Source organism: Blautia sp. An46 (genome assembly GCF_002161645.1).
GTDB lineage: Bacteria > Bacillota > Clostridia > Lachnospirales > Lachnospiraceae > Blautia > Blautia ornithocaccae.
On the sequence record NZ_NFIF01000022.1, the window covers coordinates 1 to 57487 of the forward strand.

At 45.2% G+C, this 57487-nt stretch carries 58 protein-coding genes, 3 tRNA genes, 1 riboswitch and 1 other annotated feature; of the genes, 14 read left to right on the plus strand and 47 right to left on the minus strand.

From position 1 onward, the window contains the following. Positions 1–201: 201 nt before the first annotated feature. On the minus strand, positions 202–2244 hold the full coding sequence (locus B5G00_RS15420) for an NlpC/P60 family protein (protein WP_242971386.1): 2043 nt from the start codon (positions 2242–2244) through the stop codon (positions 202–204). A gap of 24 nt (positions 2245–2268) precedes the next feature. Beyond that, positions 2269–3276 (minus strand): aspartate--ammonia ligase, encoded by a 1008-nt coding sequence (gene asnA, locus B5G00_RS15425; RefSeq protein ID WP_087274348.1) that lies wholly within the window; start codon positions 3274–3276, stop codon positions 2269–2271. A 199-nt stretch (positions 3277–3475) separates the two neighbouring features. On the opposite strand from asnA, the gene B5G00_RS15430 reads away from it, so the two are divergent. Then, positions 3476–3871: a metal-dependent transcriptional regulator gene (locus tag B5G00_RS15430; RefSeq protein ID WP_087274350.1), complete on the plus strand. Its 396-nt coding sequence runs from the start codon at positions 3476–3478 to the stop codon at positions 3869–3871. Positions 3872–3964: 93 nt separating this feature from the next. Here B5G00_RS15430 and B5G00_RS15435 read toward each other — a convergent pair whose 3' ends face one another. Together B5G00_RS15435 and B5G00_RS15440 are read right to left on the minus strand one after the other, a co-directional pair. Further along, positions 3965–4576: a hypothetical protein gene (locus B5G00_RS15435; protein WP_087274353.1), complete on the minus strand. Its 612-nt coding sequence runs from the start codon at positions 4574–4576 to the stop codon at positions 3965–3967. A 24-nt stretch (positions 4577–4600) separates the two neighbouring features. Beyond that, entirely contained in the window at positions 4601–5275 is a 675-nt protein-coding gene (locus B5G00_RS15440) for a DUF975 family protein (protein WP_087274355.1), read from the minus strand. A 216-nt stretch (positions 5276–5491) separates the two neighbouring features. Here B5G00_RS15440 and B5G00_RS15445 point away from each other — a divergent pair. Both B5G00_RS15445 and B5G00_RS15450 read left to right on the plus strand, forming a co-directional pair. Then, positions 5492–5565, plus strand: a tRNA-Arg gene (locus B5G00_RS15445). A 72-nt stretch (positions 5566–5637) separates the two neighbouring features. Next, a complete protein-coding gene (locus B5G00_RS15450; protein ID WP_087274358.1) occupies positions 5638–7329 on the plus strand; it encodes an ABC-ATPase domain-containing protein in 1692 nt (563 codons plus the stop codon). A gap of 110 nt (positions 7330–7439) precedes the next feature. Here the strand turns inward: B5G00_RS15450 and B5G00_RS15455 are convergent, their stop codons facing one another. Further along, positions 7440–8336 carry a DegV family protein gene (locus tag B5G00_RS15455; RefSeq protein ID WP_087274361.1) on the minus strand — a complete coding sequence of 299 codons (897 nt, stop codon included), beginning with the start codon at positions 8334–8336 and terminating at the stop codon, positions 7440–7442. Positions 8337–8465: 129 nt separating this feature from the next. Between B5G00_RS15455 and B5G00_RS15460 the strand changes: the two genes are divergently transcribed. Further along, complete coding sequence (locus tag B5G00_RS15460; protein ID WP_087274363.1) at positions 8466–9026, plus strand: TetR/AcrR family transcriptional regulator; 561 nt, start codon at positions 8466–8468, stop codon at positions 9024–9026. A gap of 67 nt (positions 9027–9093) precedes the next feature. On the opposite strand, the gene B5G00_RS15465 is transcribed toward B5G00_RS15460, so the two are convergent. Beyond that, positions 9094–9175: transfer RNA gene (locus tag B5G00_RS15465), tRNA-Tyr, on the minus strand. A gap of 177 nt (positions 9176–9352) precedes the next feature. Next, positions 9353–11470, minus strand: coding sequence for a glycoside hydrolase family 13 protein (locus B5G00_RS15470; RefSeq protein WP_087274365.1), 2118 nt, complete (start codon positions 11468–11470; stop codon positions 9353–9355). Positions 11471–12664: 1194 nt separating this feature from the next. Here B5G00_RS15470 and B5G00_RS15490 point away from each other — a divergent pair. Continuing rightward, the gene (locus B5G00_RS15490) at positions 12665–13885 is read left to right on the plus strand and encodes an MFS transporter (protein ID WP_002584949.1); all 1221 of its coding nucleotides are present in this window, start codon (positions 12665–12667) and stop codon (positions 13883–13885) included. Positions 13886–13965: 80 nt separating this feature from the next. Here the strand turns inward: B5G00_RS15490 and B5G00_RS15495 are convergent, their stop codons facing one another. Next, positions 13966–14766, minus strand: a complete 801-nt coding sequence (locus tag B5G00_RS15495; protein WP_002575858.1) for a helix-turn-helix domain-containing protein — start codon at positions 14764–14766, stop codon at positions 13966–13968. A 78-nt stretch (positions 14767–14844) separates the two neighbouring features. Further along, positions 14845–15108, minus strand: a complete 264-nt coding sequence (locus tag B5G00_RS15500; protein ID WP_002575859.1) for a hypothetical protein — start codon at positions 15106–15108, stop codon at positions 14845–14847. Between the two features lie 228 nt (positions 15109–15336). On the opposite strand from B5G00_RS15500, the gene B5G00_RS15505 reads away from it, so the two are divergent. The 5 genes from B5G00_RS15505 to B5G00_RS15530 all read left to right on the plus strand — a co-directional run bounded on the left by B5G00_RS15505 (position 15337) and on the right by B5G00_RS15530 (position 19177). Then, positions 15337–15750 carry a cysteine-rich VLP domain-containing protein gene (locus B5G00_RS15505; protein WP_002575860.1) on the plus strand — a complete coding sequence of 138 codons (414 nt, stop codon included), beginning with the start codon at positions 15337–15339 and terminating at the stop codon, positions 15748–15750. Positions 15751–15861: 111 nt separating this feature from the next. After that, positions 15862–16257: a replication initiator protein A gene (locus B5G00_RS15510; protein WP_002575861.1), complete on the plus strand. Its 396-nt coding sequence runs from the start codon at positions 15862–15864 to the stop codon at positions 16255–16257. Positions 16258–16430: 173 nt separating this feature from the next. Then, positions 16431–17375, plus strand: a complete 945-nt coding sequence (gene mobV / locus B5G00_RS15520; RefSeq protein WP_002575862.1) for a MobV family relaxase — start codon at positions 16431–16433, stop codon at positions 17373–17375. Positions 17376–17415: 40 nt separating this feature from the next. Continuing rightward, a complete protein-coding gene (locus tag B5G00_RS15525; RefSeq protein WP_002575863.1) occupies positions 17416–17571 on the plus strand; it encodes a hypothetical protein in 156 nt (51 codons plus the stop codon). 94 nt (positions 17572–17665) lie between these two features. After that, positions 17666–19177, plus strand: coding sequence for a recombinase family protein (locus tag B5G00_RS15530; RefSeq protein ID WP_002575864.1), 1512 nt, complete (start codon positions 17666–17668; stop codon positions 19175–19177). Positions 19178–19471: 294 nt separating this feature from the next. Here the strand turns inward: B5G00_RS15530 and ftsH are convergent, their stop codons facing one another. The 25 genes from ftsH to B5G00_RS15665 all read right to left on the minus strand — a co-directional run bounded on the left by ftsH (position 19472) and on the right by B5G00_RS15665 (position 43485). Then, positions 19472–21280 (minus strand): ATP-dependent zinc metalloprotease FtsH, encoded by a 1809-nt coding sequence (ftsH, locus tag B5G00_RS15540; RefSeq protein ID WP_191385661.1) that lies wholly within the window; start codon positions 21278–21280, stop codon positions 19472–19474. 46 nt (positions 21281–21326) lie between these two features. Beyond that, complete coding sequence (gene hpt / locus B5G00_RS15545) at positions 21327–21848, minus strand: hypoxanthine phosphoribosyltransferase (RefSeq protein WP_087274369.1); 522 nt, start codon at positions 21846–21848, stop codon at positions 21327–21329. Further along, on the minus strand, positions 21841–23202 hold the full coding sequence (gene tilS / locus B5G00_RS15550; protein ID WP_087274372.1) for a tRNA lysidine(34) synthetase TilS: 1362 nt from the start codon (positions 23200–23202) through the stop codon (positions 21841–21843). Before tilS ends, hpt begins: the two co-directional genes overlap by 8 nt. Before the next feature lie 10 nt (positions 23203–23212). Continuing rightward, positions 23213–24700: a SpoIIE family protein phosphatase gene (locus B5G00_RS15555; RefSeq protein ID WP_087274373.1), complete on the minus strand. Its 1488-nt coding sequence runs from the start codon at positions 24698–24700 to the stop codon at positions 23213–23215. A 116-nt stretch (positions 24701–24816) separates the two neighbouring features. Next, entirely contained in the window at positions 24817–25230 is a 414-nt protein-coding gene (locus B5G00_RS15560) for an FtsB family cell division protein (protein ID WP_242971387.1), read from the minus strand. Further along, positions 25181–25669: a spore cortex biosynthesis protein YabQ gene (yabQ, locus tag B5G00_RS19855; protein ID WP_087274377.1), complete on the minus strand. Its 489-nt coding sequence runs from the start codon at positions 25667–25669 to the stop codon at positions 25181–25183. The genes B5G00_RS15560 and yabQ overlap by 50 nt, the downstream gene beginning before the upstream one ends. A 3-nt stretch (positions 25670–25672) precedes the next feature. Then, a complete protein-coding gene (gene yabP / locus B5G00_RS15570; RefSeq protein ID WP_087274379.1) occupies positions 25673–25957 on the minus strand; it encodes a sporulation protein YabP in 285 nt (94 codons plus the stop codon). Between the two features lie 67 nt (positions 25958–26024). Then, entirely contained in the window at positions 26025–26264 is a 240-nt protein-coding gene (locus tag B5G00_RS15575) for an RNA-binding S4 domain-containing protein (RefSeq protein WP_087274381.1), read from the minus strand. A gap of 7 nt (positions 26265–26271) precedes the next feature. Next, positions 26272–26547 (minus strand): HU family DNA-binding protein, encoded by a 276-nt coding sequence (locus B5G00_RS15580; RefSeq protein WP_087274383.1) that lies wholly within the window; start codon positions 26545–26547, stop codon positions 26272–26274. Positions 26548–26654: 107 nt separating this feature from the next. Then, positions 26655–27635, minus strand: a complete 981-nt coding sequence (locus tag B5G00_RS15585; RefSeq protein ID WP_087274385.1) for a hypothetical protein — start codon at positions 27633–27635, stop codon at positions 26655–26657. 64 nt (positions 27636–27699) lie between these two features. Beyond that, positions 27700–29016 carry a CCA tRNA nucleotidyltransferase gene (locus tag B5G00_RS15590; protein WP_087274387.1) on the minus strand — a complete coding sequence of 439 codons (1317 nt, stop codon included), beginning with the start codon at positions 29014–29016 and terminating at the stop codon, positions 27700–27702. A 2-nt stretch (positions 29017–29018) separates the two neighbouring features. After that, positions 29019–30458 carry a proline--tRNA ligase gene (gene proS / locus B5G00_RS15595; protein WP_087274389.1) on the minus strand — a complete coding sequence of 480 codons (1440 nt, stop codon included), beginning with the start codon at positions 30456–30458 and terminating at the stop codon, positions 29019–29021. A 122-nt stretch (positions 30459–30580) separates the two neighbouring features. After that, positions 30581–30793 (minus strand) — a binding site (T-box leader). A 60-nt stretch (positions 30794–30853) separates the two neighbouring features. Further along, on the minus strand, positions 30854–31339 hold the full coding sequence (locus tag B5G00_RS15605) for a deoxycytidylate deaminase (RefSeq protein WP_087274393.1): 486 nt from the start codon (positions 31337–31339) through the stop codon (positions 30854–30856). A 16-nt stretch (positions 31340–31355) separates the two neighbouring features. Then, the gene (gene upp, locus B5G00_RS15610) at positions 31356–31985 is read right to left on the minus strand and encodes a uracil phosphoribosyltransferase (RefSeq protein ID WP_087274395.1); all 630 of its coding nucleotides are present in this window, start codon (positions 31983–31985) and stop codon (positions 31356–31358) included. A 37-nt stretch (positions 31986–32022) separates the two neighbouring features. Further along, positions 32023–32457 carry a ribose 5-phosphate isomerase B gene (rpiB, locus tag B5G00_RS15615; protein ID WP_087274397.1) on the minus strand — a complete coding sequence of 145 codons (435 nt, stop codon included), beginning with the start codon at positions 32455–32457 and terminating at the stop codon, positions 32023–32025. A gap of 49 nt (positions 32458–32506) precedes the next feature. Then, the gene (locus B5G00_RS15620; protein WP_087274398.1) at positions 32507–33562 is read right to left on the minus strand and encodes an L-threonylcarbamoyladenylate synthase; all 1056 of its coding nucleotides are present in this window, start codon (positions 33560–33562) and stop codon (positions 32507–32509) included. A 42-nt stretch (positions 33563–33604) separates the two neighbouring features. After that, positions 33605–34315 (minus strand): N-acetylmuramoyl-L-alanine amidase, encoded by a 711-nt coding sequence (locus B5G00_RS15625; protein WP_087274400.1) that lies wholly within the window; start codon positions 34313–34315, stop codon positions 33605–33607. 168 nt (positions 34316–34483) lie between these two features. Next, entirely contained in the window at positions 34484–35335 is an 852-nt protein-coding gene (locus B5G00_RS15630) for a carbohydrate ABC transporter permease (protein WP_087274402.1), read from the minus strand. Next, positions 35335–36210, minus strand: coding sequence for a carbohydrate ABC transporter permease (locus B5G00_RS15635; protein WP_087274404.1), 876 nt, complete (start codon positions 36208–36210; stop codon positions 35335–35337). Before B5G00_RS15635 ends, B5G00_RS15630 begins: the two co-directional genes overlap by 1 nt. A gap of 12 nt (positions 36211–36222) precedes the next feature. After that, positions 36223–37524, minus strand: a complete 1302-nt coding sequence (locus tag B5G00_RS15640; protein ID WP_087274407.1) for an ABC transporter substrate-binding protein — start codon at positions 37522–37524, stop codon at positions 36223–36225. 4 nt (positions 37525–37528) lie between these two features. Then, positions 37529–39163 (minus strand): glycoside hydrolase family 13 protein, encoded by a 1635-nt coding sequence (locus tag B5G00_RS15645; protein WP_087274409.1) that lies wholly within the window; start codon positions 39161–39163, stop codon positions 37529–37531. A 216-nt stretch (positions 39164–39379) separates the two neighbouring features. Beyond that, the gene (locus B5G00_RS15650) at positions 39380–40408 is read right to left on the minus strand and encodes a LacI family DNA-binding transcriptional regulator (protein ID WP_087274411.1); all 1029 of its coding nucleotides are present in this window, start codon (positions 40406–40408) and stop codon (positions 39380–39382) included. A 197-nt stretch (positions 40409–40605) separates the two neighbouring features. Beyond that, positions 40606–41406 carry a hypothetical protein gene (locus tag B5G00_RS15655; RefSeq protein WP_087274414.1) on the minus strand — a complete coding sequence of 267 codons (801 nt, stop codon included), beginning with the start codon at positions 41404–41406 and terminating at the stop codon, positions 40606–40608. Positions 41407–41428: 22 nt separating this feature from the next. Then, positions 41429–43147: a glycosyl hydrolase family 18 protein gene (locus B5G00_RS15660; protein ID WP_087274416.1), complete on the minus strand. Its 1719-nt coding sequence runs from the start codon at positions 43145–43147 to the stop codon at positions 41429–41431. Between the two features lie 104 nt (positions 43148–43251). Continuing rightward, a complete protein-coding gene (locus B5G00_RS15665; protein ID WP_087274418.1) occupies positions 43252–43485 on the minus strand; it encodes a hypothetical protein in 234 nt (77 codons plus the stop codon). Positions 43486–43945: 460 nt separating this feature from the next. On the opposite strand from B5G00_RS15665, the gene B5G00_RS15670 reads away from it, so the two are divergent. Then, positions 43946–44707 (plus strand): adaptor protein MecA, encoded by a 762-nt coding sequence (locus B5G00_RS15670; RefSeq protein ID WP_087274420.1) that lies wholly within the window; start codon positions 43946–43948, stop codon positions 44705–44707. Positions 44708–44799: 92 nt separating this feature from the next. Here the strand turns inward: B5G00_RS15670 and B5G00_RS15675 are convergent, their stop codons facing one another. Then, positions 44800–45000, minus strand: coding sequence for a DUF1858 domain-containing protein (locus B5G00_RS15675; protein WP_087274422.1), 201 nt, complete (start codon positions 44998–45000; stop codon positions 44800–44802). 232 nt (positions 45001–45232) lie between these two features. Here B5G00_RS15675 and B5G00_RS15680 point away from each other — a divergent pair, with 232 nt between their 5' ends. Next, complete coding sequence (locus tag B5G00_RS15680; protein WP_087274425.1) at positions 45233–45403, plus strand: DUF362 domain-containing protein; 171 nt, start codon at positions 45233–45235, stop codon at positions 45401–45403. A 129-nt stretch (positions 45404–45532) separates the two neighbouring features. Here the strand turns inward: B5G00_RS15680 and B5G00_RS15685 are convergent, their stop codons facing one another. Next, complete coding sequence (locus B5G00_RS15685) at positions 45533–46042, minus strand: helix-turn-helix domain-containing protein (RefSeq protein WP_087274427.1); 510 nt, start codon at positions 46040–46042, stop codon at positions 45533–45535. Positions 46043–46156: 114 nt separating this feature from the next. Then, a riboswitch (TPP riboswitch) is annotated at positions 46157–46263 on the plus strand. A 181-nt stretch (positions 46264–46444) separates the two neighbouring features. On the opposite strand from B5G00_RS15685, the gene thiC reads away from it, so the two are divergent. Next, positions 46445–47752 carry a phosphomethylpyrimidine synthase ThiC gene (thiC, locus tag B5G00_RS15690; RefSeq protein ID WP_087274429.1) on the plus strand — a complete coding sequence of 436 codons (1308 nt, stop codon included), beginning with the start codon at positions 46445–46447 and terminating at the stop codon, positions 47750–47752. An 86-nt stretch (positions 47753–47838) separates the two neighbouring features. On the opposite strand, the gene dnaB is transcribed toward thiC, so the two are convergent. The 11 genes from dnaB to B5G00_RS15745 all read right to left on the minus strand — a co-directional run bounded on the left by dnaB (position 47839) and on the right by B5G00_RS15745 (position 56357). Then, on the minus strand, positions 47839–49167 hold the full coding sequence (gene dnaB, locus B5G00_RS15695) for a replicative DNA helicase (RefSeq protein ID WP_087274431.1): 1329 nt from the start codon (positions 49165–49167) through the stop codon (positions 47839–47841). A 63-nt stretch (positions 49168–49230) separates the two neighbouring features. Further along, positions 49231–49677 (minus strand): 50S ribosomal protein L9, encoded by a 447-nt coding sequence (gene rplI / locus B5G00_RS15700; RefSeq protein ID WP_087274433.1) that lies wholly within the window; start codon positions 49675–49677, stop codon positions 49231–49233. Continuing rightward, a complete protein-coding gene (locus B5G00_RS15705; protein ID WP_087274461.1) occupies positions 49674–51719 on the minus strand; it encodes a DHH family phosphoesterase in 2046 nt (681 codons plus the stop codon). Before B5G00_RS15705 ends, rplI begins: the two co-directional genes overlap by 4 nt. Positions 51720–51955: 236 nt before the next feature. Next, positions 51956–52219: a 30S ribosomal protein S18 gene (rpsR, locus tag B5G00_RS15710; RefSeq protein WP_087274435.1), complete on the minus strand. Its 264-nt coding sequence runs from the start codon at positions 52217–52219 to the stop codon at positions 51956–51958. A 31-nt stretch (positions 52220–52250) separates the two neighbouring features. Further along, on the minus strand, positions 52251–52706 hold the full coding sequence (locus tag B5G00_RS15715) for a single-stranded DNA-binding protein (protein WP_087274437.1): 456 nt from the start codon (positions 52704–52706) through the stop codon (positions 52251–52253). An 80-nt stretch (positions 52707–52786) separates the two neighbouring features. Continuing rightward, on the minus strand, positions 52787–53074 hold the full coding sequence (rpsF, locus tag B5G00_RS15720) for a 30S ribosomal protein S6 (RefSeq protein WP_087274439.1): 288 nt from the start codon (positions 53072–53074) through the stop codon (positions 52787–52789). Positions 53075–53212: 138 nt separating this feature from the next. After that, positions 53213–53401: a DUF951 domain-containing protein gene (locus B5G00_RS15725; RefSeq protein ID WP_087274441.1), complete on the minus strand. Its 189-nt coding sequence runs from the start codon at positions 53399–53401 to the stop codon at positions 53213–53215. A 13-nt stretch (positions 53402–53414) separates the two neighbouring features. After that, positions 53415–54140, minus strand: a complete 726-nt coding sequence (locus B5G00_RS15730) for an NAD-dependent protein deacylase (protein ID WP_087274443.1) — start codon at positions 54138–54140, stop codon at positions 53415–53417. Between the two features lie 42 nt (positions 54141–54182). Beyond that, positions 54183–54965, minus strand: a complete 783-nt coding sequence (gene srtB, locus B5G00_RS15735; protein WP_087274445.1) for a class B sortase — start codon at positions 54963–54965, stop codon at positions 54183–54185. A gap of 32 nt (positions 54966–54997) precedes the next feature. Continuing rightward, the gene (locus B5G00_RS15740; RefSeq protein WP_087274447.1) at positions 54998–56167 is read right to left on the minus strand and encodes a hypothetical protein; all 1170 of its coding nucleotides are present in this window, start codon (positions 56165–56167) and stop codon (positions 54998–55000) included. A 116-nt stretch (positions 56168–56283) separates the two neighbouring features. Beyond that, positions 56284–56357, minus strand: a tRNA-Met gene (locus tag B5G00_RS15745). Between the two features lie 125 nt (positions 56358–56482). On the opposite strand from B5G00_RS15745, the gene B5G00_RS15750 reads away from it, so the two are divergent. Continuing rightward, the gene (locus B5G00_RS15750; protein WP_087274449.1) at positions 56483–57400 is read left to right on the plus strand and encodes a helix-turn-helix domain-containing protein; all 918 of its coding nucleotides are present in this window, start codon (positions 56483–56485) and stop codon (positions 57398–57400) included. The last annotated feature ends 87 nt before the right edge of the window (positions 57401–57487 follow it).

Sequence of the window (57487 nt, forward strand, 5' to 3'; positions counted from 1 at the left end):
GGATTTGGTCTTTTGCTACTGCCATAAATAAACTCCTTTTCGATAAGAATTGTCATATCTGTAATTCTTACCAAAAAGGAGCCAGGTTTTACCAAAGCCACAAAGTTTTTTACACTACCTTCCTGAATCCTTCCTTTTTCCGTCTATATTTTTCTTCCCGCGAACAACGAGCCAGGCAGATATGCTTACATGTCCATTTGACTATTTTACCAGATATACATCTGCGTAATTTACACCAAGAGCATTGGCTCTGTCATGGTCATTTACATAGATATCAATACGGTTGCCTTTAATAGCGCCGCCGCAGTCCTCTGCGGTAAACACATGACCGTTGATGATCACCTGTGTGCCATATGGTATCACATTTGGATCTACAGCAATAGTCTGGCCCTCCACTACAGGTGTTCCCGTAGCGGTAATTCCTGTCTCTACATCACAGCAGATCTCGCAGGAACAGTAATAGGTCAGTTTGTAATTGCCCAGATAATCTCCATACATATCTTCTGTGGCATTTACTTCTGCAATATCACCGCTGGAATATACATAGCTGGTATCATCCAGGACCCTTGTTGCCCACACTGCATTTGCTGTATTCAGGTTTCCCTGTACAATGCCGTATTTTGAACCCATTGCCTCAACAGTCTTGCCGTTTCCGGCATAAATTACTACATGGTAAACATATCCGTCTTTTGCATAAAAGATTAAATCTCCCGGCTGGGCATCTTCCACCGGGATCTTAGTGCCGTACTGGGCCTGATCTGCCGCAACCCTTGGAAGTTCCACTCCATATTCTTTATAAATACTCTGAACAAAACCTGAGCAGTCCGCCCCTTCTGTAAGGCTTGTACCGCCCCACACATATGGATTCCCAATAAACTGAGAGGCAAACTCTACAACAGAGCTTCTCACTTCTCCTCCGGGAACTCCGGACTTCACAGAAGTGAGGGTATAGTAGCAGGCCTGATTCTCACTGGGCTCCACAAGCTTGTTTGCTGTTGTATAGTTTTCTTCTCCTGTCTGCTCTACAGCAGCCTTTACAGCTTCATCATAGACGATATACTGTCTGCTTACAAAGCCACGGACATCTCCAGATTCTATGTACACCCAATCCTGATCTTTATCTGCAAGGATATAGCAGAGACTTCCCTGAGGAAGTGTACCTATGATCCTGGTATCTGTGCCTTTTCCCTCTCTTACATTCAGAAGACTTGCAGTGGTCACTGCATAATCCTTATCCACAACTGTCTGATTTACTGTAGCTCTCAGATAGAGGAAAGCACTGTTTTCCATCCATGGCACCAGTTCCTGGGCCATAGGTGCTGTTCCTTCAATTCCTGTATATTCTGTTCCCTCATCCTCTGCTTTTTTCTTCGCTTGCTCCTGATATTTGGTAAGAAGCTCCTGAGCTTCATCACCGGTCTTTACCTGCTCTGTCTGAACAAACCCTCTTACTCTGCCAGACTCTACATAAAGCCATCCATCTTCTTCCTTCAGGATATAGCACAATCCGTCTTTTGACAGGCTACCAATACTTCTAGACTCCTGGGACATTTCTTCTTTAATCTCAATATTATTAACAGCAAAGGCATATTTTCTGGCTACTGTCCAGAATCGGAAGTCCTCCACGATTACCGGCAGCTCCACAATCTGCTGATTGGCTACAAGCTCTTCATTTGTAGAAGGCGCCTCCTCACTTACTGCTTCAATCTGAGGAGAGCCATTTTCCAGAAGGATCACATAACCATTTTCATCCAGGACATACTGATATCCTTCCGGCAGTGCATAGCCAGTTCTGGCCTCATAGGCTTCTGGAGTTTCATTCTGTGGCTCCTCCTGGACAGGTTCTTCCGGTATGTCTGTTCCCTCTTCTGGAGTTTCGGTTTCTCCTCCTTCTTCCGGAGTCTCGGTTCCTTCTCCCTCGCCTGGAGTTTCTGCTTCTCCTCCTTCTTCTGGAGTCTCGGTTCCTTCTCCCTCACTTAAAGTTTCAGCTTCTCCTTCTTCAGGGGCTTCCTGTTCAGTCTGCACATCAGCCTCAATCACTGGAGAGCCATCTTCCTGAATGATCACATAACCATTTCCGTCTAATATGTAATGATATCCACCTTCCAGGACATACCCTGTCTCAGCCTCATATGCTTCCGGTGTCAGCTGGTCTCCCGGAGCCGCTGCCCAAACATTTCCCGGAACTGCCATGGACACTGCAACGGAGAGAGCAAGCACTTTCTTTAGTTCTTTAAATTTCAATTTCCATTACCTCCCGCCATTCGCCTACAAAATCTCAATTCCTGCTTCTTCGCATACCTTTATCGTTTTCTCATCCCAAATGGAGGACTGTACTTCTCCTATATGGGCTTTTTTCAAAAGCAGCATACAGATCCTGGACTGGCCGATTCCTCCGCCGATGGTCAGAGGAAGTTTTCCCTCTAGAAGCATTTTGTGGAAAGGAAGTTTTCTCCTTTCATCGCAGCCGGCTTTGGTGAGCTGCTCATCCAGGGATTTTTCGTCTACACGGATACCCATAGATGAAATTTCCAGAGCACACTGCAGAGGCTCATGCCAGAACAGCAGATCTCCATTTAACTTCCAGTCATCATAGTCCGGCGCCCGTCCATCATGCTTTTCTCCGGAAGCCAATAAATCTCCAATCTGCATAATAAAAGCAGTTTTATGTTCTTTTACATAAAGGTTCTCCCTTTCCTTTGGAGAAACCTCTGGATACATATCCTCCAATTCCTGAGATGTAATAAAAGAGACCTCTCGACAAAGTTCAGTATCCAGGTTTTCATACTGATATTTTACTTCGTCCAAAGCATTACAGATAGCCCCTGCAATACGGTTTACTGTATTCTTCAGATATTCCAGGTTTCTGTCTTCCCTTGTGATAATTTTTTCCCAGTCCCACTGGTCTACATAGACTGAATGAAGATTATCCAGCTCTTCATCTCTGCGGATAGCATTCATATCTGTAAGAAGGCCTTTTCCTACATGGAAGTCATAACGGTACAGGGCCATACGTTTCCATTTTGCCAGAGAATGTACTACCTGAGCCTGGGTTCCCGCATCCGGGATATCAAAGGTAACAGGTCTTTCCACACCATTCAGGTCATCGTTTAATCCAGAAGCCGGATCAACAAAAAGAGGCGCAGTTACTCGCTTTAATTTTAAAGCCATGCACAGTTTCTTTTCCATAAGATGCTTGATCGTCCCTATGGCCTCCTGAGTCTCATAGCTGGACAAACAGGAACGATAGTTTTCCGGTATTATCACATTGCTCATATTTTCTCCTCCCATCACCGGCAATATATCTTAACAACTAATCAATAAATTCTATTTCGCTGCTGTAAAATAGCAAAATTCTGATTACTATTTTAGTACAAAACCATTTGTATGTAAATATAAAGTTTTTCTTATGTTTGAACTTCCCAGGGAAATATGATATCCTATTATAAATACACTTTTGGAAGGAGCGATTATCATGAAGATACATGAATCGGCGGAAAACTACCTGGAAACCATCTTAGTAATCGGGAACCGCAAGCCCCAGGTACGTTCTATTGATATTGCCAATGAACTGAATTTTTCCAAGCCCAGTGTCAGTGTGGCCATGAAAAATCTCCGTCTGAACGGATATATTCAAATGGATCATGAGGGATTTATTACCCTTACTCCCTCCGGCAAGGCAATCGCTGATAAAATATATGAGCGTCATCGTCTTCTCAGTTCCTGGCTTGAACAGCTGGGCGTAGATCCCAAAACTGCTGCTGAAGATGCCTGTAGAATGGAGCACGTTATAAGCTCTGAAAGTTTTGAGGCTATTAAAAAGCACACTCATCTCATGGAAGAAAAAATGCAGTCTGCCAAAGAAGCATAGCTGCTTCTTCATATACTGCACATCTGGCCTGCCTGCCAACAGAAAACCGTTCCGTAAAATCCTGATATTATCTGAATTTTACGGAACGGTTTTTTATGACTCCACTTCTTTTTCCTGTTGGATTTTTTCCAGCTGATCAGCAATTTTTTTCTTTATGCCGTTCATTTCCTGATAGGTGGCTGCAAGTTTCTGCTGAGTTTTATTCAGTACATTCACATATTCTGCAATCTTGTACTGTACTTCAGACACAGCACTGCGTACGCCTTCATAGTCTGCCCTGCTGCCTATATTTCCTTCTGCTTTCTCCAGTTTTTCCCGGAGGACCTTGTTTTCTTCCCGAAGGCGAAGGATTTCTCTGGCCAGTTTGTCTTTAATGGCATTCTTCATCTGTTCTGCTTTCAGATATTCCTGCTGGGTAAATTTCTGCTTTTCTTCTGCCATAGTCAGGGCATCCTGAAGACGGCTGTTTTCCCTGGCCAATCCTTCCAGGCGCTTATCCTGGTCCTCTGCCAAAGCTGCGCTGTTTTCTTCCTCCTGCCTGAGCAGCTCTTCCAGTTCCTGAATGCGGCTCTGATATCTCTTTGTTTCCTCTTCATGGGCACGGCTCATCTGCGACAGCTTGTCATTCATGTTTTCTACATATTCCAGTACATCATCTTTTTTGTAACCGCCTACTGCGGTCCTGAATTCCAGTTCTTCTCCCATTATCTATTCTCCCCTTTCTTCCCTTCACTGCCAGCTTTCTCCGCTGGAGTGATTCCTTATCCAGTCATCTCTTAAAGCTCCATAAAGTTCTGCATTTGTGGCTGCCTGATAAGGCAATGCCCAAAAAATTCCCAGAAGGCCGCATGTAAAGGCAGATCCGATCCACCAGCCTAAAAAAGAAAGATCCAGTCCGAAAGCTTCCAATTTCTGTCCCATCATCATTTCTTTACTGATAGCAAAGGCATCTGTACTGCTGATATCCGGCTGTTCCGCCAGAATATAGGGGACCATCCTGTACTCATAGCTCTTTACAATCCCCGGAATGATCAGAAGCAGCGTCCACAAAAATGTGAACAGATTTCTAAGAAACATTACAAGCACTACATTTCCATAATGGCCGGACTGAAACCCAAAAAGGATCTTGGAAACCCCTGCCTGATAATCCCTGTTCTCTACATAAAACCTGCAGGCTCCCATTTCCAGTACCGAAAACACCAGAATCTGTACTAAAATGACCACTGCCCCGGGGATAAGAAACCATAAGGCAAATGTAGTATCCTCCAACCATCTTTCTATGCTGACAGACCCTCCGGTCCCGGTTATCAGACCAACGATCAGGCTCACCAGCACACAGTTCCCGTAGTTCCTGCGAAATTTTTCTTTTCCGTCTGCTTTCAGACCCGCTCTGTTCCAGTACATACGACCCCCTCCTCTCAAATCATATATTACTGTTTTATTCTAACATGTATTCTACCGGTATAAAAGTGAATTTTTTATTACATAGAAAAACATCATTTCTTCTTAGCTGTTATTATCATAAAATTTTTCCAAAATATTTTTTAATTTTATCTTGACATTTCAAATTTTATCCCTTATAATCATTACTGTTGCTAAGGACAGCAACGAATTTCATATGTGCGTTTAGCTCAGCTGGATAGAGCGTTTGACTACGGATCAAAAGGCCGGGGGTTCGAATCCTCTAACGCACGGTATCAACCCTTATGTCTCAGGACATAGGGGTTTTTGTTTTATCAGAAAACCATTTATGAAAGGAGTTCCATATGCTTACATCAACTCAGCTTCGGCAGCAGCTTTCCTCCATAAACAGAAAAAGCTATCCTGCATATAAAAGTTTAAAAGGCATCTATCAATTTCCTGACTATCTTTTATCTATTGACCATGTACAGGGCGACCCTTTTGCCTCTCCTTCCCACGTAAGTATTTATGTTTCCAGAAAAAGAGCAGCTTTTCCGGAATTCTGTTTTTCATCTTCTCCGGCCAGGATTGCTGTTCAGGACCTGCTCACACGTAAATTTGAAGAGCAAATTTCCGCTTACAGTTTCCGGGCAAAAGGTTCCGGCAAAAGCGGTCTCATCTCTATTACCCACTGTGGACAGGAAATTCTGGAACGGACGGCCTGTCAGGTTACCGATAAGGAAATCATTGTCCGCTTTACTGTCGGCTTCCCTGCAAATGGCAGGACAATCAACGCACCAGAGCTTGAAAAAATCCTGTTTGACTTTCTTCCCCGCTGCGTGCAGAAAAGCCTGTACTATAAAAATATTTCTTCAAAAAACGTAGAGGAGACTGTATTTCTCGCAGAAGATCAGGAATATATCCGCAAAGAACTTCCCAAAAGAAATCTGGCTGCTTTTGTGGCTGATCACTCCATTCTTCCCAGACAGAGCGGTATTTCTCAGAAACCCTTGAAAGGAAGTATCCCCTTTCTTTCCCCGGAAACACTCCAGATAGAAATGAAGCTTCCCCACAAAGGTATAATCCGTGGAATGGGAATCCCAAATGGCATCACTCTTATTGCCGGAGGAGGGTATCATGGAAAGTCCACACTTCTGAACGCCTTAGAAAGAGGCGTTTATAATCATATTGCAGGAGATGGGAGAGAATACGTGATCACGGAACCTTCTGCACTGAAGCTTCGTTCTGAAGACGGGCGTTTTATCAAAGATGTGGATATTTCTCTATTTATCAATGATCTGCCTAATAAAAAGGATACCCGTTGCTTCTCAACTCTGGATGCCAGCGGAAGCACCTCTCAGGCCGCCGGAATTGTAGAAGGAATGGAAGCTGGAACTAAGCTCCTGCTTCTGGATGAAGATACCTCTGCCACCAATTTCATGGTCCGGGATACTTTTATGCAGGAAGTGATAAGCAGAGATAAAGAACCCATCACTCCATTTCTGGAAAGAGCAAGGGACCTATATGAAAAGGCTGGCATTTCCACTATCCTGGTAGCAGGAAGTTCAGGTGCTTTTTTCCATATTGCAGATACGGTAATCCAGATGGACAGCTACCGGACTCTGGACATTACAGAAAAAGTTAAAAATCTGTGCAGAAAGTATCCCCTATCTTTCTCCCATGTTCCGGCTTTTGCCATGCCGAATTTTAATAGAGTCATGACAGCGCCTCCGGTGAAAGGAGACGGATACAAAGAGTTAAAGCTGAAAGTTCATGGAAAAGATTCTTTCTCTCTGGGTAAAGAAACCATAGATTTAAGATATATCGAACAGATTGCCGATTCAGAACAGACCGCCGCACTGGGACAGCTGCTGAAATATGCCAGGGAACACCTTTTAGATAATAAGCGAAGTCTTTCTCAGGTAATTTCCCTTCTGGAAAAGACGCTGGATGAAAAAGGACTGGCCGGTATCTGCTCTTCCTCTTATATCCCCTGTGGTCTGGCAATGCCCCGGAAGCAGGAGATTTATTCTTGTTTTAATCGTTATCGAAGATAATGCCGGGGAACTTTTTATTGTCATGAGTAAAAAGGCCGCTGTATTTGTGCAGACTTTCCTCTATACGGTGTCTGCATAAACACAGCGGTCCCTCTTTATTCTGAGACTTTCTAAGCTTCTGCTTTCTTCAAAATTCCTACTCCAATAGGATAAGGCCCTGTATGGACTCCAATGGTAGCGCCTATCCGCATCTGCGGCCAGTTTTCTGACGGGTAGCCTCTTTCTGCCAGCTTCTGACCCAGATAGTCTTTAAAGGTCTTGTACTCCGGAACATCCAGACCTACGCCTGTGACCAGATGATACTCCTCAAGATTTATTTTTTTCTTTTCCAGATACTCGACAAACATATCTGCTACCTTGAACAAGGATTTCTTTCTGCCTCTGCAAAGCTCTGTAGAACCCAGTTCCCCGTCATAATACTGGAGCAAAGGTTTTATATTCAGCATACTCCCGGCCAGAGAAGCCGCCTTTCCGATCCTTCCTCCATGTTCCAGATATTTCAGATCCTTTGTGGTAAAAAAGATATGTCCTGTATTTCTGATCTTCTCCAGGGCTTTTACTGCCGTTTTCAGATCCAGTCCCTTATTCCTGAGCCTGACCGCTTCTTTCACAAAAAGCCCCTGAGCCGCAGTTACCAGCTGAGAATCCATCACATAGATTTCTGCCTCAGGATGCTCTTCCAACAGTTCCTCCCTGGCATTTATTGCAGACTGCATAGAGCCGCTGAATTTCTTTGTCAGGCAGACGCACAGTACCGGCGTACTGGTTTCTACAAAGGGAAGAAAGGCATCCATATAATCCTGTACAGAAGGCATAGATGTCTTGGGATAGCAGTCCTGATTATCTGCCATTTCCTGATAAAAGTCCGTAATGGCTATATCCTTTCCTTCTCTCAGATAATTTTCCCCATCAAAGGATACATAAAAAGATACGATGGAGACCTTCTCCTGCTCCGTATACTGAAGAGACAGGTCACAGGAGCTGTCGCTGACAATACCAAATTTCATTTTTCATCCGTCCTTGTCTTTCTTTTTAATATCTGTTATCATCTACAGTAAATGTTACAATTGTAACACTTTATTTTCTGAAAAACAATATTTAAAATCTCAACTGTTACAAAAAGGAGAATTTTGTTCATGAATACTTCATCGAAAAATCCTTCCAAAGAGTTTACAAAAAACTGTATAATGGATGCCCTTCTCCAACTTATGCACACCAAAGAATATGAGCAGATTTCTATCTCTGAACTAACTCAGAAAGCCGGGGTTTCCCGGATGTCTTATTACCGCAACTACAACTGCAAAGACAGTATACTGATTGATTATATGCACCGGATTTTAAAAGAGTACGCAGAGGAGTTAAAAGGTCCTTCTTTTCGTTCAGATTTCCAGACCTACGACCATATCCTGCGAAGTCTGAAATATCTTGAAAAATACAAAGATTACGTGCTGTGCCTGAAAAAGGCCAACCGCTCGGAAATCCTCCTTCAGGGATTGGATCTATATATGCTTTATGTAACAGAATCTCTGGAAAAATCAGCTCTGGAAAAATACGATCTCTACTACTATTCCGGAGCTCTTTACAACATTTTCATGCATTGGATCGAAGACGACATGAAAGAAGACATCCAGGTTATCGCCTCTATTATATATGAACATGTGCGGCATAACCGTTTCAATGACAGACAAAGGAGGTAATCCTCTTAGCAAAATCAAAAATGCTTCAAGCCTTCCTTGCAACGGCTTGAAGCACACTGTAGTGTAATGGGCGATGGTGGATTCGAACCACCGAAGGCTTTGCCAGCAGATTTACAGTCTGTCCCCTTTGGCCACTCGGGAAATCGCCCCTAAATTTTCAGTTCTCACAAATTATAGCATACCCTGACCGAATTGCAAGTGTTTTTTTCATTTCTTTCAAAGACTGCAAAAGGAACTGTGGCATTCGTCATATATCAGTAATAACATGTATAAGTATTCTCACTTTTAACTAATGCCACAGCTCATTTAAATACCCTGCTATCTTTCTATTCTTCCTGATCCAGCACACATTTCACAATGATTGCTCCATGGGAAGGAACCTCCAGATGGATAACTCCGGCCCTGCACTCATGAATTTTCTTTACAAGACTGTATCCAAAATCTCCAGTCACCATCAGCTGTTTGAATTTACAGGTTCTGGATCTTGGAATCCCCAGTTCCCACACAGACAGCTCCACCATCTTCGTCTCATCGCTGTTATTAATGGTCACCACAGTTTTCTCCCTGTCTGTAAATCTGCCGTAACTGATCTGCTGATAATCATTTGCCAGAAATTTTACAGATCCTCTCAGCAATTCACGATTCTCCTTGTGTATCCGTATGATATCTTTATGAAAAGCGATCAGTTCCTGGTCTTCTCTTCCCCAAGGATAGGTTCTCCGATTATCCGGGTCGGTAAAACCGCAGAGTCCTGCTTCGTCTCCATAATAGATGGTAGGCGCTCCCGGCCATGTCATCTGGATTACCACAGCCTCCCGGAAGACGGCCTTGTTTATATCCTGCTGGGCAGCTTCACTTCCCAGATTTTCTACCCGTCCCACTTTATGATTGGTTCTTGTAAGGAAACGGGAGTGATCATGATTAGACAGCTCATTCATGGCAGTCATCAGCGAAGGCGCATAGAAACTGGCCATATGATATTTCATAGAGCCGATAAAACAGTCACTATTTCCCAGCATGCCCTCGTTAAATTCATCACTGTGTTTCTCCATTCCTGTCAGGAACCAGGTTACCGGCTCCATAAAAGCATCATAGTTCATCACAGTGTCCCACTGGTCTCCTTCCAGCCAGGACCTGGCTTCTCCATAATGCTCTGCAAGGATCAGAGCGTCAGGGTTAGCCTCCTTCACATTCCGACGAAATTCTCTCCAAAACTGATGATTGTACTCATTGCTGTGTCCCAGGTCTGCCGCAACGTCAAGACGCCACCCGTCCACATTATAGGGGGGAGAAACCCATTTTCTGGCAATACTCATAATATAATCATAGAGTCTGGGAGACTCTTCATAATTCAGTTTTGGCAGAGTGTCATGTCCCCACCAACCGTCGTAGAACTGGTTATAGGGCCAGCTATACTCATTGTGAAAGCGGAAAAAAGTACGGTAAGGACTGTCCTGAGATATATAAGCCCCCTTCTCATATCCTGTCTGATTCTCGTAAATCTGCTCTCTGTCCAGCCATTTATTAAATGAGCCGCAATGATTAAATACTCCATCCAGGATTACTTTCATGCCCCTCTTATGGATTTCTTCCACAAGACAGACAAAAAAAGCATTGCTGGCTTCTAGATTTACTTTGTCTGTAACTCGTTCTATATATTTGGTAGCATGGGCATTTTCCATATCCCCATCGGTCAGGACCTCTCCCCCGTCTTTCACGATTTTTCCATAATGAGGGTCTATATAATCATAATCCTGGCTGTCATACTTATGATTGGAAGGAGATACAAACAAAGGATTAAAATAGATCACATCCACACCCAATTCTTTCAGATAGTCCAGTTTATCCAGAACTCCCTGGAGATCTCCTCCGTAAAAATCCCGGACATCCATAGCCTGAGGAGGACGGTTCCAGTCCTCTACCTTTTTTACATGTTCATCAATATATGCATACTCACCTGACACCACATCATTAGACGGGTCCCCGTTGCGGAATCTGTCTACAAAGATCTGATACATCACTGCTCCCTTTGCCCAGTCAGGAGTCTTAAATCCCGGAACAATACCAAAACAGTAGTGGTCGTCAATCTCTCTGGTCACTCCAATCTGGTTATAATAGCAATGAATTTTTCCGGAAATAATCTCAAAATAGTAACGGATAGTCTCATTTCCAAGTTTCACATCCGTCCCATAATAGTCAAATCCGTCTTTTGAGTTAAGCCATTTCATAGGCTGTCTAACATCATCATATACCAGAAAAACAAAGTCCACATTGTTTTTCTTTGTGCGGATACGGATATTCACTGTGTCCCCGGCTTCCGGTTCTGCCGGGGTCCTGTAATTTTCCGTTTCATCGCTGAACACCGCACGTTTATTAAAAGTAGGCCTCATATTGGTCACATATTCCTGAATCTTCCTTGCATCCGTAAGATTTTCGTAATTCATACTGCATCCTCTCCATCTTTTAGCAAAACCTATAAGTGTTTCCTGCTTTGCTGAATTACTTCATATTATTATATGTTACTATTCTATCCCACCGAGTCCATATATACAACTACTTTTTCCACGGATTTTTCGTACATTTTTTAGGTCAGTTTACAAGGAACTACACGCAGACCGTGAAACGGGCTGCTGACAACAAACGGCGCTATGCTCCCGGCTGGGTGCATAGCACCTGTTTGTTGCGGGGGTTTCCAAAGGGGGCAGCGCCCCATTTGGCACACGACTTTGCGGAGCAAAGTGTAGTGTGTTATACGCTCTGTCGGCGTTGCCCTGAAAATACCGTTGCCGCCGGGGAGGGCAAGGGCATTTGACGCGGCAGGAAAGCAGGGCTTTGTTTGGGGCTGGTAAGCCGGAAACAAAGGGCTGATTTCAGCAGCAGACAGGGCGTATTATGAAAGCCCCCGTCCCTCGTCCTCCGCCCCCGGTCTATGGGACAAAAAGTCCCAAAGCTCTGGACACCGTGACCAGATGTGTGGCCACACTCCGGGAAAAGTAGCAGGACGGCAGGAAACCGTCAAGGCTGAAATGAATGGGCTGACGCCCGGCCTTGACCGTTCCCCGCCGCCCCGCTGGATGGGTGGACAAGGTGGCCAATCCCTAAAAGTGTTTGGCCGCACTCGTTCATTTTGGGGCCTTTCTTCTCCCAAAATTGAAATGGGCGGGAAAGCCCTAAAATGGCTTTCCCGCCTTGATTACCCATTAGCAAAGACGGGCGAGACTGTCAACGGCGGCGCTGAAAGCGCCGTTCATCTTGACCGTTGACTGGCTCGCCTGGCTTTGCTACTGCCCGTAAGAGATGGAAAAACAAGATGGAAAACAAGGTTAAAAATGGTTGACAAGTCTATCGGATGTGTGTTATACTGTGCGACAGTTTGAGATTGGAAGGAGGCTTACGTGTGTTAATTTGTGTACGCTAATAAGCAATAAAAAGTAGAAGTACCTTTCCACATGATGGTGGGCTTTTTTTGCGTGCGTATGCAAAGGAACACGTAGGTTTGACACGAGCAGTCTTTGAACTGTATCGTGGTGTTTTTTCGTGCTTTGTTGTTATGCAGGCGTCTGCCCTCTCTGTGGGACAACGCCTGCTTTTTATTGCAGAAACAAAGGAACAATGCAATAAAAAAGGAGGTTCGCATTATGACCCAAAACAACAATTCATGGAGAAAAACTTATTTTACACTTCTTGCCGGACAAGCAATATCCTTTATTAGCAGCGGTATTTTGCAAATGGCCATTATCTTTTATTTGGTTGCGAAAACTAATTCTGCAATCATATTGACGGCGGCAACACTGATTGGATTTTTGCCGCAAGCCTGTTTAGGCCCGTTTGCAGGTGCTTTTGTTGACCGGCACAGCCGTAAAAGCGTAATGATTGGTGCGGATTTGATAATTGCCGCCGCTGGCGGTATTCTGGCGCTGGTGGCGTTTTACATGGAATTGCCCGTATGGTCTATTATGGTTGTCCTGTTAATCCGAAGTGCGGGAACTGCTTTTCATTCTCCAGCATTCAGCGCAGCAACACCTATGATTGTGCCAAAAGAGGAACTTACAAAATGCGCTGGTTACACGCAGACCATGCAAGCAGTAAGTGCGATTATCAGTCCAGCTGCCGCAGCGTTTTTATATGCTGTTTGGCCTCTTAATGCAATTATATTGTTAGATATTGTGGGTGCAATCCTTGCCTGTGTGACTGTTGCGATTTCGTCCATACCAACGCCTGAACTATGTCCAGAAACGAAAAGACAACAGTTTTTACAGGATATGAAAGAGGGGTATGTGGTATTAAAGCAAAACAGGGGCCTCTTTGCTCTGCTCTGGATTGGTGTAATTTATATGTTCTTTTATATGCCAATCAGTACGCTTTTTCCTCTCATCTGTATGTCATACTTCAAAGGAACACCGGCCCATGCCTCTGCCGCTGAAATTGCTTTTGCGGTTGGTATGCTGCTTGGCGGAGTCATTCTGAGCATTTGGGGCGGTTTTAAGAAACGGCGGTACACCATCGGTCTTTCCGTTCTCCTGATGGGCGTTAGCAATATGCTCTCCGGGCTTTTGCCGCCAGACGCATTTCTTGTCTTTGTTGTGTGCTGTACTGTTATGGGAATTTCCGCTCCATTTTACGGTGTGCAAAATGCGATTTTTCAAGAAACGGTCAAACCAGAATATCTGGGGAGAGTTTTTTCTCTACTGACAAGCGCCGCTTCCCTCGCCATGCCGTTTGGCCTTGTCATTTCCGGGCCTCTGGCGGAGCGGCTGGGAGTTGAGAAATGGTTTGTCATTTGCGGAATTGGCATTATCATCGTTGCGCTTGCCGTATTTTTACTACCCGGTTTGAGAGAGATTGACAATACGCAATAATCAACTGCACCTTTTTCTATTACTAAACAAAATGCCTGGATGGTGGTTCTGAAAAACCAGAACCGCCGTTCAGGCATTTTTTATCTTCGTCCTCTCTGCGGTTTTGGATTCTTCAGCAAGTCGGATTTTTCCGCAATCTTTTTCAGCCACTTCCGTTCTTCTACTGACAGCTTCCTAAAATTCAGCTTGAGCCGTTTGCAGATAAACGCCAAGTACGCTTGTTCCGTGTCGCTGTCCTGGCTGACGATTTCACCAGCAGTTTCCAGCATTTCTTTTAGCGGGTTATCCTCTGGGACGCTGAAAAAATCGTCCTTGTGTGTTTCCCGCAGAGCAAGGGCAATCCCGTTTATGTCCCGTTGTATCACATAGCGGCAAAACTCGTCCTCATCAATATGGGCGGTGATAAGCTGTCTTAACTGCGTATCACTCATGCCAGGATTATGCTTTTTTATAACAGTTGCGCTCATCGTGTCCACTATGGCGTTTGCACCCTGCGCCTGTTTCAGTGCCGTTCCGTTCACATAGATTTCAAGGTCAGCCATCAGCCGGGGGAAATCCGGGTGCGCCGCCAGCTCACACAGCAGGGTATTGTCTATCCTCCCGCTTTTCAGCAGGTCAATCATTTCATCACTCAAACGCAGGTCTGCAAGATCGGCGTTTGGGTGATTTTTCATTTCAGACAGCCCCAGCAGATAATCAGCGGTCACACCGTAAAACTTCGCCAGCCGGATAAGGGCATAGTGGCTGATGTCCTTGAAGTCTTCCGTTTCGTAACTGCCCAGCGCAGACTTGGAAAGCCCGGTCTGCTCCGCAAGCTGCCCCAGCGTCAAGCCACGCTCCACACGTAGGTCTTTTAATCGCTCTTGTATGGATAAAGACATATTCACCCTCCTTGCTAGCTCAACGAAAGAGAAGCCGTTATGCTATGTACTATGCTCATAGCATAACGGCATAGGCATTTACAGTTTTATTTTACCATTTGCTACATCTTCACGAAATTTATCAACAAGCTTCGCTGTCAGCTTGGATTTACCGTAGTGTTCAAGTACAAAAGTACGATAACTTTTTCCATCTACAAGCACATCACTTTTTCTGGTCAACAACCAATTTCCGTTACCTCCTCCCTGTTCTCTAATATTCCAGTCTTTCCCATATCTTTTATAGATTTCATCTTTTTTACCTTGAACAGACATTGATTCGCTTGGAATATAAACAATTTGCATAATAGCTCCTCCTTTATTTTGTGCAAGAAGACCAGAAACCTGAATTTGTCTTTTATCTTTTTTTGATTATATCACAAATCCGAGAGCGTGGAAATAGGGAGTTTTTCAGGCTGATTTCCTACCTCTTGGATATACGGCACAGGCGGTCAAAAAGGTGTAGACTTGGGATAGTTCATCGATGGACAAGCACCTTGGAAACAGAACACGCCAAAGAAAACGGAGGGACGCATGAGCAAAAGACCCTATCAACACCTGCCGCCGCTGGAACACAGGCCGGACGGCTCCCCCTACCGCATAACCCCGCCCCAGAAGAGACGAGCCAGCGGCCTGATACGCCGGGAGTGCTGCAACTGCGAGGACGGAAACTGCCTTGCGCTGGACGATGGCGACACCTGCGCCTGTCCGCAGATGATTTCGTTCTCCGTCTGCTGCAAGTGGTTCCGCTGGGCGGTCTTGCCGCTGGACAGGACGCTGGAAGCGGAGATTTACCGGGACAGGGACTTGAAACGCTGTGCGGAGTGCGGCGGTGTGTTCGTCCCGAAGTCCAACCGGGGCAAATACTGCCCGGACTGCGCCGCCAGAGTTCACAGGCGGCAGAAAACAGAAAGTGAACGGAAAAGGAGGTCTGCTGTGGACAGTTAAGAGCGGGAAAAGCCTTGATTTGCAAGGCTCCGCAAGCCCTCAACCGGGGCGGCTGGTATCATTTATCATTCGCCCCGGAAAACGGGCCTCTAACCGTCCACAAAACACGCTATGACAAACACGATTTATATTCACCAGCCGGAAAAGGCGTTCAGTTTCACCCGGCTCCCCAATTTCCTTTTTGAAGCACCCACATTCCAGCCCTTGAGCAACGAAGCGAAGGTGCTGTATGCCTTTGTCCTGCGCCGGGCGGAGTTGTCCCGGAAGAACGGCTGGGCGGACGAGTACGGGCGGGTCTACCTGTACTACCCCATCTGCGAGGTGGTCGCTTTGCTCCGCTGCGGGCGGCAGAAAGCGGTCAACACCCTGCGGGAGTTGCAGTATGCGGGGCTGGTGGAAATCCAGAAACAGGGCTGTGGAAAACCCAACCGCATTTACCCGAAATCCTATGAAGCGGTTCCAAACACCGACTTCAAGAAATCCGGTTATGGTACGCCGGAGGGCTGAAAACCGTACTTGGCGAGTACGAAAATCAATCCTCTTGAAGTACGGAAATCTGACGGTATATAGAAATACAGAGATTAAAACCATCTATTTACATTCATTCCATTCCAATCCTATCAGAGATATTTTCGGCGGGAAAACCCGCCGGAAAGGAATGGAATGGGGAAAGGAGTTCAATGGCACAACACGCAATTTTGCGATTTGAGAAGCACAAGGGCCACCCGGCGGGGCCGCTGGAAGCCCACCATGAACGGAAAAAGGAGCAGTACGCCAGCAACCCGGACATTGACACCAGCCGGAGCAAGTACAATTTCCACATCGTCAAGCCGGATGGCCGCTACTACCATTTCATTCAGAGCCGCATCGAGCAGGCCAGATGCCGCACCCGCAAGGACAGCACTCGGTTTGTGGACACGCTGATTACCGCCAGCCCGGAGTTTTTCAAGGGCAAGTCCCCAAAGGAGATAGCGGCCTACTTCCAGAGGGCGGCGGACTTCCTCATTGACCGGGTGGGCCGGGAGAACATCGTTTCGGCTATGGTACACATGGATGAAAAAACGCCCCATCTGCACTTGGTCTTTGTGCCGCTGACAAAGGACAACCGCCTGTGCGCCAAAGAAATTATCGGCAACCGGGCCAATCTGACGAAGTGGCAGGACGATTTTCACGCCTGTATGGTGGAGCAGTACCCCGACCTGGAGCGTGGGGAAAGCGCCAGCAAGACGGGCCGGAAGCATATCCCCACCCGGCTGTTCAAACAGGCGGTCAACCTCTCCAAACAGGCGAGGGCCATTGAAGCGGTTCTCTCCGGCATTACCCCGCTGAACGCCGGAAAGAAGAAAGAGGAAGCCCTCTCCATGCTGAAAAAGTGGTTTCCGCAGATGGAGAACTTCTCCGGGCAACTGAAAAAATACAAGGTCACAATCAATGACTTGTTAGCGGAAAATGAAAAGCTGGAAGTCAGGGCAAAGGCCAGCGAAAAAGGCAAGATGAATGACACGATGGAACGGGCGAAGTTAAAAAGCGAACTGGACGATATGCGGCGGCTGGTTGACCGTATCCCGCCGGAGATTTTAGCGGAACTGAAACGGCAACAGCGGCAGCATGGAAAGGAAAGGTGATCTTATAAGTAATATCAGATACAAAAAGGAAATCGAAATCGTGACTTTTCAGGGAAAGGAAATCACACTGGAAAATCTCTCCCCGGTGTTCACGCCGGAACAGGAAGCAGCCAAACGCCGGGAACTGGAACAGCAGCTTTATGAGGTGTTCCGCAAGTACGCCGACAAGCGGGAGAGTGAGGAAGCCGGGACATAAGGTTTTCCAAACCCATCATTGATTTGCGGGGCTGCTGGCGGTATAATAGAACTGTCAGCAGCTCCGTTTCTTTTTTAAGAAAAGGAGCGACAATATGAACAATCGGATAGACGCAATCTATGCAAGACAATCGGTAGACAAAAAGGACAGCATTTCCATTGAAAGCCAGATTGAATTTTGCAAATACGAGTTGAAAGGCGGTAACTGCAAGGAATACACAGACAAAGGGTACAGCGGCAAGAACACAGACCGTCCGAAGTTTCAAGAACTGGTGCGGGACATCAAGCGGGGCTTGATTGCAAAGGTCGTGGTTTACAAGCTCGACCGTATCAGCCGTTCCATTCTGGACTTTGCCAACATGATGGAGCTGTTCCAGCAGTACAATGTGGAGTTTGTGTCCTCTACGGAAAAGTTTGATACCTCCACGCCGATGGGACGGGCCATGCTGAATATCTGTATCGTGTTCGCCCAGCTTGAACGGGAAACGATACAGAAGCGGGTAACGGACGCTTACTACTCCCGCAGTCAGCGGGGCTTTAAGATGGGCGGGAAAGCCCCTTACGGCTTCCATACGGAGCCTATCAAGATGGACGGTATCAACACAAAGAAGCTGGTGGTAAACCCGGAGGAAGCGGCCAATATCCGGCTGATGTTTGAGATGTACGCCCAGCCCACAACTTCCTACGGGGACATTACCCGGTACTTTGCCGAACAGGGGATTTTGTTCCATGGCAAAGAGCTGATACGCCCCACGCTGGCGCAGATGTTACGCAATCCTGTCTATGTGCAGGCAGACCTTGATGTGTACGAATTTTTCAAAAGTCAAGGTACAGTCATTGTCAATGACGTTGCCGATTTTACGGGCATGAACGGCTGCTATCTGTATCAAGGGCGAGATGTAAAGGCCAGCAAGAAAAACGACTTAAAAGACCAAATGCTGGTACTGGCTCCCCATGAGGGTATCGTCCCCTCCGACACCTGGCTGACCTGCCGCAAGAAGCTGATGAACAACATGAAAATCCAGTCTGCCCGGAAAGCCACCCACACATGGCTGGCAGGAAAAATCAAGTGCGGGAATTGCGGGTATGCTCTTATGAGTATCTACAATCCCTCCGGCAAACAGTATCTCCGCTGCACGAAACGGCTGGACAATAAAAGCTGTCCTGGCTGTGGGAAAATCATCACTTCGGAACTGGAAGCGGTTGTTTATCAGCAGATGGTAAAGAAGCTGGCAAGCTACAAGACGCTGACAGGAAAAAAGAAAGCGGCAAAGGCAAACCCGAAAATCACCGCCCTGCAAGTGGAACTTGCCCATGTAGACAGCGAGATTGAAAAGCTGGTGGACAGTCTGACGGGGGCAAACAATGTCCTGTTCTCCTATGTGAATGTGAAGATAGCGGAACTGGACGGGCGCAAGCAGGAACTTCTGGCAAGGATAGCGGAGTTGACTGTGGAGGCCATCAGCCCGGAACAGGTCAGCCAGATTTCCGGCTACCTCGATACCTGGGAGAATGTATCTTTTGATGACAAGCGGCGTGTGGTGGATTTGATGATCACCACCATAGCCGCCACAAGCGACAGCTTGAACATCACATGGAAAATCTGACTGGCGGCACCCCTCCCGTCAGATACCTACCCTGTGTAGTCCCTTGTAAACTGTACTTTGTCAAAGTAAAACAGCCAGTCTATCGACTGGCTGTTTTGGAGAAGGTATTTCTTCTTATGGGGTGTAGCAAAAACTATATAATGTATTGGGGGGTTTTTACAGTAATTATAATAGCATGACCCGGAAAAAAAGTGTGCACAATCTTGACTTTTTTTCGTAGTTTTTTTTGACCATTTTTAACATAACTGGTCCTTCCACTTTTATCCATTCTGAGAAATTCTGCATAAAACCCCATTAAAACAAGGCTTCAAACTCTTCCCTGCCGATTTTTTCTTTCTCGATCAGCAGATCTGCACACCTATGGAGAACCTCCTCATTCTGAGAAAGAATCTCTTTGGCTTTTTCATAGGCCTCGTCAATAATCCGTTTTACTTCACTGTCAATAAGAGCGGCTGTCTGATCTGCATAGTTCTTCGTGTGTCCAAAGTCTCTTCCGATAAATACCTCGTCCTCGTCACCACCGTACTGGATCATTCCCACTTTTTCGGACATTCCGTACTGAGTTACCATAGCTCTGGCCATCTGGGTAGCCTGCTTAATATCCTGAGAAGCACCTGTTGTAATATCGTGGAAAATCAATTCTTCCGCTACACGGCCTCCAAGATCCACCACAATATTCTCCAGCATTTTCTTCTTGCTGTTAAACATTTCATCCTGTTCTGGCAAAGGCATAGTATAACCTGCTGCTCCCATTCCCGTAGGAATAATGGAAATTGTATGGACCGGTCCCATCTCAGGAAGGAGATGGAAAAGAATGGCATGGCCCGCCTCATGGTAAGCTGTAATCTTCTTTTCCTTTTCAGAGATTACCCGGCTCTTCTTTTCCGCACCCAGCCCTGTCTTTATAAAGGCCTGGCGGATATCTCCCTGATTAATAAAGAATCTGCCGTCCTTAGCGGTAATAATGGCAGCTTCATTCATAAGGTTCTCCAGATCTGCGCCAGTATAGCCGGCAGTAGTTCTGGCAATCTCTTTTAAGTCTACATCTTCTCCCAGAGGTTTTTTCGCCGCATGGACGCGGAGGATTTCTTCTCTTCCTTTAATGTCAGGACGGCCTACGCCTACCTTTCGGTCAAAACGTCCCGGACGGAGAATAGCCGGATCCAGAATATCTACCCGGTTAGTGGCTGCCATAACAATAATGCCTTCATTTACTCCGAAACCGTCCATTTCTACCAGAAGCTGGTTCAATGTCTGTTCTCTCTCATCATGACCTCCGCCCATGCCAGTCCCTCTCCGTCTGGCAACAGCATCAATCTCATCGATAAATACAATACAGGGTGCATTCTTTTTGGCTTCTTCAAACAGATCTCTGACACGGGAGGCTCCTACTCCTACGAACATTTCCACAAAATCCGAACCGGAAATGGAGAAGAAAGGCACCCCTGCCTCCCCGGCAATGGCTTTTGCCAACAGTGTCTTTCCTGTTCCCGGAGGTCCTACAAGGAGAACGCCCTTGGGAATTCTGGCCCCTACTTTTACATATTTCTGAGGCTCCTTTAAAAAATCTACAATCTCTTCCAGCTCTTCTTTTTCCTCCTGAAGGCCGGCTACATCTTTAAAGGTTACCTTTTTATCTGCGTCTGTAGACATTTTCGCTCTGCTCTTGCCGAAATTCATCATCTTGGCATTGCTGCCACCTGACATCTGCCGGTTCATCATATTCATGATAACGATTACCAGAATGACTGTAAGGACCAGAGGGAGTACCGTAGCCATAATGGTATTGTCACTTGGAACATCTGCCACTTGTACGGCAATACCGCTCTCTCCTTCCAGCTCATCCTGAAGCTCTTTCACATCCAGAGAATAAAAGTTATGCTCATCCCCGTTCTTCATCCTGACAGTTACCTGGCCTGTAGGAATCTCTCTGTTGGGGCTGATATATACCTGAGACACTTCTTCTTCCTCAATATCCTGCCAAAAGGCCTGCTCTGTGTAGCTGTAGTCCCGTGTCATCTGTCTGGAAATAAACCAGAAGCCCAGCACTACCAACAACAGCAGCAGTGCCGCCGGTATCCAGTTTCTTGCCTGCTTATTCACCTTGTTGTTTCTCCTCTCTTTCCATATTCAAGTCTGTAACTGCCTCTCAAAATTCTACTACACCGATATAAGGCAGGTTTCTGTATTTCTGAGCATAGTCCAATCCATATCCCACTACAAACTCGTCTGGGATGTTAAAGCATACATAGTCTACTTTTACATCCTTCACTCTTCTCTCCGGTTTATCCAGAAGGGTGCACAGATGAATACTGGCAGGATGTCTCTGTTTCAGGATTTCAATCAGATGACTCAGAGTGCGTCCGGAGTCAATAATATCCTCAACGATCAGTACATCCTTTCCCTCTATAGTTTCATCCAGATCTTTTACAATACGCACAACACCGCTGGAGCTGGTATCATCTCCATAGCTGGACACAGACATAAAATCAAGAGTTACTGGTACTGTCACTCTTTTGGCCAGTTCACAGGTAAAAAATACACCGCCTTTGAGCACACATATCATATGCACGGATTTCCCTTCATAATCTCTGCTGATCTGCTCCCCGATCTCACAGATCCGCCTATCTACTTCTTCTTCGCTTAACAGCTGACGGATTCTTTCACTCATCTTCCCTTACTCCTTTTACATGTACTTCTAACACTTCTTTTGTCTGACTTGTAATCTTATAATACTCGCTGATACGGCAGCCTACTGCCCACAAAATATGGGAGCCTTCTGCCAGAAGAGTTATCTTTTCCCGTTCTTCCCGTGGAATCTTACAGTCAATAAAATAGTCTTTCAGCTTTTTCCTTCCTCCCTGAGCATTAACTGTAAGGTAATCTCCCGGAAGGCGGAATCTTACTTCAAGGCCGTCTTTTATTTTATCATAATCAAACCATTTCGTATATGTTTTTTCCGGAATTTGCTGTTTTTCATAGGGAAAAATCCGGAATTCCAGAGGAGCCGGTTCTTTTTCTTTTTCACCAGCTTTTCCTATGGAAAGACTTCCATAGGTCTGCCGGGCAGTAAGGCCATAGGGAAGGGATGCCGCAGCTCCCGTAGCTCCCCTGAAGAGTTTTTTCAACGTTTCCACATGGATTCTGGAAATATCCTTACGCCTCCCCGCAGCCAGAGACAGAACCTTCAGCAGAACATACTCTTCCATGATCTCCTCCTCAGAAAGAAGCTCTTTTCTGACATAGAATTTCCCGCCTTTTTCTTCTACATATCTCTCGAAAAGGCTGTCTGCCTGTCTCTGAAGATATCCCTCTATCTTCCTCATATATCCTGCCGCAGCGCCTATATGCTCCACTGCCCGGGGATTGATCTTCTCCATTTCCGGGATAACTGCCTGCCGGAGCCTGTTCCTGGTGTAAGAAAGGTCCTGGTTCGTGCTGTCCTCCATCCAGGAAATCCCTCGGCTCTCCAAATATTCTTGTATTTCTCTTCTGGAAATACACAAAAGAGGCCGGATAAAAGTCCCCATTGTTCCCTGCTGTACAGGTTGGATTCCTCCAAGGCCCCCAGCCCCGGTTCCCCGTATCAGATTATGAAGGACTGTCTCTGCGTTATCATTTTGGTGATGAGCCAGAGCAATCCCAGACTCCTCCGGCCCAAGCCCCAGTCTCCTGCGTTCTTCTTCGAAGGCCCTGTGTCTTGCCTCCCGTCCTGCTTCTTCCAGGGAAAGTTTCTCTTCTGCTGCTATTTTTGGCACCGGATAGCTGTATATCCTGAGAGGAATACTCTCTTTCTCACACAGCTGTCTGGTAAATTCCTGGTCCCGCCAGGCTTCTTCTCCCCGTATCCCATGGTTCACATGGATTCCGTGAAGGAAAAACTCACATCTTTTCTGATATTCTTTTAACAAAAACAACAGGCATACCGAATCTGCCCCGCCGGAAATTCCAAGGAGCACATGGCTGCCCGTTTCTATCATATGTTGTTCTTCTATATAGGAAAATACCTTCTCTTCTATCTTCATCCTTTTGTATCTATTTCCTCCATAATCCAGCCGCCAGTACGGTCATATCGTCTATAGCCTTATATTCACAGTATGTAAGAACCCGTTCCAGAATACCTTTTCCAAGTTCCTGAGCCGCACTGGTATTGACCTCCATAATGATTTCTTTCATGGTTTCCTCTGGTTCCTCTCCTGGCAGAGCATCTAAAACTCCATCTGTGACCATGATAAGGAAATCTCCTTCATACAGTTTTTTTGTGGAAGACTCGAAGTCTGCCTGCTGCACCAGTCCCAGCCCCAGACTTGTAGAAGAAATCGCCTCTACCCAGTGGCTCCTCTTAATAAAGGTTGTGGATGCTCCTGCTTTTAAAAAATGACACATACCAGAATATAGGTCCACAATAGAAATATCCACTGTAGAAAACCTGCCATTGCGATTCTTCAGGTTCAATACAGAATTCACCATTTTGGCCGCTGTCTCTCCTGAAAATCCTGCTTCTACCAGCTGTTCCAGGGTATCCACTACAGTCTCACTCTCCCTGGATGCTTCCAGACCAGATCCCATCCCGTCAGAAAGGCAGATGAAAAACTGCCCGTTTTCTTCCACAGCGCAGGTATAATTATCCCCGGATACCGTTTCCTTGTCCTTGGTTATTTTTGCAGCTCCATAGAGGATTTTAAAATTTACTTCCTCTACAAATCCCAGGACCCCATAGTCTTTGGTAATAAGGCTTTTCCCCTCTGTTCTCACTGTCATCCGGCTGCCGCATAATTCTGAAAGCACTGCTGCCGCTTCAGCAGCCGGTATACAGCTGCCTCCTCTGGTGCAAAATTCTCCATAGTATCTCTGTTTTCCGTCAGGCTGCTCCAGGGTCCATAGATTTCTCACTCTGATGTGCCGTTTTTTAAGTTTTCTGGCGAAGTCATCCCGAAACTGCATGTCTGCTTCGGTCATATCAAAAAGGTCTCTTGACAGATATTTCATCAGCTGAGCCATTTCTCCCAGCTGCTGGGCCACTGCCATTCTGTTTTCCAAGAGTTTATTATTCCATATCAGATTCTGGCGTTCTCTGTCCATGATTCTCTGCAGCTCCTGCACCAGCTTTCCCTGATTGATGCAAACACCTGTCAGATCTGCCCTGGCTTTTCTCAGCTTTTCCTCGTCATTCTCTTCCATGATCCGCAGAAGACCATAAAACCGCTGATAAGTTTGGGGATAGTGCTGAGTCCAGCACACCTGATTCAGGTGGCATTTCCTGCATACCCCTTCCCTGGCCTCCTCGATCAGATCTTTCAGTTCCGAACTGGAGAGGTAATCCTTTCTGCAGGGCATGCCGTAGAAGCTGTTTGCCAGCTTTTGGAAGGATTCTGCATAGCGCTGCATTTTTTCTTTCTGTGGATGCCGGTCATAGTCCAAAGCTGCTGCACTTTTTTTCATTTCTGAAAAAATAGTTTTTGCCATGTCACGTAATAGCAGCAGTACACTGATTACGAGCATGGCAATTATCCATTCCTGCATCTTTTTCCCTCCCTGAATAAGCAACCGCTATCAAAAGAGTATTATAGATGCTTTTCTCTCTGAACTTTGTCAAAAACCGTCTCCTGAACATAAAAACTTTCAGACAAAATCCGATTTTATCCTTCTGCTTCCTCCTGGTCAGAGCTTTCCGTCTGAGCTTTTTGCTCCTCCTGTGTGCTCTGGTCCTTCTGGGAATCCTCTGTCTGGGAAGTACTGTCCTCCTGCTGAGAGTCTTCTCCCTCTTTAAAGACAATCTCGTTCTCTTTCACCAGACCCAGCTTCTCTCTGGCTGTTTCTTCCACATATTCATCTGTTTTCATATATTCTTTCAGATCATCAATCTCCGTAGTCCGGCCTTCTTCTTCCTCAATCTGTCTGTCCAGATCATCAATCTGGGAATTATAAGAAGAAAGCTGGCTCTCCAGCGCAACACTCTTCCCCATCATTCCCACAAACAGAAGGCCGACCACAAAGGTAATGCTAATCATTGCAATTCTGCTTTGTGATCTTCTTTTTTTTGCTTTTTTCATTCCAACGCTTCCTGATTCTTTGTATGGGCTTTTGTTTATATAGGGAAATTTTAACTCTACCCAGCCAAAATTTCAACCTTTTTCTGCATATTCTAATAGGCCTTCCCATTATTCCCAGGAACCTACCTATTTTCCTCAATACAGCAGAAATATATTTCACCAAAATCCTACTGGGACCGGCATGATACAGCAAAGCTCCCACTGCTGTAAAAATGAGAACATAAATCCGTATCCTGCCGTCATTCTCCCGATAAATCAGGCCAAACAAATATATCCCTGAAACACACCAGTACAGAATATCTTCTATCCCAACCCAGAAAGGGTTGTGATCTGCAATGTTTCTGAAAATGCGGAGAACATCATAACAAACCGCCAGAAAGACACCGGCCAGGAAGGCATCTGCCGCCAGCAGCAGTTCCCCATGCATATAACTGCTCATAGGTCACTGAAACAGCCTTTTCAGCATTCCTTCTCCTCCTTTGGCTTTGGTAATCCCCTGGCTGTATACAAGACTGTCTACTTTTCCCTCTATATCTACCTCCTGTTTCTCCAGATCCAGACGGGTCACATGGAGTCCTTCCCCTTTTATGGAAAGGGTACCGGCCTCCGTCACCAGACTGATTTCCTTTTCATCAAAAGAATTCACATCACGCACACCCTGGATGCAGCCTTTCTTCCGATCCGTTAGCTGCAGAAAGTGAGCTTTTCTGTTCTGCTTTTCCTCCAAAAGAAAATCGATCCCCCATATTCTTTCCTTATGAAAGATTATATGGGAAATCGATTATGAATATACCTTATAGGTATTTGAACAGCTCGCTGGCTGCTTCTTTTTTTACGGTTTCCTGTACGTCCAACACTTCTACCCGGACATTTCTGCTTCCGAACTGGATTTCCAGGATATCACCTGCCTTTACCTGAGCGGATGCTTTGGCTGGCTTTCCGTTTATCAGCACCCGGCCCGCATCACAGGCTTCATTGGCAACGGTCCTTCTTTTGATCAGCCTGGACACTTTTAAATATTTATCAAGTCTCATTCTGCTATTATGCGTTCACTAAATCCTTTAAAGCTTTTCCAGCTTTGAACTTTGGAGTTTTAGAAGCTGCGATTGTCATAGTCTCGCCTGTCTGAGGATTTCTTCCTTCTCTTGCAGCTCTCTCAGAAACTTCAAAAGTACCGAATCCAACTAACTGAACTTTCTCACCTTTCTTCATTTCTTCAGATACAACATCAACAAAGGCTTTTAAAGCTGCTTCTGCGTCTTTTTTAGATAACTGTGTTTTCTCTGCCATAGCAGCAACTAATTCTGTTCTGTTCATGAGTATTTCCTCCTAAATATAAATCACGCTATAAGTCTACCGCTACTGCGGTCTACAGTTATTTATACCGTGTTTCCTATGGTTTGTCAAGCATATCCCGAAATTTCTCAGGCCACAAAAATACTTTCCACAAAGTTTCTCCATTTTTCCTGCTGATCCTTCAGTTTTTCCAGTTTTTCTACGTTTTTTTCCGAAATCCAGGCTTTATTGTGGGTATAATAATAATTTGCCAGTTTCCAGTATTTCTCCGGATAGGCAAACCGAATCCTAAGGTTTTCCATTTCCCCCCGGCTAAGAGGCCTGACCTGATGATAGGCCGTCAGGATTTTTTTTCCCAGCTCCAGATCCCACTGATGTTTTTCCAGGATTTTCCTCATGAAGCGGTATAGGTCTCCCACCTGGATGTCAAAGTTCCACTTATCAAAATTAGTCACTGCCTTGACTTCTCCCTCTGAAAACAGCACATTGTGCTGATTAAACTCCCCATGACAGACGGCCCCTCTCTCTAATTCTGCCTGGCGAAGTTCTTTGTAATCTGATGCCTCCAACCTTTTTACCGCCTCTTCACCATGTCCAAGAAAACAGCATACTGTATCCAGAAATTCCTGCTCAAACCGATTCTTTTTCCGCTTTCCGCATACAAATTTCCGGATTTTACGCAGTTCTCTGTTATGTCTCTGAAATTCACTGCAAAGAGATTCCTTTACATAATGGCTTTCTACCGGCATACACATAACTTTATGTAAACTTGCCAGGACCAGGGCTCCTTTGCAGATGTCTTCTTCGCTGCGGGTATCACATTCCCTTCCCTCATACCATTTTTTCACAATATAAGGAATATTCTCTCCATCTATGGAGATATAAGAGCCTTCCTTATTGCACAATATCTGATCTGTCAATATGGGAGATGCGTCTGCAACTTTTTCTAAAAGTTTTGCCTGATACTCCAGCTTTCTGGGAGTTCCCCAGAATTCCCGGATCAGTACTAATTCCCCGCCTGTCTCACAGATCAAAGCCCCCCTTCCCCGGTATACGGCCCCGGTTTCCAGCCCATACTGTTCCAACACACTAAGACCACGGTCATACACATTTTTCTCCCCCTTTTTTCATGTCCCTTTCATTGTATGCAGGGGAGTCCGGGGTTAGAAGGGTTCAGAGCAGGGACAGAAGATATTCTTTTGTATTTTTCTCCGGTTCTTCCAGAACAATCTCCAGGAACTTTTCCAGGGTTGCTCCAATTTCCTTTCCCGGTTTCATTCCGGCATCGATCAGATCCTTTCCGGAAACTGCCAGATCTTTTATAGAAACACATTCCTTATGCCGGATAATCTCCTGATAGATTTCTCCAAGTTTATCCAGCCACTGCTGCTTTTCCCCTAAATGATAACCGCTCTGTGCCATAATGTCCCCTCTGCGCACCTCCAGGAGAATAGGAAAAAGCTCTGTGCCTGTTTTGGAAAGGGCTCTTCGCACAGAGCGGGGGTCTGCCTCCCAGGGACATTCATGCCAGTATACCAGTTTTCCCACCTTGTTTATAGTGTCATTATCAAATCGCAGTCTTCTCAGGACAGTCCTGGCAATTTTTTCACTCTGGGCAGGATGCCCATAAAAATGGTCCCTTCCTTTTTCATCCCTGGTCCTCGTCTCAGCCTTTCCCAGGTCGTGAAAAAGGAGTGTCAGCCGCAGAAGACGATCAGGCTTCACAGCTTCCATAGCCTTCAGCGTATGCTCTCCTACATTGTAGCAATGATGGGGATTCTCCTGGGGCGTCTCCATAGCCCTGTCAAATTCCCAGAGAAAAACTTTCGTCAGTCCCAGTTCCCAGGCCTTCTTCAGATACTGGGGATTTGGCGACACCAGAAGCTTTACCAGCTCTGTCTGGATACGTTCCGCGCTGATCTTCTTCAGGGTTTCTGCCAGTTCCCGGGCTGCTTCCTGTGTTCTTTCGTCAATATCAAATCCCAGCTGGGCAGAAAACCGCACCGCCCGCAGTATACGCAGAGCATCCTCTGTAAACCGCTCTTGGGGTTCCCCTACACAGCGGACCACCTTGTTTTTCAGATCCTCCACCCCTCCAAAAATATCCACCAGGCCAGTTCGATGGTTATAGGCCATAGCGTTGATGGTAAAATCCCGCCGTCTTAAATCTTCTTTAAGACTTGGGGTGAAGATCACCTCTTTAGGGTGACGTCCGTCTTCATACTCTCCATCTATCCGATAAGTCGTCACCTCAAATCCTTCTTTATCCATAAACACTGTTACAGTTCCATGCTGGATTCCCGTATCCACCGTTCTTGGAAAAATTTTTTTTACTTCTTCCGGAGTGGCAGAGGTGGTAATGTCCCAGTCTGCCGGTGAACGGTGAAGGAGGCTGTCACGAACACAGCCTCCCACTACATAAGCATCATATCCATGTTCCTGTAAAGCATCTATGATTTTTTCAGCTTTTTCTGGAACTTCAATTCTCATAATTAATATGCGCGCCCCCAGTAAACCATTTTCTTGGCCGGCTTTCCGCATACCACACATTTATCAGACAGGTTCTCCTGCTCAAAAGGCATGCATCTTGCCGTAGCCTGAACGTCTTCCTTTACCTTATCTTCACATTCTCTGCAGCCGCACCACATTGCCTTTACAAACCCCGGCTTTTCGTTAATAGTCTCCTTAAAGGATTCGTAGTCTGTAGCCACATAGGTGTGAGCGTCTCTGTGAGCCCTGGCTCTTTCCAGCATCTCTCCCTGCATAGTTTCCAGGATTTCTCCTACTTTCTGAGCCAGCTCATCCAGAGATACTGTAACCTTATCTCTGGTATCTCTGCGGACAACTACCGCCTGATTTGCCTCAATATCCTTGGGTCCGCATTCAATGCGAACAGGAATTCCTCTCATCTCCTGCTCTGCAAATTTAAATCCAGGGCTCTTATCTGTCTCATCAGTTTTCACCCGAATGCCTGCCTCCTTTAACTGAGCCTCTAATCTCTGGGCAGTCTCCAGAACCCCTTCTTTTCTCTGCTGAATAGGAATGATCACTGCCTGTACCGGTGCGATCCTCGGAGGCAGCACCAGTCCGCTGTTATCTCCATGTACCATGATCAGTGCTCCGATCATACGGGTTGTCATACCCCAGGAAGTCTGGTGTACATACTGTAATTTATTTTCTTTATCTGTATACTGGATACCAAAAGCCTTTGCAAATCCATCTCCAAAATTATGGCTGGTTCCTGACTGAAGAGCCTTTCCGTCATGCATCAGAGACTCAATGGTATAGGTAGCTTCCGCTCCGGCAAATTTTTCTTTCTCTGTCTTCTGCCCTTTGATTACCGGAATTGCCAGTACCTCTTCACAGAAATCTGCATAGATATTCAGCATCTGGATGGTCCGCTCTTCAGCTTCTTCTGCTGTAGCATGAGCCGTATGTCCTTCCTGCCACAGGAATTCTCTGGAACGGAGGAAAGGTCTGGTAGTTTTCTCCCACCGTACTACAGAGCACCACTGATTGTATACTTTTGGCAGGTCTCTGTGAGAATGGATTTCTTTTGAATACAGGTCGCAGAACAGGGTTTCTGAAGTTGGACGTACGCAGAGTCTTTCCTGAAGAGGCTCCATCCCGCCGTGGGTCACCCAGGCTACCTCAGGGGCAAAGCCTTCTACATGATCCTTTTCCTTCTGAAGAAGACTTTCCGGGATAAACATTGGAAGGTATACGTTTTCCACTCCGGTTTCCTTAAACCTTCTGTCCAGCTCATGCTGGATGTTTTCCCAGATAGCATATCCTGCCGGTTTGATCACCATACATCCCTTTACACTGGTATAATCGATGAGCTCAGCTTTCTTCACTACGTCTGTATACCACTGGGCAAAATCTTCCTCCATAGAGGTAATCTCTTTTACAAACTTCTTATCCTTTGCCATTTTTCTACTCCTTTTTAATGATTTCCTCCTAAGACAATACATAGGCGTCCCGCTCTAAATCCCAGGAGAATTTTTATTCTATAGGGCATTCCTGCAGAACAAAAAAAGACACCGTATCCCCAAACAGGGACCGATGTCTTGGATTCGGCGGTACCACCCTTCTTGACGGCTGTTTTTCTGCCGCCCTCTTTATGCTTTTCTAACGCCAAAGCCCGCGTCCTGCTCCTCACAGGCAGCTCCAAGGCCGGTTCCCTGTCTTCCCGGGAGAACCTTCCACCAGCGGTCCTCTCTCTGTGCCATTCCGAACAGGTACTATTCCTTTTCATCGCCATTTTTCTTTTTATCTCTTTGCCCCATTTTATTGGAATTTCTCTTTTTTGTCAAGACCAGACCTTCTACAGTTCCAGCTCTATCTTTCGTCCTGTTGGGCTGTACTGATAGTACCGGACTCCTGCAGCATCCAGCATTCTCTTAGAGGCTTTCACTGCCGGAGTGTCCCCGTATTTATCGCTGCCGTATACAATGGTCTTGATCCCTGCCTGGATAATGGCCTTGGCACATTCATTACAGGGGAACAGGGATACATAGAGTTTTGCCCCTTCCAGAGAGCCCCCTCTGTAATTGAGGATAGCATTCAGCTCACTGTGTGTCACATAAAAATATTTGGTATCAAAGTCCTCTCCTTCTCTGGCCCAGGGGAATTCATCATCAGAGCATCCCATGGGAAAACCGTTGTAGCCCATAGAAAGGATTTTATTATTCTGACTGACAATACAGGAGCCCACCTGTGAATTAGGATCTTTGGAACGCATTCCTGACAGTTTTGCAACTCCCATAAAATATTCGTCCCAGGATATATAGTCCTGTCTTTTTTCTGACATTTTCTTCACTCCTTGTCTATTTTGTACCAAAGATCCGGTCTCCTGCGTCTCCCAGTCCGGGAACGATGTAACCGTGGTCATTCAGATGGTCATCCAACACGCCAATATAGATGTCCACATCCGGATGGGCTTCTGTAAGAGCCTTTACACCCTCCGGAGCTGCTATGATACACATAAAGTGGATATTTTTTACGCCTTTTTCTTTCAGCATGGAAATGGCTGCCACTGCAGAACCTCCTGTGGCCAGCATAGGATCAGTGACAAAAACTTCCCTCTCTCCACAGTCAGCAGGCAGCTTACAGTAATATTCCACAGGCTTTAAAGTTTCAGGATCACGGTACAGACCAATATGGCCTATCTTTGCAGCAGGAACCATGGACAGCATTCCTTCTACCATACCAAGACCGGCACGGAGAATGGGCACTACTGCCATTTTCTTTCCTGCCAGCTCTTTCACCACTGTTTTTGTGATAGGCGTCTCTATTTCCACATCTGTCAGCTTCAGTTCTCTGGTGGCTTCATAGGCCATAAACATGGCCACCTCGCTCACCAGCTCCCGGAACTCTTTTGAGCTTGTCTCTTTCCTTCTGATAATTCCGATTTTATGCTGGATCAGCGGGTGCTCCATTACTAACACTTTTCCCATTTTTATTCTCCTTTATCTCCAGTCTGTTTTTCCTGTTTTATTCATCACTTTCGATCAGGTTGATCCTTCTCTGATGACGCTCATCATGAGAAAATTCTGTATGCAAGAAGGTATCTACGATCTTTACTGCCAGGCCGGGGCCTACTACTCTTCCACCCAGAGCCAGAATATTGGCGTCATTATGCTGCCTGGTGGCCTCTGCGCTGAAGCAGTCTGTACACAGCGCCGCCCGGATTCCTTTCATCTTATTTGCAGCAATAGAAATGCCGATTCCTGTTCCGCAGATCAGAATCCCTTTCTCGCATTCGCCGCTCTGTATAGCTCTCCCTACTTTTCTGGCGTAGATAGGATAATCTACAGACTGGGTGCTGTCGCATCCAAAGTCTTTATAAGGAATCTTTTTTTCCTCCAGATATTTTATGATCTCCTGTTTCAGTTCATAACCGCCATGGTCACATCCCAATGCTATCATATGCATCCTCCTCTTTTTTATATTCAGGGCTCCTGCAAAAAGAGCGCCTTTAGTCTGACAGTTCAATTATATGATGGCCTGCCGCTTTCAAAAGCCGGTTCATAATGGCCTGTCCCATCCTGGGTGTGTCAAAAGATTCCGAAAAGATTGCCTCCACATCCTCTTCATCGAATTCTCTCAGAATACTGAAAAGATGCCGGGCAATACCTTCTTCCTCCTGCCTGCTCCCGATACTCTTTACCACTGAGGCCTGATACTTCTCCCTGGTCTCATCTGTGGCGATAACACCTGCTTTTTTTCCCTGCTCTGCCAGTTTTTCACACTGTTCATTAATGTAGGCCACTGTCTCCGCCTCTTTTCCCTGTACAATGGTAAGAGGGGCTCTGGGTGCATAATGCCGGTACTTCATTCCCGGAGCCTTTGGCCGCACCTTCTCATCTGTGATCAACAGGCCTTTATCCATTTTTACCTGGCCGATGACTGCTTCCATCATCTCCTGATTAATGTATCCGGGGCGAAGGATCACCGGCTCCTCCTCAGTAAAATCTACAATGGTGGACTCCAGCCCAATACCTACGCTGCCCCCATCGATGATCATATCAATCTTCCCCTCCAGGTCCTCCCGGACATGGGCAGCCTGAGTAGGACTGGGCCGCCCGGAAGTATTGGCGCTGGGAGCGGCAACATAGCCTCCTCCCGCCTTTATCAAAGCTGCCGCCACCGGATGACTGGGCATCCGCACAGCCACGCTCTCCAGTCCTCCTGTGGTTTCATAAGGCACCAGACTGCTTTTTTCAAAAATCATAGTCAGCGGCCCTGGCCAGAAGGCCTCTGCCATCTTTTGGGCCTTCGGAGGGATTTTCTTTACAATCTTATCAAGGCTCTCCAGATCCGCAATGTGTATGATCAGAGGGTTATCCGAGGGTCTGCCTTTGGCCTGGTAGATTTTTTGAGAAGAACTTGGATTCAGCCCGTCTCCGCCCAGACCGTAAACAGTTTCTGTAGGAAAAGCTACCAGCCCGCCGGATTTTAAGATCTGGCCGGCTCTTTCTATTACTTTTCTGTCCGGATGCTCTTTATCTACTGTGACTACTGTTGTATTCACCTTAAAACCTCTTCTTCCTTAGTTTCTTACAATTCAGACTTATCATACCACATCTGTTCCTTTCATTTCCACCGTTTTTAGAAATTTTAAGATACCGTCGGAAATCGCCTGGGCACATTTTCTCTGATACTCCTCTGTCTGAAGCAGTTCTGCCTCTCTGGAATTGGTGAGAAATCCGGTCTCTACAATATTTACGATACCCTCGCTTTTCTTTAGAAGGTAATAGGAATTGTTTGCTTTTGCCTTTCTGGGCCTTTGAATCTCCAGCTGTTCGTTCATCGTTTCCTGGATACACTCTGCCAGTGCCTTTCCGCCCTCTGAATCTGCATAATAAAACACCTGAGGGCCGCAGACACTTTCGTCCTGATAGCTGTTCTGATGAATGCTGACTGTGAGAATGGGCTCTGTTTCTTCAATAAGGGCGCAGCGGTTCTTCAGGTCCTGATTCTTTTTGTTTCTGCTGTCCTCATCATACAATCCTGTATCATCCTCTCTTGTAAAAACAACCTCGTACCCTTCCGCTTCCAGATATTCCCCCAGGAAACCGGCGATTTTCAGGTTAATCCCTTTTTCTTCCAGTCCGTCAATCCCCACTACTCCCGGATCAATCCCTCCGTGTCCGCTGTCTATAACGATTGCTCCCGAATTCTCTGTTTTTTCCTGGGCTGTCAGGACAGCCCCCTCTCTGGAAAGGAGATATATGGCACAGAGCATTACCCCAGCCATAATCCTTTTTATCCATTTTCTCCCCATAGGGTTTCTCCTTATTCTGCTGTCTGTTAAATATATGCAGAATGGTTCCAGTGTTTTCCTTACTCCCTAATGGGGAATCCAGCAGTCCGCTGCAGCATCGCAGAACAGAAAAGCTGCCGGCTGCAGGACCTGTCCTGCAAACGGCAGCTTTTCCGTATCTCTATTTCATTATTTTACAGCACCATTTACAACACCGTTAAGGATCTGTTTCTGGCATACCAGATAGAAGATCAGAATCGGAATCAGGGCCAGCAGGTAAGATGCAAAGGCCAGGTTGTAGTTTGTACCGAACTGTGTCTGGAAGTTTAACTGTGCCAGAGGCAGTGTGTTTACATCGGTTCCGGAAAGGATGACCAGAGGAGTCATAACGTCGTTCCAGGTTCCCAGAGCAGTGAGAACTGCTACAGTTGCATGCATGGGTTTCATAACCGGGAAGATAATACTCCAGTAAGTCTTCCATGTGGTTGCTCCGTCTACTCTTGCTGCTTCCTCAAGAGCCAGAGGGATATTTTTCAGATAGCCGGAGTACAGCAGCAGGTTCATAGGCATATAGAATACCGTATACAACAAAATAACGCCCACTCTGTTTGCCAGTCCCATCTGTGCCGTCAGCTTTACAACAGGCATCATCAGGATTGCAAAAGGTACGAACATACCGCTTACAATGTAAAGATAGATGAAGCTGTAAACTTTGCTGTGTGCCATGCTTCTGCCTATAGCATATCCTGCCAGAGAATGGATGATTACTGCCAGGACAATAGCAATCACCGTGATCAGCACACTGTTTGCCAGAGAGTTCCAGAAATCGGTAACTTCCATAGCCTGAGCAAAGTTGCTGAAACTCCAGGAGCTTGGGAATGCCAGTGCTCCTGCAATGTCATTGGTCATTTCAGAAGGCTGCTTAAAGGCAATGATGATGGTCATATACAATGGAAAGAAGATGGTTAAGCAGCCGATGATCAAGAGAATGGTAATCGGCCAGTTTGTACGTGCCGTCTGTTTATTTCCTTTTCTATTCATTATAACTGCTCCTCCTTACTTCCTGTAAATTTCATTTGTGCTACTGAGATTACCACGATTACGATAAAGAAGATTACCGCATTGGCACTCTGGAAACCAAACTGTCCGCCGCTCATACCGTTGTTGTAGATCAGGTATGAGATAGACTCTGTACTCTGTGCAGGACCGCCTTTTGTCAAAGCCATGATCTGGTCAAATACCATCAGGAAGTTCTTCATACACAGTACCATATTAATGGAGAAGAAGGGAATGATCAGCGGGAAAGTCAGATTCTTGAATTTCGACCATCCGGTAGCTCCGTCAATAGAGCCTGCCTCATATACATCCTCCGGCACAGTCTGAAGACCGGAAATATAAATAATAGTATTCATTGCCACAGACTGCCAGCATGCTACAAATACGATGGCCAGCCATGCGCTGCTTTCACTTGAAAGCATACTGCTGGAAAGGAAACCGATTCCCAGCTTCTGTCCCACTGTAGGAAGGATATAGGTAAAGATAAAGCTGAAAATATAACCTACAACCAGTCCGCCCAGTACGTTAGGAATGAAGTAGATTCCCCTCAGAGCACTTTTCCCTTTGATCTTACTGTTCAGTCCCAGAGCCAGGATCAGGCTGACCACATTGGTGACAATGGTACTGACAATGGCAAATTTAAAGGTAAACAGATAAGACTTTCCAACTCTGGAATCCTGAAACAGATCTACATAGTTTCTGAATCCTACAAAGTCATAAGTTCCATAGCCTTTATAGTTTGTAAAACTGTAAATCACACCTCTGATCAACGGAAGTGTATTAAACATAAAGAATAAAATCAAAATCGGAATTGTAATGCACAGAAATGTTTTCTCTCTGTTTCCCATCTTTTTCTTCATCTTAACTTCCTCCTATTCTGCATCCGGATGCTCTTCCATGTACTCTTCCAGATTTCGGATCGTATCACGGTTATACCTTACCCACTCTGTGTCAAATCTCTCCAGGAAAGTATCTGTTGCGTTTTCGCTGTCGTCCAGCAGATAGGTCTGGATCATAGCATCTACAGCCATCTCACTTGGATAGTGGTGATCCTGATAATCCGCCAGATATCCATCTTCGATGTAAGTCTTCATACCATCCAGCATTGGAGCCAGTTCAAAGTCTCCCTCCTTACAGGGAACTGCGTTCTGGTCGTCCAGATAGAACTGAACGTTCTCATCCTCCAGCAGGAAGTCCAGAACTTCGTAAGCAGCCTCCTTATGCTCAGACTCTGCCAGCACAGAAAACTGCAGGTCATTACCGGAGTTCAGTTTATTCACAGAAGCGTCCTCACTTGCGGGCATTACAAAAGAGTCAATGTTGATATCCGGATTTACAGACTGGATCTGAGGAACCGCATAACTTCCGATAGGATACATAACCGCTTCCCCTCTGGCAAATGCCGTACAGGCATCATTATAGCTGTAAGCAAAAGGATCGTCCTGGGCATAATCCAGAAGTGCTCTGGTCTTTTCCGCAACTTCCCGGTAGTTATCTGTAAAGTTGGCTTCCCCTCGGTTTACCTGGGAGCAGATATCAGAATCCACCAGGTCTACAGCAATGGCATTCCACGGTGCCAGACAGGTCCAGGTATCTCTGAATCCAAAGAAGAAAGGCTGAAGGCCTTCCGCCTGGATATCCTCGCACAGTGCCAGGAATTCGTCCCAGGTAGTGGGGATTTCCCAGCCATACTCATCAAAAATGTCCTTGTTATACAGCACACCAGCGGCATTGGCTGCATAAGGTACCGCATATACGCCTTCCTGAGGCACCAGTTCCAGTTCTTTATCCATGTCCAGATACGCCTGTTTGATACTGTCCAGTCCTTCATAGTCAGAAATATCCATCAAAAGTCCTGCATCCAGGAAGTTTGAATAGTTCATATCGCCGCCGATACCGATAATATCCGGATAGTCCTCACGGATAAACCTGGTCTTCATAATCGTCGTCGCATCGTTTGGAGAGTCGATCACCAGTTCAATGTCGTCATGGGTCTCATTGAACTTTTTCTCCAGTTCCTCAAACACGCCCACTGCTTCCTGTTTGTACTGAATCATTTCGATCCGGATTTTTCCGTTGTCTCCCCCTGAGAGACTGCACCCGGACATTACTCCTGCTGCCGCCATGATTCCTGCCAGGGTAACACTGACAGCGGCAATTTTCTTTCTTCTCATCTTCTCATTCCCCTTTCCTGATGATGATCATTTTAGCTTCAAAAGGACGCAGAGTTCCAAAAGTTCCCTCTTCTGCATAGTTGGAAATCAGGACTTCCTGGCCATTCCATGTGTCTGGGAGTTCATACGGAACCTCCTGTCCTTTAAAGTTACATAATACTAAAAGCTGTTCTCTCTCCGTAGTTCTTGTATATGCAAAAATACATGGGTCATCTTTAAGAAGAAGCTGAAATTTCCCTTCTGTGAGGATAGGCTCTGTTTTTCTCAGCCTGATCAGTTTCTGGTAATAATAGAATATAGAATCCTGATCGATCAGCGCTTCCTCAGCATTGATCATGGTATAATTCGGATTACACCGTATCCAGGGAGTACCTTCTGTAAATCCTGCATTTGGCCCCTCATTCCACTGCATGGGAGTTCTGGCGTTATCTCTTCCCTTCACATAGACAGAACGCATCACATCTTCTTCTTTGTATCCCTGTTCTATCCGTTCTTTGTACATATTAAGAAGTTCAATATCTCTGTATTCCTGAATGTCAAACTGAACATTTGTCATTCCCAGTTCTTCACCCTGATAGATATACGGGGTTCCCTGCATTCCATGAAGACAGGTAGCCAGCATCTTGGCAGATTCTATCCTGTATTTTCCATCGTCTCCAAACCGTGAAACAGCTCTGGGCAGGTCATGGTTGTTCAGAAAAAGGCTGTTCCAGCCTTTGTTATAAAGGGCTGTCTGCCATTTTTCAAAAACCTGTTTAAACTCCAGGAAAGGCAGTTCTCTAAGGTCCCATTTTTCTTTTCCAGGTACCTGGTCCAGTACCATATGTTCAAACTGGAAGACCATAGAAAGTTCGCTTCCATCTGGATTGCTGTAAAGCATAGCTCTTTCTGGTGTAGCGCTCCAGGCCTCTCCTACCGTTACCAGGTCTCCTTTCTGGAAAGTTTCCCTGCTCATTTCCTTCAGGTAAGGATGAAGCATCTTTCCCTCTGCCATTACCATTTTATCTGGCTCTTTTCCGATAAGGTCAATGACATCCAGACGGAAACCGCCTACGCCTTTTTCCATCCACCAGTTGATCATCTTATAGATTTCCTGACGAAGTCTTGGATTCTCCCAATTCAGATCAGGCTGTTTTACAGAAAACTGATGGAGATAGTACTGCTGGCACTCTGGCACCCACTCCCAGGCAGGTCCGCAGAACGCAGATTTCAGCTCATTTGGATAGACTCCTTCCACCCCATCTCTCCACACATAATAGTCATGATAAGGGTTATCCTTACTCTTTCTGGCCTCCATAAACCATGGATGCTCGTCCGACGTATGATTCAAAACCAGGTCCATGATAATACGGATGTTCTTCTCCTTTGCTTTCTGGATAAGTTCCTCCATATCCTGAATATTTCCGAAAATAGGATCAATATCCTGATAGTCTGAGATATCGTATCCATTATCGTCCTGGGGGGATTTATACACAGGTGAAAGCCAGATGGCGTCAATTCCCAGTTTTTCAAGATAATCCAGCTTCCGGATAATACCTTGAATATCTCCGATCCCATCTCCGTTGCTGTCATAAAAACTTCTTGGATAAATTTGATAAATAACCGATGTTTCCCACCATTTTCTAGTCACTTTTTCCATGGTCTTCTCCTTCACGTTTTACTTACTGAATATAAGCCTAATTAGTTTTGTGAGGTTTTTCAATAAGTGTTGCAAAAAACTACATTACTTTACAAGTTTTTTACAGCTTTTTTGTGCATTTTGTTAAAAATCCCCTGTATTTTACCCTGTCTGGAATATATGCATCCTATACGGATACTTTCCATCTTTGGTCAAAATACAGGGGGATATGCTCTTTTATACAACATTCTGGCGTTTCCAGATATTCCGCACGCTTTCCCTTACAATCAGCTCCGTAGGCAGTTCCATGCTGCGCACCATGACTTTCTGCCCATAAATTCTCTTCAAAAGGAGTTTCACAGCTTCTCTTCCCTTGTCTGTAGGGGACTGGCGCACTGTAGTAAGAGTAGGCCTGGACAGCCGTGCATAAACATTGTCATCAAAACCTACCACCGAAATATCCTCCGGCACCCAGAGATTTTTTGAAAAGAACACGCTCACAGCTTCATTAGCATAGAGGTCTGCTGCAAAGAATGCCGCCGTGTATCCTTTCTCCCTGGCTGTTTTGGCAAACCTCCGCAAAACCTCATAACGAAGGTTTTTTTCCTGGGGAAGGAAATGATAGTCCTCCTGGGAATAGGGAACCCCTTGTTTTTCCAATGCCTCCTGATATCCCCTCAGCCTGGCCTGATTGCTGGCCAAGGGCTTTTCCTGATCACAGAAAAAAGCAATCTTTCTATGTCCCTGTTTGAGCAGATAAGAAGTAAGTTCCCTGGCGCCCTCCCGGTCCTGTAGGCCGATATTATCATAATTTCCCTCTCCGCAATCCACGAATACCAGTGGTTTTGCCGTCCTCTTGCAGAGAGCCTCACATCTGCCGGGATCACATCCCAGGATAATACTCCCTTCCACATTGTGGGCGGAAAGCTTTTTCAGAAACTCATCTTCACTATAAACCGTACTACATACCACATTTCTTCCTGTTTTTTCCAGTTCTTTTTCTATAGCCTCCAAAAGTTCTGCACAGAAAGGATCTGTATAAATATGTTCTCTTACACCGAAAAAGAATTCCACTATCACCAGTTTTAATTCATCCTGGCTGCCTCTTCCACCTTTGTTTTCCTGAACATAATGATTTTTTATCAGCATCTTCTCAATCCGCATGCGGGTCTGCTCAGACATTTTCTCTGTCCTGCCATTTATTACATTGGAAACTGTTGTAGGACTGACGCCAAGCTGTTTGGCAATCTCCTTAATCGTAATCATAACCTTCCACCTTTTAGAATAATTAATAATATATTAATCTTATAAAAATTTATAGAAAAATTCAACCTTTTCCCAAAATATTTCCATGTTTGATTAACATTTTTCCATATAGAACAGAGTAAATATCACAAAGCGGGAATACCGGATTCTTTTCCGATACTCCCGCCTTTCAAAGCAGCCTTATTCTAATAGTAGATTTACAGGTCTTCCAGTTCCTCTTCAAGCATAGCTTCGTCTTCTTCGCTGAGAAGTTTGGAAATCTGAAGGGCCAGCTTGCTGTCCTCATCTTCCTCTTCATCTTCTTCATCAAATTCTTCCAGCTCTGCAATATCCTCCATGGCATCCAGAAAATCCAGTTCCTGAGTATCTCCCAGGTGGAGTTCTTCTTCCTCCTGATCCGCTTTTCTGTCCTCTCCGTTCTTCAGCTCTTTCAGTTCAAGTTCCACTTCCTCTTCAAGGTCATTTAAGGAAGTAGGCATGCTGCTGATGATCTGATGGACTTCCTTATACGAGGACATAAATCTCTTTTGGGCCTGGTTGATCAGCTCTACGATCCCATTCATTTCTTCCTGGACAGCCAGATACTTTTTCTTGCCTTCCATCAGTTTATCATCAATCTCGGACTGAACAGATTCTACCTTGCGTTTTGCCTCTGCCTCAGCGTCCTGAAGCATTTTCTCACATTTTTCTCTGGTTTCTCTTTCCATGGTGTCTGCCTTTACTTGAGCCTCAAACACCAGCTTTCCGATACTCTCATAGTTATCGATATATTTCTGGTACTTTTCCTTAATGTCTTCTTCCAATCGTACCTGATATTCTTCTTTCAGCTCAATACGCTTCTGAAGTTCCGCGATTCTGGCATCTTTTTCTTCAATCTGCTTTTTATATGCTTCCTGCTGCTCTGCCATCTCGTCCTTCAGCTTCTGTATCTGCTCCTGAACCTCTTCCTTATCGTAGCCTCCCATGAGAGTTGTCTTAAACATTTCGTATTCTGCCATAACACTCCACCTCTTATCTTTCTCATTGTACATATTTACTGATAATGGCCCAGACATCATCTCGCTGGAAGCCAAGCTTCCATTCAGCCACACCGGCCAGATCATATTCCTGGATAAGTTTCATTTTTTCCTCCAGAGACTCCTCGTCTTCCAGCCACATTTTCAGGACTTTATTGTCCACAGTTGCCTCCGCATAATTTTGTGACATATCGGTATTCCAGTACACCTCCATGCCATACTGTTCTACATAGGCATCTGCCTGGTCCATACTACAGACTTCACTGGTCACTGTTCCATTATTAGCCTCTGTCCACAGCCGGGTATAGAAAGGCACACCGTTGATCACCTTCTCCTTAGGCACTTCTGAAAGTGTCTGGGTAATCCCTTCTTCCACAAATGGGAGAGATGCAACAGATCCTGCTGTTTCAGAGCCAACTGTGTGCTCGTCATATCCCATGATGATCACATAATCAGCCAAAATTCCCTGTTCCCTGCGGTTATAGAAAGCCGTGTACTGGGGCACTGGATTGTCTATAGACAAAACCAGCCCGTTATTCCTGCAGGCAACAGAAAGCTCCCTTATAAACTGGATAAAATGGACAGCTTCTTCCTCTGTCAGCGACTCAAAATCCACATTAATCCCATCCATATCCACCCGCTTTGCTTCTGAAATCAACATATCAATGATATGCTGTCTTGCACTGCGGACAGAAAGAGTTTCCAGGGTGCTCACATTTTCATTAAAATTATCAATCAGTCCCCATACTTCCAGACCTTTCTCATGGGCCTGCCGCACATAATCTTCACTTGCAAGAGAAGAAATATTCCCCTGGGTACTGGTTACAGAAAACCAGGTGGGGGAAATTACATTTACTCCCGTCATATTCTGGGTATCTGCGGCAAAAGCCTGATTTGCAGCTTCTGAAGTAACCTGATGCCAGGCCAGATTAATCTTATTATCCCTGGTCAAACTGGTAAAGTTTTCCTCATAGCTGCCTGTATAGGTATGTTCTGTCTCTTTTGCTGATGACAGAGCGCTGTTTTCCACATATCCGTCAATTCCATCTTCAGTCATTACCCTGGACCAATTATCCAGCTCTTCCAGTAAAATCATCTGTTCTCCGGCTTCCACATCTTTCAGGATCGGACTTTTGATCCCTCCCTGATAGCGTACCTGAGTCCCTTTGCTGGATTCTACTGTACGGACAGATTCCCATTTGTAAAGGATCACGGCTCTTGCCGGATTCTCATAGACGGTTCCCTGAATTTTCATATATTGTTCCAAAAAATCAAGTGCAATATAATATTCCCCGTCTATCTGCCTTACAATTGGATAGTTTTCTGTGACTGTTTCCCCTTCTCTGGTATAACTGCTGCTTTCCGGCTGTATCTCCATGATTTCCGTGGGCAGTGTATACAACATCTGCTGGGTTTCCTGGTCCCAGTAAAATCTTCCGTTCAGTTCCTCTGTTATCACCTGATAAGGAATGTATGCAATCCCATCCTCTATTTTCCCTTTGGAAGTACTTATGCTATCTTGTAAAACCAGGGATAATTCATTTGCGGCTCCCTGCTGATAATAGTCTGCTAAATCCATCCTGGCATCTGAGGGAGTATATCGCCGTATGGCACTTGTGATCACTCCCGCTGCTCCCACTAAAATGATCAGAAGCAAAGCGACCAGAACCGGAGCCAGCCTGCTGCTGCGCCTCCTTCTCCTTCTTCTACTTTTTTTTGCCATATTTCAGCTCCTCTTCATTATCTTTTGGCTCATGTGTATTATAGCATATTTTTCCTCGCCGTCATTATTTTCTTCCAGGATTTCATGAATTTTTCAGTTTTTTTCTATTTTGTATACAATTGAAAGCCGGTTTCTCCAATAAAATCAAAGGACAATCCCTGAATCTTTCCCTGTTCATCTTGTATATAATCCCGCATATATTCTCCCATCTCTGCAATCTGACATGCCTTCTCTATTTGTTTTGCTGTGGTCTGCTTCCCGTTTAAGAGCAGTGGAATCCCCTTTTTGCAATATATCTGCAGTTCCCGATGGAGTCTTTGTCTTTCTTTTTTCTTCATTCTTTTTGACGCAGGTTTTCCCGTGATATATTATTTCACCTGCAGCTCCTTTCCCGCATAATCCTCTCCATTTAAAACTCCTTTAGACGATAGAGGAGGCTGTCCCTGTTAAAATCACTCTCTGCAAAACTCTCTGTCTGATTTCTGATGACACAAATATAGCGTTATTCCTGTCTCCTGCCTGGAAATATGCGGCAATACAGAACGTATCCTCCGCTTGCAGCAGAATGCTGCGACAATGAATCTGAAAAGAACAATCTGAAAATCCCGAAGGCTGCTGAAGTTTTCACCCCTTTCTGTAATAAGATACAGAACCGCCTTCTCTATCTGAAAGTCATTATACCATTATCCTCCGGCAATAGCAAGTATTTCCTTCTTTACAAGCTTGTGTTGCATAGTATATAATATGAAATGGAAAATAGCATCTTAATGAATCATATTAGATAGGATGTGACTAAAAATGAAAATAGAAAAGATTAACGAAAACCAAATCCGCTGTACTCTTACTAAATCTGACCTTGAAGAAAGACATATCAGACTCAGCGAACTGGCCTACGGCAGTGAAAAGGCAAAAGATCTTTTCCGCGATATGATGCAGCAGGCTAATACAGAATTTGGTTTTGAAGCTGACAATATTCCACTGATGATTGAAGCAATTCCCGTTTCATCAGACAGTATTATCTTAATAATATCCAAGGTAGAAGACCCTGAAGAACTGGATACTCGTTTTTCTAAATTTACACCTTTCGGAAGCTCCGGAAACGGCAGTTCCGAGGGCACTGGCATAGAGCTGGAGGGTGCTGATGATATCCTGGATATCTTCAAAAAAATCTATGAAGCAAAATCCAAGGCTGCAGAAAACCGGAAAAAAGAAAAAAGTCCGGCTTCACCTGCATCTTCCAAACCGGCAGAGCCGGCTATTTCCGTAAACCTCATGCGGGAGTACACTTTCCCCACTTTAGATGCAGTGATTGAGGCTGCCCATGGGTTAAATAACTTCTTCACCGGTGAAAGCGCTCTGTATAAAGACGAGAAGAATGGTTCCTACTCCCTGATCCTCCATCAGGCTGGAACTTCTCCTGAAGATTTCAATAAGGTCTGCAATATGCTTTCCGAATACGGAAAAGGCCACTCTTCCTCAGCGGCTAAGGAAGCCTTCTTAATGGAACACGGCGGCTGCATGATAGCGAACTCTGCCTTAAGCAAGCTGGCCCAGATTTAAGATGTCTGTTTTCCAAGGACACAAAAATCAGCCTTTTTATGTCTCTGACATGAAAAGGCTGATTTTGCATTTTCTTCTCTCCGAATATGGAATTATTTATTTTCCAGGTAGTCGTTGATCTGAGCAACTAACATATCTCCGTTAATTCCATGAACCATAGCGGCCTCTGCAAGAGACTCTCCCTGAGCAGAAGGGCATCCGATACAGTGCATACCGGCTCTCATTAAAATTGGAACGATATTCTCATCTAAACGGATCAATTCACCGATTGTCATCTCTGGTGTTACTTTCATGGATATTTCCTCCTTAAAATTTTTTCTGTTTTATTATAATCCCTTTTCCCAGTATATTCAACTGTTTTTATCCATTTTCGGTCACATAACCTGTTAGTGCACTACCCGTACAGTCAATAATAAGATTCCCATGTATTGTACCGAATTTAAGACTTGTATTCTTGAAATAAATATATTAGAATAAGCGTAGTAACTGAATTACATATTCAGAATTATAAAGGAGGGTACAACCATGGCATACGTAATTACAGACGAATGTGTAAGCTGCGGAACATGCGCAGGAGAATGTCCAGTAGAAGCTATTTCTGAAGGAGATTCCAAATATGTAATCGACGCTGATACATGTGTTGACTGCGGAACATGCGCAAGTGTATGTCCTACAGAAGCTATTGTAGAAGGCTAATTATTTACATATGCTGACTGGTACACAGGATTTTGTGTACCAGTCTTTTTTTTGTTTTATAGAGAAAGGGACTTTCCTATAGATAAAAAAGGAGCCATGGCACATATCAATTCCACAACTCCTTTTCTGCTAATTCTTTTTCCTTCCGGTCCTTCCCAGCAGCCTTCTCTTTCCCTGGCCTTTTTTCTCCGCCGACGCAGCCACCTCTCTTCTGGACTGCTGACAGTCTCTGATTCGCTGGTCCAGTCTTTTATAACGGGCTTCCTCTGAATTCTGTTCCTGAAGCCGCTGCTCTACAAGCCGGCTGATAAGCTCCATAAATTCCGGAGGGATTTTTCCCTGTTCTTTTTTTCTCTGAGCTCCCTCTGTCTTTTTCTTTTCTCCGGTCCTGTCCTTCCTGAGAGTCTCATTTTTGTAGAAAAAGGGCGTCAGTTCTCCAATCTCCTTCAGAGAATACCCCCTTTTCTTCAGTTCCTTTATACTCAGGAATACCTGAATATCCCATCGGGTGTAGTATCTGTGTCCCATCTCATTTCTCTTTATCGGCAATTTCAGTTCTTCCTCCCAGTACCGCAGCACATGGGACTGAACCTCCAAAAACTTTACTGCCTGAGAAACTGAGTAAATGGTCTCCTCCATATACTGACCCCTTTCACATTTTCTCTCCAACAATTATAGCAGACCTGTCCTGAAATGCAAGAAAATATGTTCGACAAAAAGCGTTGACAAGTCCTATCCTGGATGATACACTAAGAAAAACAGCCAGGGAGCCCTGAAGGGCTGAGAGGAAGCGCCTGAGACTTCGACCTGTATTACCTGATTTGGATCATGCCAACGTAGGGAGTGTTATATAGCATACATGGAGTATTTCTATATCTGCACCCTATTTAGGTGCAGATTTTTTCTATAGAAAAGTCCTTCGGGTTTTGCAGAAATGTTCTCCAGTCAGAATCCCACCGGCGGAGCACTGCCCGCCAGGGAATCATCATTTTACTCACATCCTTCAGAAATTCTCCGGCAATATTTAATGGGAGGAAACCTATGAGCTATACAACACAGATGGACGCTGCCCGCCAGGGAATCATCACCCCTCAGATGGAGGCAGTGGCAGAAAAGGAACAAATAAATGTCAGAGAGCTTCAGGCGCTGATGGCCCAGGGAAAGGCCGTGATTCCTGCCAACAAGCTCCATACCTGCCTGGAGCCTAATGCTATCGGCTCTATGCTGAAAACAAAAATCAATGTAAATCTTGGTACTTCCAGAGACTGGAAAGACCTGGATATGGAACTTGAAAAAGTAAATGACGCAGTAAAAATGGGGGCAGAATCCATTATGGACCTTAGTTCCTTCGGTGATACCCAGAAATTCCGGAGAAAACTCACTGCCCAGTGCCCTGCAATCATCGGAACCGTTCCTATCTACGATGCCGTTGTCTACTATCACAAACCCCTGAAGGAAATCACTTCCAAAGAATGGATTGATATTGTAGAGATGCATGCCAAAGACGGAGTGGACTTTATGACCATCCATGTAGGGATCAATAAAGCTACCGCCGGACGTTTCAAGAAAAATAAACGTCTTACTAATATCGTTTCCAGAGGAGGCTCCATTATCTTTGCCTGGATGGAAATGACCGGTGAAGAGAATCCTTTCTATGAGCACTACGACCATATCCTGGATATCTGCAGGGAATACGATGTAACTCTGAGCCTGGGAGACGCCTGCAGGCCTGGATGTATTGCAGACGCAGGAGATATCTCTCAGATTGAAGAACTGGTGACTCTGGGAGAATTGACCAAACGGGCCTGGGAAAAAGATGTCCAGGTAATCATCGAAGGGCCGGGACATATGGCTCTGAATCAGATTGAGGCCAACATGAAAATACAGCAGACCATCTGTCAGGGAGCGCCTTTCTACGTACTGGGACCTCTGGTAACCGATATTGCTCCTGGATATGACCATATTACAGCCGCTATCGGCGGCGCTATTGCAGCAGCCAACGGCGCCTCCTTCCTCTGCTATGTAACTCCGGCAGAACATTTGAGACTCCCTGATGTAAATGACGTAAAAGAAGGCATTATCGCTTCAAAGATCGCAGCCCACGCTGCAGATATCGCAAAGGGCATTAAGGGAGCTGCCGACTGGGACCGTCAGATGAGTACAGCCAGAAAAAATCTGGACTGGGAAGAAATGTTCCGTCTGTCCATTGACCCTGAAAAGGCCAGACGCTACAGAGCTCAGGCAAAACCGGAAAAAGAAGACACCTGCAGTATGTGCGGCAACTTCTGTGCAGTAAAGAACATGAACCGTATCCTGGAAGGAGAAATCGTCAGCATCTACGACGAATGATTTTTCAGTAAAAAGAGCTGTCACATTAGACATATATCAGGAATAAAATGTATAAATATTCTCGACTCTATCTAATGCGACAGCTCTTATTTTTTCATATTCACAAACTTCGTATAATTTGGCATCCATACCAGGTTTACCGTACCGATAGGACCATTTCTCTGTTTTGCGATGATGATCTCTGCAATATTCTTATTTTCAGAGTCTTTATTATAATAATCATCACGATAGATAAACATGACCACATCGGCATCCTGCTCGATAGCTCCTGACTCTCTCAGGTCGGAAAGCATAGGTCTGTGATCAGGCCGCTGTTCCACTGCACGGCTCAGCTGTGACAGAGCAACTACAGGAACATTTAATTCTCTGGCAAGGGCTTTCAGGGAACGGGATATATCTGAAATTTCCTGCTGCCTGGACTCGCTTCTTCCGCTGCCAGTCATCAGCTGGAGATAATCGATAAAGATAATACCCAGATTATGCTCCATTTTATATTTTCTGCACTTAGATCTCAGCTCTGAGATAGAAATGCCCGGCTTATCATCAATGATCAGATTGGAATTTCCGATAACATTTGCCCCTTCTATCAGCTTGGCCCATTCTTCATCCTCCAGGTTTCCTGTACGGATATTCTGGGAATCCACCTTGGACTCCAGGGCCAGAAGACGGTTTACCAACTGTTCCTTAGACATCTCCAGACTGAAGATGGCAGCGGTTACATTGTTGTGAAAAGCCATATACTGGGCAATGTTCAGGACAAAAGCCGTCTTTCCCATAGAAGGCCTCGCCGCTACCAGTATAAGGTCTGAGGGCTGAAATCCGGAGGTCTTATAATCCAGATCGATAAATCCAGTAGGAATTCCCGTAACACTTCCCTGATTTCTGGAAGCCTTCTCAATTTTTTCTATGGCGTTCAGCACCACCTGGCGGATAGGCACATATTCCTGGCTTCCCCTGTTCTGGACCAGGTCAAAAATTTTTTTCTCCGTAACTTCCAGAATATCCTGTGTCTTTTCTTTTCCCAGATAACAGGCGTTGCTGATTTCCTCCGTGGTTTTGATCAGCTTTCGCAGCATAGCTTTCTCTGCCACGATTTCTGCATAGTATTTTACATTTGCCGAGGTAGGCACTGCGGAAAGAAGGTCCCGCACAAATTCCATGCTGGAGATTTCCGGCGGCAGGTCTTTCTCTTTCAGTCTCTCCTGAAGGGTTACCAGATCTACCGCTTTTCCCTCATCATGGAGCTCTACCATAGCCTCAAATACTATCCCGTACTGCTGCTGGTAGAAATCTGCCCCGGTAATGATCTCTGAGGCTTCGATAATAGCATCTCTGCTCATGATCATAGAACCGATGACCGATTGCTCCGCTTCCATACTGTGGGGCAGTATCCTTTTCATCAATGCCTCTTCCATACTGAGGAAACTCCCTTCTAGCGTAACTCCATATTCTCAGTCAGACAATAACTTGTCCGCCCATTAAGCTTCTCTGACAACTACTTTTAACTGTGCAGTTACTTTAGGATGGAGCTTTACAGGTACCATGGTAGTTCCCAGTTCCTTGATCGGAGACGGAAGCTGCATTTTCTTTTTATCAATATCGTAGCCCAGCTGTTCCTTAGCGGCTTCTGCGATTTCTTTTGTAGACACAGAGCCAAAGGTCCTGCCATTCTCGCCTACTTTAATACTTACCGTTACTTCTTTTGTCTCCAGCTCTGTTTTAAAGGCTTTGGCAGCCTCCAGATTTTCTTTTGCCACCTTCTCTTCGTGGGCTTTCTGGAGTTTCAGTTCATTAATGTTCTTCGGTGTTGCCTCCACTGCCAGTTTTTTTGGAAACAGCATGTTTCTGGCATAGCCGTCGCTTACATTTACAATGTCCCCCTTTTTTCCATGGGACTTTACATCTTCGATTAAAATTACTTTCATATCTCTATGTCTCCTTCGTGAATCATCTGGTCAAGAGTCTCTTTTAACTGAGCGATTGCTTCTTCCACTGTAGCTCCCGGAAGCTGAGCGCCTGCCATATTGATATGGCCGCCTCCGCCCATCCGTTCCATGACAAGCTGTACGTTTATCTCATCAATGGCCCTGGCACTGATAAAAATCTTATTCTGATAATCTGTCAGAACAAAAGTTGCTTTCACACTGTCGATGTTCAGCAGTTCATTGGCCGCCTGTGAAGCGACAACTGTAGGACTGTCCACGCCCTCTGTAGGGCAGACAGCTATGGCAAAACATCCCTTGTAGGTTTCTACATGGCGGATAGCCTCTGCCTTTGCCCGGTAAGACTGAAGGTCATCCCGGAACATCTTCCTTACTCTGGTTACATCGGCGCCGCATCTTCTCAGAAAGGCAGCAGCTTCAAAAGTACGCACGCCTGTTTTGGAAGTAAAATTGTTGGTGTCAATAATAATTCCTGAATACAGGGCGTCTGCCTCTATGTTGTAAATCCGTATGTCATCCGAGAAATACTGAAGGATTTCCGCAACCATCTCGCAGGCTGAGGAAGCGTAGGGCTCAATATAAGAAAGCACTGCATTCTGGATCACTTCACTTCCCTGTCTGTGATGGTCAAGGACTACAATGGTCTTGCTCATGTGGAGAAGGTCTTCACACTCTGTGTAGCTGGGCTTATTGGTGTCTACCACCACCACTACTGTATTGTCATCTACAATATCTCTGGCCTCATCGCTGCTGATGAACATATTTTCATCATAATCCGGATTATCCTTGAAAGTCTGAATGATGGGACGCACAGACATAGTAGGATTATTTACAACGATGTGGGTTTTCTTATTCAAGGACTTAGCTGCCCGGTAAATACCAATGCCGGCACCTATGGAATCCACATCAGGGATCTTATGTCCCATAACCACTACCTTATCCTTGCTCACCATAAATTCTCGGAGGGCATGGGCTTTTACACGGGCCTTTACACGGGTGCTCTTGCCCATCTGCTGAGATTTACCACCGAAATAAGTCATCTGATCCCGGTCCTTGATCACCACCTGGTCACCGCCGCGCCCCAGAGCCAGGTCAATGGCAATACGGGCATATTCGTAATTCTGGGAGTAACTGGGGGCGTTAATGCCAATACCGATGCTGATGGTCACCGCCATGTCATTTCCTATATTGACAGTCTTTACATCCTCCAGGATATTAAACCGTTTTTTCTTTAACTCTTCCAGAGAGCGCTGACGCATTACAAGAATAAACTTGTCTTTTTCCAGCTTTTTGATCAGCCCATCCACCTCGCCGAAATATTTGTTCAGCTTTCTCTCGATTAAAGCTACCAGAAGAGAACGCCTTACTTCTTCCACACTGTTAAGGGCTTCTTCGTAATTGTCCAGATACAGAAGGCCTGTAACCAGCTTTTCATCTTCTTTCTGGCGGATATACTGATTCAGCTCTGTCTCATCAAAGAGATACAGGGCAGTAAGATCATTATTTCCCTCAGGCTCTACCAGTCCGGATTCCTCCAGCAGACGCTGAATAGATATAGGCCGCATAACTGCCCGGTAATCTTTTTCTTCATACTGGAAAGTCACCTCTGCCTCCCGCTCTGTAGGCAGTTTGTCCTTGGTCAGCTCCGGAAACAGATTGGTCACTGACTTCCGGTACCTCCGATTTTTTCCTGAAAGGGCCGCAAAAGCGTCATTCATCCACAGGATTTTTCCATTATAATCCAACAGTGCATAGGGTACGATGAATTCCTTCAGCAAGGTTTTCTGAACTTGCCCATATTGGGTGGCGAAGGAGATCAATTCGTTCATAATGACTGCTCTGCTGTGAAAATACAGAAAAACCACAATTAAAACATATGCCGCAACAAAAATGCTTACCAGTCCTCCGGCTTTCCTGTCAACTGTAAACACCAGAATGTCCATGAACACCAGCAAAACCGTCAGTATCATAGGCCACTGCATGTAAAATTTCAGCTGACCTTTAATCTTTATTTTTCCGTCCATAACTTCACCTGCATGCATATTAAAATGCGATTTAACAGTCCTCCATTAATAGATATTCTGATATATTATACCATTATTTTAATAACAGCACAACTTTTAATTTACCTGTGGAATACTCCCCTGCCGCGTGTGCATCACCCCGGGAAGACTTTTTTATCCTATAGGGCAGTCCAGAGGACTTTCCTATAGGATAAAAATAAGGCGCGCTGCTCAAGCAGCACGCCTCGCATTTTTAATTAGTCCTGTACATAAGGCATGATAGCCATATGTCTTGCTCTCTTGATTTCTACAGTCAGAGCTCTCTGATGCTTTGCACAGTTTCCTGTGATTCTTCTGGGAAGGATTTTTCCTCTCTCAGAAACGTATCTTTTTAATTTATTTGCATCCTTGTAGCTGATCTCGTTGTTTTCCTGTCCGCAGAATACACAAACTTTTTTTCTTCTGCGTCCTCCTCTTCTCTTCATTGGAGAATCTGGTCTATTACCTTTTTCGTAAGCCATGGTCTTTACCTCCTATCAATATTGGCCGCTCTTAGCTGAAGGGCAGCTCCTCGTCAATTCCATCAGGAATGTTCATAAACCCATCTGCTGACGCGGCACTGGGAGAAGGTGCTTCATAAGGTGTCGGCGCTCCTGCGGGTGCACGTCCCACATGGCTGTCGCTTACAGCCTTGCTCTCTGCAAATTCCTGCTCCTCCACTACCACATCTGTGGTATAGACTTTGTTTCCATCACGGTTAGTATAGCTGCCGGTCTGGATACGTCCTGTTACCAGGATCTTGATTCCCTGACGGAAATATTTTTCTGCAAACTCTGCCTGTCTTCCAAAAGCTACACAGCCGATAAAATCAGCCGTAGCCTCTCCGTCTCTTTTAAAACGACGGTCAACAGCCAGCGTATATCTTGCAACTGCTGTTGCGTTGTCTCCTGCGGAATATCTCACCTCAGGATCTCTTGTTAAACGACCCATTAAAATTACTTTATTCATATCATCACCTCATATAATACTTAAACATACGTTATTCAGAATCAGTAATTTTAAATGGATTCTGATATGCGGTCTGCGGATTACGCCTCTTTTTTCACAACTAAATATCTTAATACATTATCCATAATGCGGACATGACGCTCGATTTCAGCAGGTGCTGTAGCGTCAGCCTCAAACTGGATGAAGTAGTAATATCCCTCGCGCATTTTCTGGATCTCGTAAGCTAATCTTTTCTTGCCCCATTCTTCAACTTCTGTGATGTTTCCGTTGTAGCGGGTGATATAGCCTTTTGCTTTTTCTACTACTGCCGCACGAGCTTCATCTTCCAGCTTTGCATTAACGACTAATGCTAATTCGTATTTGTTCATGCTTGTTGTACCTCCTTTTGGTCTTTTGGCCCCCTGATCAGGTCAGGGAACAAGGATTGCAGAACGTGTCGGGAAACACTATTCTGTCCTAAAATAATATATCACGGTTGCTTATTCTAACATAAAACCAAAGGATATTCAAGCCTTTTTTTTCAATTCTCTGGCACTTTTTTCCACGGCTTTCCTGGCGATCATGATCTGATGACCACAGCCCATGCATTTCAGCCTGAAATCCGCTCCCACTCTCAGAATCTCCCATTCACTGCTTCCACAGGGATGCTGTTTTTTTAATCTGACAATATCCCCTACTTCATAATCAAATTTCATATTCTTTTCCTCATCACTCCTGTATCTGTGCAAAAACTTCCCCTATGGGCTGGCTGATCAGAAGTTCAGCCATATTATCCCGGGGTGTTGGATCTCTGTTTATGACTACCAGATGGTCTCCTCTGAAATAATCAATAAGAGAAGCTGCCGGATATACGGACAGCGAAGTTCCACCGATGATCAATATTTCCGCCTGGGAAATCGCCCTGACAGATTCCTGGAGCACATCAGAATCCAGAGCTTCTTCATAAAGGACCACATCTGGTTTGATGATCCCTCCGCACTTTTCACATCTGGGCACTCCCTGGGTACTCTTTATATACTCAATATCATAAGATTCCCCGCATTTCATGCAATGGTTTCTGTAAACACTTCCGTGAAGTTCCAGAACCTTTCTGCTTCCTGCCATCTGATGGAGATTATCAATATTCTGGGTAACAACCGCCTTCAGCTTTCCCACTCTTTCCAACGCAGCCAGTTTTTTATGGGCTTCATTGGGCTGGGCTTCACAAAGCATTTTTGTCCTGTAAAAACGATAAAATTCTTCCGGATTTTTCATAAAGAAACTATGGCTCAAAATCACCTCAGGAGGATAATCCCACTGCTGATGGTACAAGCCGTCTACACTCCGAAAATCTGGTATCCCACTTTCTGTGGAAACACCGGCTCCACCGAAAAACACAATATTTTCACTTTCAGAAATCATTTTCTGCAGTCTTTCCACTGCTTCATCTCTCATGCTCATCCCTCCTGGTCTGAAATCTTTCTCCCTGTTTTACGTCTAATACTCTCCTTCTCTTTTTGCCTGTACTACAAAACGGGTGGCGTCATTTCCTGTGCAGGTAGAGAGCGTAATAATCTTGTCTTCCTTTGTCACTTCTACTCCAAAGTCTACCAGAGACTGGGCTTTCATATTTGCCAGATACTGTTCAAACTGCTGGTCCGGTCCTGAAAACAGAGTATATACTTCTCCGGCTGCATCTACTACATGGCTGGAAAAAATCTCATACCGATAATTCTTATCCGGAGTGCATATCCAGACATAATGGCCTGGAAGAGATTCCTGACTCTGGAAATATTTTCTGAGAAGGCCGAACATGGAGCCGTTCCTCATATTATGTCCATAGATAATAGTGTTGCAGTCCTGGAAGTCACTGCTGTTAGTATACTCAATGAAGATAGAACCTGCAGAATTATAGTTTCCTTCAAAGGTATGATGGAGATAGTAATCATTGTCTGTTCCCTGTACCACCGGATAGCTGATTTCCGTACCTTCAATCTGAATCCATGCGATGATATCAGGATTTATCCCTTTCAGGCTCTCCCAGTCCACAGTGGGAGGCACCGGCTGTTCTGCCTGTTCTCCTTCTGTACCCTCCTGGTCACTGGTATCTTCCTGTACATACTCCCGGATACGGTCATACTCCTGGGTTCCTTTTTGATATTCCAGAAAAATCCCTCCCAGCTGTACCGCTGAAAACACAAATACGCAGGCAGCTATGATCAATATGATATATCGCAGAATGTCACCTGCTGTCTTTCTTTTTTTCTTAGTCTTGCTCATGTTCCGCTCCCGTTCAGGACCATCCCCTGTTTTTAATACATATTTTCATAATAACTTTGGTAATCTTCTGAGATAATACTGCTGCTGGGCACTAACTGGCAGGAATAATCTTCAGCATTTACAATAGCCCCTTCCGGCAGGACTACATTCCTATATGCCGAGGAGTATTCCGGATATTCCTCACTCGGTTCCCACTCTAACATGATTCCAAAGGAATAGTAGGACTGCCCACCCTCACTGTAGGGGTCTTCATAAGGAATCTCATATGTAATGTATCCGAAGTTATCTCCTGTAGGCTGTATATCATAAGTTCCCGCAGGGAAATCTACTCCGGCTGTCATAATCCCCGTAGCATCCACTGCCTCAGCAAGAGGATTCGAAATCCTGGATTCCAGTGCCTGTGTCTGGGCATTCTCTGATGCAAAAGATACTGGATTCATTCCATCTACACAGACCAGGGCACCTGTAAATAAGGGAACGCCTTCGGCCTGTTCAATCTCATATTCCTCTGTTCCAAAAGATTCCTGGTAATAAATAGAATGTGTGCTGTCATGAACCTCAAAGCTGCTTCCATCCTGACCTGACACAACATATTCTCCCTCTGGTATGTCTACTCCTACCATGTACATGCCTGCCGGAAGTTCATTGTCCCAGTGTTCACCCTGGGCAGGAAGCTCTTCCAGTACTTCTACATATTCATAGTTCACCACAGATGACCCGTTGTCTGTGGCCTGGCCAATAAAGCTGGCCATGGACAAGCCCAGCATTACTAAAATTACTACTGCTATAAGGATAGCCAAGGCAATAAGCTTGGAAGGCTGATTTTTCTTTTGGACTGAAGCCGAAGAAAATCCCTTTATGTTTTTTAAATCCGTGCTCTTATATCCGCCTTTTCTTTCCTGTTTTTTTGGCAAAGCAGTTCCTGCCATTGTTTTCCAGTCCGCTGCCGAATTCTTCCTGGGGTTTTCTCCTTTACTTTTCCCGGTACTTTTATTCCTATTTTCGTTCAGTACCGGCTGCTTATAGTTCTCTGCTCCTTCCTCTGTGTGAACATGGCTCATAGTTCCCATAGAGGTATGGTCATACTTTGACCGGTTTAAACAATTCCGATACATTTCATCGGACTTCCGATTGTCCATACCGCACTCTGTACAGACACCATCTTTCAGTTTTCCGCCGCATAGGCTGCAGGTATATTTCATCGCTCACCCTCCTTCACCCTGATATCCCCATTTTACCATATTTCTTTCAAGAACTACACTCAAATCTCAGTAAAAAAAGCCAATGACCTGAATACTGTCACTGGCTTTTCTTCAAATAGCGGGAGTAGGATTTGAACCTACGACCTTTGGGTTATGAGCCCAACGAGCTTCCAGACTGCTCCACCCCGCGGCGATATATTTATCTCTTCTTTAATAAGTATAGTCCTCTGATAATGCTTTGTCAACCCTCATCCAATTTTTCCTTGTTCCCTCAAATTATCTATGTTATCCTTTATCCTATGAAAGGAGGAGACTATGAACCAGACATCAAAACTGAAAGAGCAGAAAGATCATGGAACTTCTGTATTCCCCTGCGGACTTTATGAAGTTTTTGACAATACTCCCTGGGACGGCGTAAAGCATCACTGGCATGATGAAATAGAAATTCTTTATTTTATGAAGGGCACTTTCAATGTCACTATCAATATGGAAAGCTTCCCTATTGAACAGGAGTGTTTTTTCTTTGTAAATCCCGGAGAGATCCATTCTGTAGAATGTTCTTCTCCTGCTACTGAATCTGCCATTGTCTTTCATCCCTGTATATTGAATTTTGAACATTATGACCTGGCTCAGACCCGGCTCATGCAGCCTCTCACCAGAGGCGAAATCCAGCTCCCTCGTTTTCTGGACATCTCCCATCCGGCTTTTTCCAGGATCAAAAAGGAATACCTGGACATTCTGAATGTTTTTCACCAGACTGGTTTTTTTCTGTCTGTGGAATATGAAACCGTGACTGAAGACATTCCCTCCCAGCTTTTTATCCGGGCCGGACTTCTGAAGATCCTGGGAACCCTGTCTTCGTTTTCTCTCCTGACCCAGCCGGAGAAAACCGATGATTACCGCGTCCGCATCATCAAGTCTTCCCTGGAATTTATACGAAACCACTATCAGGAAAAAATATACATCCACAATCTGGCAGAAAACGCTAATATGAATGAGCAGTACTTCTGCCGATTTTTTAAAAAAGCTCTGGGGAAATCACCTGTTACCTATATTAATGAATACCGTATCAAACAGGCGATCACCCTCCTTCAGGCCACTGACGCCCCTATTATGGAGATCTGCCTGGACTGCGGCTTTAATAATCTGGGGAACTTTCTCCGGGAATTTAAAAAGCATACAGGCTTTACGCCCCTCCAGTATCGAAAACATTATTCTTTGGAAAAGTCATAATATCGTAGTTTCTAATCAAATATTTGTAAGACCTTCTTGTTTTTGCACATTATAATGAGTTACCAGAAGCAAGGGACGGCCAGCTTG

Coding starts and splice junctions, on each gene's coding strand:
- asnA (WP_087274348.1), bottom strand. CDS start 3,276: ATGAGCAATGTGATAATACCGGAAAACTATCGTTCCTGTTTGTCCAGC.
- B5G00_RS15430 (WP_087274350.1), top strand. CDS start 3,476: ATGAAGATACATGAATCGGCGGAAAACTACCTGGAAACCATCTTAGTA.
- B5G00_RS15435 (WP_087274353.1), bottom strand. CDS start 4,576: ATGGGAGAAGAACTGGAATTCAGGACCGCAGTAGGCGGTTACAAAAAA.
- B5G00_RS15440 (WP_087274355.1), bottom strand. CDS start 5,275: ATGTACTGGAACAGAGCGGGTCTGAAAGCAGACGGAAAAGAAAAATTT.
- B5G00_RS15450 (WP_087274358.1), top strand. CDS start 5,638: ATGCTTACATCAACTCAGCTTCGGCAGCAGCTTTCCTCCATAAACAGA.
- B5G00_RS15455 (WP_087274361.1), bottom strand. CDS start 8,336: ATGAAATTTGGTATTGTCAGCGACAGCTCCTGTGACCTGTCTCTTCAG.
- B5G00_RS15460 (WP_087274363.1), top strand. CDS start 8,466: ATGAATACTTCATCGAAAAATCCTTCCAAAGAGTTTACAAAAAACTGT.
- B5G00_RS15470 (WP_087274365.1), bottom strand. CDS start 11,470: ATGAATTACGAAAATCTTACGGATGCAAGGAAGATTCAGGAATATGTG.
- B5G00_RS15490 (WP_002584949.1), top strand. CDS start 12,665: ATGACCCAAAACAACAATTCATGGAGAAAAACTTATTTTACACTTCTT.
- B5G00_RS15495 (WP_002575858.1), bottom strand. CDS start 14,766: ATGTCTTTATCCATACAAGAGCGATTAAAAGACCTACGTGTGGAGCGT.
- B5G00_RS15500 (WP_002575859.1), bottom strand. CDS start 15,108: ATGCAAATTGTTTATATTCCAAGCGAATCAATGTCTGTTCAAGGTAAA.
- B5G00_RS15505 (WP_002575860.1), top strand. CDS start 15,337: ATGAGCAAAAGACCCTATCAACACCTGCCGCCGCTGGAACACAGGCCG.
- B5G00_RS15510 (WP_002575861.1), top strand. CDS start 15,862: ATGACAAACACGATTTATATTCACCAGCCGGAAAAGGCGTTCAGTTTC.
- mobV (WP_002575862.1), top strand. CDS start 16,431: ATGGCACAACACGCAATTTTGCGATTTGAGAAGCACAAGGGCCACCCG.
- B5G00_RS15530 (WP_002575864.1), top strand. CDS start 17,666: ATGAACAATCGGATAGACGCAATCTATGCAAGACAATCGGTAGACAAA.
- hpt (WP_087274369.1), bottom strand. CDS start 21,848: ATGAGTGAAAGAATCCGTCAGCTGTTAAGCGAAGAAGAAGTAGATAGG.
- tilS (WP_087274372.1), bottom strand. CDS start 23,202: ATGAAGATAGAAGAGAAGGTATTTTCCTATATAGAAGAACAACATATG.
- B5G00_RS15555 (WP_087274373.1), bottom strand. CDS start 24,700: ATGCAGGAATGGATAATTGCCATGCTCGTAATCAGTGTACTGCTGCTA.
- B5G00_RS15560 (WP_242971387.1), bottom strand. CDS start 25,230: ATGAAAAAAGCAAAAAAAAGAAGATCACAAAGCAGAATTGCAATGATT.
- yabQ (WP_087274377.1), bottom strand. CDS start 25,669: ATGAGCAGTTATATGCATGGGGAACTGCTGCTGGCGGCAGATGCCTTC.
- B5G00_RS15575 (WP_087274381.1), bottom strand. CDS start 26,264: ATGAGACTTGATAAATATTTAAAAGTGTCCAGGCTGATCAAAAGAAGG.
- B5G00_RS15580 (WP_087274383.1), bottom strand. CDS start 26,547: ATGAACAGAACAGAATTAGTTGCTGCTATGGCAGAGAAAACACAGTTA.
- B5G00_RS15590 (WP_087274387.1), bottom strand. CDS start 29,016: ATGAGAATTGAAGTTCCAGAAAAAGCTGAAAAAATCATAGATGCTTTA.
- proS (WP_087274389.1), bottom strand. CDS start 30,458: ATGGCAAAGGATAAGAAGTTTGTAAAAGAGATTACCTCTATGGAGGAA.
- B5G00_RS15605 (WP_087274393.1), bottom strand. CDS start 31,339: ATGTCAGAAAAAAGACAGGACTATATATCCTGGGACGAATATTTTATG.
- upp (WP_087274395.1), bottom strand. CDS start 31,985: ATGGGAAAAGTGTTAGTAATGGAGCACCCGCTGATCCAGCATAAAATC.
- rpiB (WP_087274397.1), bottom strand. CDS start 32,457: ATGATAGCATTGGGATGTGACCATGGCGGTTATGAACTGAAACAGGAG.
- B5G00_RS15625 (WP_087274400.1), bottom strand. CDS start 34,315: ATGGGGAGAAAATGGATAAAAAGGATTATGGCTGGGGTAATGCTCTGT.
- B5G00_RS15630 (WP_087274402.1), bottom strand. CDS start 35,335: ATGAATAGAAAAGGAAATAAACAGACGGCACGTACAAACTGGCCGATT.
- B5G00_RS15635 (WP_087274404.1), bottom strand. CDS start 36,210: ATGAAGAAAAAGATGGGAAACAGAGAGAAAACATTTCTGTGCATTACA.
- B5G00_RS15640 (WP_087274407.1), bottom strand. CDS start 37,524: ATGAGAAGAAAGAAAATTGCCGCTGTCAGTGTTACCCTGGCAGGAATC.
- B5G00_RS15645 (WP_087274409.1), bottom strand. CDS start 39,163: ATGGAAAAAGTGACTAGAAAATGGTGGGAAACATCGGTTATTTATCAA.
- B5G00_RS15650 (WP_087274411.1), bottom strand. CDS start 40,408: ATGATTACGATTAAGGAGATTGCCAAACAGCTTGGCGTCAGTCCTACA.
- B5G00_RS15655 (WP_087274414.1), bottom strand. CDS start 41,406: ATGGCAGAATACGAAATGTTTAAGACAACTCTCATGGGAGGCTACGAT.
- B5G00_RS15660 (WP_087274416.1), bottom strand. CDS start 43,147: ATGGCAAAAAAAAGTAGAAGAAGGAGAAGGAGGCGCAGCAGCAGGCTG.
- B5G00_RS15665 (WP_087274418.1), bottom strand. CDS start 43,485: ATGAAGAAAAAAGAAAGACAAAGACTCCATCGGGAACTGCAGATATAT.
- B5G00_RS15670 (WP_087274420.1), top strand. CDS start 43,946: ATGAAAATAGAAAAGATTAACGAAAACCAAATCCGCTGTACTCTTACT.
- B5G00_RS15675 (WP_087274422.1), bottom strand. CDS start 45,000: ATGAAAGTAACACCAGAGATGACAATCGGTGAATTGATCCGTTTAGAT.
- B5G00_RS15680 (WP_087274425.1), top strand. CDS start 45,233: ATGGCATACGTAATTACAGACGAATGTGTAAGCTGCGGAACATGCGCA.
- B5G00_RS15685 (WP_087274427.1), bottom strand. CDS start 46,042: ATGGAGGAGACCATTTACTCAGTTTCTCAGGCAGTAAAGTTTTTGGAG.
- thiC (WP_087274429.1), top strand. CDS start 46,445: ATGAGCTATACAACACAGATGGACGCTGCCCGCCAGGGAATCATCACC.
- dnaB (WP_087274431.1), bottom strand. CDS start 49,167: ATGGAAGAGGCATTGATGAAAAGGATACTGCCCCACAGTATGGAAGCG.
- rplI (WP_087274433.1), bottom strand. CDS start 49,677: ATGAAAGTAATTTTAATCGAAGATGTAAAGTCCCATGGAAAAAAGGGG.
- B5G00_RS15705 (WP_087274461.1), bottom strand. CDS start 51,719: ATGGACGGAAAAATAAAGATTAAAGGTCAGCTGAAATTTTACATGCAG.
- rpsR (WP_087274435.1), bottom strand. CDS start 52,219: ATGGCTTACGAAAAAGGTAATAGACCAGATTCTCCAATGAAGAGAAGA.
- B5G00_RS15715 (WP_087274437.1), bottom strand. CDS start 52,706: ATGAATAAAGTAATTTTAATGGGTCGTTTAACAAGAGATCCTGAGGTG.
- rpsF (WP_087274439.1), bottom strand. CDS start 53,074: ATGAACAAATACGAATTAGCATTAGTCGTTAATGCAAAGCTGGAAGAT.
- B5G00_RS15725 (WP_087274441.1), bottom strand. CDS start 53,401: ATGAAATTTGATTATGAAGTAGGGGATATTGTCAGATTAAAAAAACAG.
- B5G00_RS15730 (WP_087274443.1), bottom strand. CDS start 54,140: ATGAGAGATGAAGCAGTGGAAAGACTGCAGAAAATGATTTCTGAAAGT.
- srtB (WP_087274445.1), bottom strand. CDS start 54,965: ATGAGCAAGACTAAGAAAAAAAGAAAGACAGCAGGTGACATTCTGCGA.
- B5G00_RS15740 (WP_087274447.1), bottom strand. CDS start 56,167: ATGAAATATACCTGCAGCCTATGCGGCGGAAAACTGAAAGATGGTGTC.
- B5G00_RS15750 (WP_087274449.1), top strand. CDS start 56,483: ATGAACCAGACATCAAAACTGAAAGAGCAGAAAGATCATGGAACTTCT.